Here is a 56023-nt window from a genome sequence, read left to right as displayed (position 1 = left end):
CTGCCGGCGATGGTCTCGGCGAGCGCGACGCAGGCGTCGTTGCCCGACTGCACGATCACGCCGCGGATCAGCTCGTCCACGGTGACCGGCTTGTTCGGCTCGATGAACATGCGCGAGCCTTCCATGCGCCAGGCCTTGGTCGACACCGGCACGACCTGGTCGGGCGTCAGGGTCCCGGCCTTGAGCGCGGCGAAGGTCAGGTAGGCGGTCATCAGCTTGGTGAGCGAGGCCGGCTCGATGCGGGCGTCGGGATCCTTGCCGGCCAGCACCTGGCCGGTGGCGTGGTCGACCAGCACCCACGCATTGGCAGCGAGCGCCGGGGCCGGGATGGACTGCGCCAGCGCGCTCAAGGAAAACAGTGAAACGAGTACGGCAATCAGAAAACGCATCGGGAAAACCTGGGGAGTGAAGAAGAGCGGAAGCGCCTGATTATAGGCGCCGCCTCGGGACAGGCCAAAAAACGAAAGCCTTTGTTGCAACCCGCCGCGACGGACAGCGGGTTCAGCGCACGACGACGAAGGGCTTGAGCTTGAGCAGCGTGCCCATGCGCTCGGCCGCGTTGCGCGCCGCATCGACCGACTCGTAGGGCCCGGCGTGGAGGCGGAAGCGCTCGCCGTCGGCAAAGAGCTCGAAGCGCTCGGCCAGCTTCCCGGCCTGGCCCTGCACGGTGTCGCGGAAACCCTCGGCATTGGCGTAGGAGGAGAACGCGCCCAGTTGCAGGAAGATGCCGCCGCTCGCCGAGGCGATCGGCGGCGCGAAGCCTTCGGCTGCGCCGCAGGCGGGCGAGGGGCCGCATTCGGAGGCCAGCGCGGCGGCAGTGCCGGAGGCGGCGCCGGCCGCGGCCTGGGCGACCGCTGCGGCGGGCGCCGCCTGGGCGAGAGGAGGAAGCGCACGCGCCGCGGGCTGCGGCTCGCCGGCGGCGATCACGCCTTCCTTGTCGCGCGCGGGCAAGGGCGGCACCGCGCGCGCTGCGGCCATGAGCGGCGCCTCGCTGGGGAGGATCTGCTCGACCTCGACCTGGGCGCTGCCGGCGTTGATGTAGCCGAGCTTGTGCGCGGCGGCATAGGACAGGTCGATGACCCGCCCGCGCAGGAAGGGGCCGCGGTCGTTCACCCGCACCACCACCGAGCGTCCGTTGCCGAGATGGGTGACGCGCGCGTAGCTGGGGATCGGCAGCGTCGGGTGCGCCGCGGTCATCGCATACATGTCGTAGGGCTCGCCGCTGGAAGTCGGGTTGCCGTGAAAGCGCCGGCCATACCAGCTCGCGTGGCCGCGCTGGCGGAACGGGCGCACCTCGGTGGCGGGCACGAAGCTCTGCCCCATGACGTGGTAGGGGCGGTTGGCGAAGCGGTGCAGCGGTTCGTCGCGCGGCTCGGCGTCGGGGATGGCGTCGAGGTTGTCGGGAACCGTGTCGTCCGGGCCGTCGTCCTTGTAGTAACCGCCGCCGCGCGTCACGGCCTGACGCGCGGTCTCGGGCACCGGCGCGGCGGTCGCCTCGGCATCGCGCTTGGGCGCCGAGCCGCAGGCCGACAGCAGCGCGGCGGCGCAGATCGCGGCGAGGACGAGCGCGCAGCGCCGCAGCGGCGCGCACCGGGAGCGGAAGGGATCGACGCGAGGAAACGGGTCTGCGCCCACATGGGCGGCCGGCAACGGGGCGTGCTCGGGATGCATGCTTTTCTCGGGCTTTCAGGTCTTGTCGGCGAAACGGCTGCGCTGGATGCTCATCAGGATGCCGATACCCAGACAGAGCGTGACGAGCGCGGTTCCGCCATAGCTGATGAAGGGCAGCGGCACCCCCACCACCGGCAGGATGCCGCTCACCATGCCCATGTTCACGAAGGCGTAGGTGAAGAAGATCATCGTGATCGCGCCGGCGAGCAGGCGCGCGGCGTGGGTGGGCGCGTTGGCGGCGATGTGGAAGCCGCGCAGCAGCAGCGCGATGTAGGTGGCGAGCAGGGCCAGGGCGCCGACGAGGCCGAACTCCTCGGCGAGCACGGCGAAGATGAAGTCGGTGTGGCGCTCGGGCAGGAAAGCGAGGTGGGTCTGGGTGCCGTCCATCCAGCCCTTGCCCGTCACGCCGCCGGAACCGATCGCGATCGTGGACTGGATGATGTGGAAGCCCTTGCCGAGCGGGTCGCGGGTAGGGTCGAGCAGGGTGCACACGCGCTGCTTCTGGTACTCGCGCAGCACCTGCCAGTCCACCTCGGGCTGGCACAGGGTGTCGCCGAAGGCCACGATCGAGCCCAGCCCGATCACCACCGCCACCACCAGAGGAATGATCAGCTTCCAGGACAGGCCGGCGAAATAGATGACGTACAGGCCGGACGCCGCCACCAGCAGGCTGGTGCCGAGATCGGGCTGGACGAGGATCAGCCCGACGGGCACCAGCAGCAGGACGCCGGCGACGATGAAGTCGAGGAAGCGGGTCTGGCCCTCGCGCTGCTGGAAGAACCACGCCAGCATCAGGGGCATGGCGATCTTCATCAGTTCGGAGGGCTGGATGCGCGCCACCCCGAGGTCGAGCCAGCGCTGGGCGCCCTTGGACACCTCGCCGAACAGCTCCACCGCCACCAGCAGCAGCACGCCGAGCAGATACAGCGGCACCGCGAAGGACAGCAGCCGCTGCGGCTTGAAGAAGGCGATCACCCACATGCCGGCGAGCGCGATGCCGATATGGGTGATCTGCGAATCGAGCCGCTCGGGCGAGGCGCTCTGCATGAGCACGTGCGCATAGGCCAGGAGCACCGCGAGCAGCAGCATCAGGACGGGGTCGATCGGCCGCAGGAAGCCGCGCACCAGGGCCAGCGGGTTGAAACGGCTGTCGTTCATCGCCCGCTCCTCACTGGCGTGCCGGGCGCCTGCGCGGCGACCACCGCCTGCGAACGCGGGAGCGGGGCGGGCTGAGAGGGATCGCCTTGGGCGCCGGCTGCAGCGGCGTCAGGGACGGCCTCGGTCTCGGGGCCCGCCGGCGGAGCGTCGTCGGCGCCCTCCACCGCCTCGGCGTCCTCCGCGGCGGGCGCGGCCGAGGGCTGGTTCAGCAGGTAATAGTCGATGACCTGGCGCGCGATCGGCGCCGCCGACTGCGCGCCGAAGCCGCCGTTCTCGACCAGAACGGCGAGCGCGATCCTGGGGTTCTCGGCCGGGGCGTAGGCGACGAACCAGGAGTGGTCGCGCAGGCGCTCGCGCACGTTCTTCTCCACGTAGCGCTGGCCGCGCAGCGAGAACACCTGCGCGGTGCCGGTCTTGCCGCCGACGCTATAGGGCGCGCCCTGGAAGGCGCGCCGCCCGGTGCCGCTCTTGTTCACGTCGACCATGGCGTCGAGCACCGCCTTGATGTGGGCCTGCCGCAGCGGGATCTCGCGCAGCGGCTCGGGCTCGATCGCCCGCCGCTGGCCGGTGCGCGAATCGACCACGTACTTGACCACGTGCGGGCGGAACAGCTTGCCGTCATTGACCAGCGCCGCCATCGCGTTGGCGAGCTGCAGCGGCGTGTAGGCGTTGTAGCCCTGGCCGATGCCGACCGAGATGGTCTCGCCGGCATACCAGCGCTGCTGCTCGGGCTTGCGGAAGCGACTGCGCTTCCAGTCCGGGGAGGGCAGCACGCCGGTCGCCTCGCCCGGCAGGTCGATGCCGGTGCGGTCGCCGAAGCCGAAGGGCGCCATGAAGCCGGAGATGCCCTCGATGCCGAGGTCGTTGGCGAGCTGGTAGTAATAGGTATTGCACGACACCACGATCGACTTGTGAAGATCGACCATGCCGTGGCCGCCGATCTTGTCGTCCATGAAGCGGTTGCCGCCGAAGTTGAAGTAACCGATGTCGTGGATCGCCTGACCGGCGGTGCGCTTGCCGGCCTCGAGCCCGGCGAGGGCCATGAAGGGCTTGAAGGTTGAGCCGGGCGGGTAGGTCGAATAGATCGCGCGGTGCAGCATCGGATGATCGGGCGAGTCGTTGAGCGCCTTCCAGTCCTGGGTCGAGATGCCGTCGACGAAGAGGTTGGGGTCATAGGTCGGCATCGACGCCAGCGCCAGCACGCCGCCGGTGGCCGGTTCGATCGCAACCAGCGCGCCGCGACGGTCGCCGAAGGCCCGCTCGGCGACCTTCTGCAGCTCGATGTCGAGGGTGAGCTCGAGATCGTTGCCCGGTGTCGCCGGCGTATGCGACAGGGCGCGCACCGCCCGTCCGCCGGCATTGACCTCGACCTGCTCGACCCCGGTGGTGCCGTGCAGCTCGTTCTCGTAGGACTGCTCCAGCCCGGCCTTGCCCATGTGCAGGGTGCCGCGGTAATTGGCCGCCTCGCCAGCTTCCTCGATGCGCTCGACGTCGCGTTCGTTGATGCGGCCGATGTAGCCGATCACGTGCGAGGCGGTGGTGCCCTGCGGATAGTCGCGCAGCAGGCGGGCCTTCACGTCCACGCCCGGCAGGCGATAGCGCTGCGACACCACGCGCGCAACCTCCTCGTCGCTGAGCCGGCTGCGCAAGGGCACGCTCTCGAAGTTGCGGCTCTCCTCGTAGAGCTTGCGGAAGCGGCGGCGGTCGCGCGCATCGATCGCCACCAGGGTGGCGATCTCGTCCAGCGTGGCCTCGAGGTCGCGTACCTTCGAGGGCGTGATCTCGATCGTGTAAGTGGCGTAGTTGCGCGCCAGCACGACGCCCTTGCGATCGACGATGGTGCCGCGGTGGGGGACGACCGGGAGCAGGGCGATGCGATTGTCCTCGGCACGGGTGAGGAAATAATCGTGGCGCTGCACCTGCAGGAAATGGAAGCGCGCGGCGAGCACGCCGAGGCAGACGAGCACGAACAGCACCGCGACCACCACCCGCAGGCGGAAGCGCGCGAGTTCGGCCGCCGGTGCGCGAAACTCGGTCATCGCCCGCCGGCCTCAGATCGGGCGGTTGTCATCGCGCTCGACCGGCTGCAGCTGGGGCAGCAGCAGCACGAAGGACAGCGGCAGCCACAGCAGCGCGCTGCTGAAGCTCGACAGGAAGTACGACCAGCCCGGGAACTCCGCGCCGGCGAGCAGCCGCACCGCCACCATCAGCAGCTGCGCCAGCAGCAGCAGCGGCAGCACGTGCAGCGCCTGCTGCCAGGCCGGAAACCACAACACGCGCCGCGCCAGGCTGTTGGCGAGATAGGCGAGCACGACATAGGCGAGCGCATGCTGGCCCATCGCCGCGCCGAGACCGACGTCCATCAGCAGGCCGAACACGAAGCCCACGCCCATGCCGATCACCAGCGGCTCGCGCACGCACCAGAACACCAGCACCAGCGCCACCCAGTCGGGCAGGCCCGGGGTGCGGCCGGTGGGGATGTATTCGAGGCCGAGGGCGACGAACAGGCTGAGGTAGACGAACCACTGCTTGACCGGCAGCAGGATGCGGCTGGAACGGTTGGTCGGCTGCACGACTCAGCGCCCTCCCTGTTCGTCCGCCGGCGGCGGGGGCGGCGGATAGGCCGCGCGACCCACCACCAGCACCTGCACGCTGCGCTCGATCGCGGCGAGCGGTTCGCACTCGATGCGGGCGAAGGCGTCGGTGTCACGGTTGACGCTGGTCACCGTAGCGACCGGCAGTCCGGGCACGAAGACGCCATCCAGCCCCGAGGTGACGAGCTGGTCGCCGACGCGGATGTCGACGTCGGCGAGCACGTGGCGCATCTCCAGCATGCCGCGGCCCACGCCGTAGAGCACGCCACGCACCCCATTGCGCACCACGCTGACCGGGATCGACTGGTTGCGGTCGGTGAGCAGGGTGACCTCGGACTGGACCGGATGGACGCGGGTGATCTGGCCGATCACCCCCTGCGCATCGACGACCGCGAGACCCGGCTCCACGCCTTGCTGCGCGCCGCGGTCGAGGATGACCTTGCGCGCGAAGGGGTCGGGCGCGTTGTAGAGGATGTCCGCGGCGATGCTCCTGGTCTCCACCCGGCGCGACATCTGCAGCAGCTCGCGCAGGTGGGCGTTCTCCTGCTCGAGATGCTCGAAGCGCAGCAAACGCTCGCCGGCGCCGAGCTGGTGGCGGCGCAGCTCGGCGTTCTCGAGCTGCACGTCGATCAGCGTGCCGAAATAGCGCGCGGCGTTGCTCACCACGTCCGCCGGCGTGGCCGCCGCCATCTGCAGCGGATAGGTGACCACCGAGAGCGCGTTGCGCAGCACCTCGAGGTAACGGAAGCGCAGGTCGGCCACCAGCATCACCAGGCAGAGCGCGACGAACACGAACAGGCGCGCCAGCGGCGCCGGTCCGCGCTTGAAGATCGGGGGAGGCTGATGGCCGACGAGAGACATCCGGAAAACCAGGGGCCGTCAGGTTGGAGGCGGCGCGCCCCGGCGGGATGTGCCGGGGCGGCGCGTCACTCGGAGGTGAAGATGGAAGCGAGCTTGTCCATCTTGTCGAGCGCCATGCCGCAGCCGCGCGCGACGCAGGTCAGCGGCTCCTCGGCCACCACCACCGGCAGGCCGGTCTCTTCCATCAGCAGGCGGTCGAGGTCGCGCACCAGCGCGCCGCCGCCGGTGAGCATCATGCCGCGCTCGGCGATGTCGGCGCCCAGTTCGGGCGGGGTCTGCTCGAGACCGATCTTGACCGCGGACACGATCTGGTTGAGCGGCTCGGTGAGCGCCTCGAGGATCTCGTTGGACGAGATCGTGAAGCTGCGCGGGATGCCTTCGGCGAGGTTGCGGCCCTTGACCTCCATCTCGCGCACCTCGGAGCCGGGGAAGGCGGAGCCGATCTCCTTCTTGATCTTCTCGGCGGTGGTCTCGCCGATCAGCATGCCGTAGTTGCGGCGGATGTAATTGACGATCGACTCGTCGAACTTGTCGCCGCCGACGCGGATGCTGCCCGAGTACACCATGCCGCCGAGCGAGATCACGCCGACCTCGGTGGTGCCGCCGCCGATATCGACCACCATCGAGCCGGTGGCGTCCGACACCGGCAGGCCGGCGCCGATCGCAGCTGCCATCGGCTCCTCGATCAGGAACACCTGCGAGGCACCGGCCGCCAGGGCCGCGTCGCGGATCGCACGGCGCTCGACCTGGGTCGAGCCGCAGGGCACGCAGATGATGATGCGCGGCGACGGCGACAGCAGGCGCGAGTCATGCACCTTCTTGATGAACTGCTTGATCATCTGCTCGGTGACGACGAAATCGGCGATCACGCCATCCTTCATCGGACGGATCGCGGTGATGTTGCCCGGCGTCTTGCCGAGCATCTGCTTGGCGGCATGGCCGACGGCCTGGATCGAGCGCTTTGCGTTGGGACCGCCTTCGGTGCGGATCGCCACCACGGAGGGTTCGTCCAGCACGATGCCCTTGCCGCGCACATAGATCAGGGTGTTGGCCGTGCCAAGGTCGATCGCGAGATCGTTGGAGAAGTAGGAGCGCAGGAAACCGAACATGAAGCCTTCCGAAACCGGTGAAGTGGTCGAGCCGCGAGCCGCCGCGTCTTGATCCGTGCGGCAACGCGAAAACCCCGCCCGCTACCGCTAAGCGGCGCAGCCCCGGGCGGGGCAAAGACAGTTATGATAACCTACAAACCTTTGTGGATTCAGCAGGTTTTGTTACCTCATGTCGCTGTCCAATGACCAAGTCGGGCACATTGCCCGCCTCGCGCGCATCGCGCTTTCCGACACCGAACTGGACGCCACCCGCGCCAAGCTGAACGGCATCCTCGGCCTCATCGAGCAGATGCAGGCGGTCGACACCACCGGTGTCGAGCCGATGAGTCATCCGCAGGAGCTGGCCACCCGCCTGCGCCCCGACCTCGTCACCGAGGCCGACCGCCGCGACGCCTTCCAGAGCGTCGCGCCGCAGACCGAGGCTGGCCTCTACCTGGTGCCGAAAGTCATCGAATGATCCGCTCCGCAGCCACCCCTCCCGTCGCTGCGCCCGCCCACGCCGGCCGCATCCGCCGGCCGCTTGCCGCGGCGCCCACCTGCCTGCCCGAAAAATGATCAACGCTTCCCTCCCGGAACTGCGCCGTGCGCTCGACGCCCGGCAGATCTCCGCCGTCGAACTCGCCACCCTGTTCCTCGACCGCATCGACGAACTCGACCCCGCGCTCAACGCCTTCATCACCGTCGATCGTGAAGGCGCGCTTGCCGCCGCCCGCGCCGCCGATGCGCACATCGCCGCCGGCAGCGCGGGACCGCTCACCGGCATCCCGCTCGCGCACAAGGACGTGTTCTGCACCGAAGGCGTGCTGACCACCTGCGGCTCGAAGATGCTGGCGAACTTCGTCAGCCCCTACGACGCCCACGTGGTCAGCCTGCTCAAGGCCGCCGGCGCGGTGAGCCTGGGCAAGACCAACATGGACGAGTTCGCGATGGGCTCGTCGAACGAGAGCTCGCATTTCGGCGCGGTGAAGAACCCATGGAACCTCGGGCGCGTGCCCGGCGGCTCGTCCGGCGGTTCGGCCGCGGCGGTCGCCGCGCGCCTGGCGCCGATCGCAACCGGCACCGACACCGGCGGCTCGGTGCGCCAGCCTGCGGCCTTCTGCGGCATCACCGGCATCAAGCCGACCTACGGCCTGGTGAGCCGCTACGGCATGATCGCCTACGCCTCCTCGCTCGACCAGGGCGGCGCCTTCGGTGCCAGCGCCGAGGACTGCGCGCTGCTGCTGTCCGCGATGACCGGCTTCGATGCGCGCGACTCCACCAGCCTGGAACGCCCCACCGAGGACTACGCCGCCGCGCTCGCCGCGCCGGCGGGGGCGAAGCCGCTCGCAGGCCTGCGCATCGGCCTGCCGCGCGAGTTCTTCGCCGAAGGCATGGCCGAGGACGTGCGCGCCGCCATCGACGCCGCGCTCGACCAGTACCGCACGCTCGGCGCCACCACGGTCGAGGTCTCGCTGCCCAACGCGAGCCTGGCGATCCCCGCCTATTACGTGATCGCCCCCGCGGAGTGCTCGAGCAACCTGTCCCGCTTCGACGGCGTGCGCTACGGCCACCGCGCCGCCGACTACGGCGACCTCGCCGACATGTACGCGAAGAGCCGCGCCGAGGGCTTCGGCGCCGAGGTCAAGCGCCGCATCCTGGTCGGCACCTACGTGCTCTCGCACGGCTACTACGACGCCTACTACCTGCAGGCGCAGCGCCTGCGCCGGCTGATCGCGCAGGACTTCCAGGCCGCCCTGCAGCACTGCGACCTCATCGCCGGCCCCACCACGCCGCGCACCGCGTGGGCGCTCGGCGAGATGGCGGACGACCCGGTGCAGATGTACCTGTCGGACATCTACACGATCGCGGTGAACCTCGCCGGCCTGCCCGGCCTCTCGCATCCGGCCGGCTTCGGTGCCGGCGGCCTGCCGGTGGGCCTGCAGCTGATCGGCGACTACTTCGCCGAGGCGCGCCTGCTCGACACCGCCCACCGCTTCCAGCAGGCCACCGACTGGCACGCGCGCCGGCCGGCCTGCGCCGCCTGAGTCGCGTGGGGCGCAGCACCATGCATCGCCTGAGCCGCCGGCTCGCCGTCGTGGCCGCCGCGGCCGCGCTGGCCGCGTGCGCACCGCCGAGCCTGCGCGCGCCGGGCGAGGCGCCGATCGGCGACGACGTCCTCGAGCGTCCGAGCAGCGCGGGCGGAAAGCTGCGCGCGATGCCGTGGCGGCCGCTCGACGTGCGCGCGGATTGCCGCTTTCGCGACGAAGCCGGCTACACCACCCGCATCACGCTCGACGTCGCACAGTCGAAGGTCAGGACCTTCAATGCCGACATCGACATCCCCCGCCGCGGCAGCTGCCGGATCCACGGCCCCTTCTCCCAGACACGCGAGAAGCCGAGCGTGCAGTTGCGCGCCGCCGATGGCTGCACCGTCGACATCTGGGAGCAGGGCAAGGCGGTCACCGTGGGCTTTTCGCGCTGCGCCGCACGCTGCACGCCCGGCGCCTTCGATTACCTGTGGCCGATCATCGTCGATCGGTCCAATGGCCAGTGCCACTGAGCGACCGGCCGCACGCAACACGAGAACACACCATGAGCCGATCCGATTGGGAAGTCGTCATCGGGCTGGAAGTCCACGCCCAGCTCAACACCGCCAGCAAGATCTTCTCCGGCGCCAGCACCGCCTTCGGCGCCGAGCCCAACCGCCAGGCGAGCGCGGTGGACATCGCGCTCCCCGGCGTGCTGCCGGTGCTCAACCGCGGCGCGGTCGAGCGCGCGATCCGCTTCGGCCTCGCCATCGGCGCCCACGTCGCCGACAAGAGCGTGTTCGCGCGCAAGAACTACTTCTACCCCGACCTCCCCAAGGGCTACCAGATCAGCCAGATGGACCTGCCGGTCGTGGTCGGCGGGGCGATCACGATCCGCGTCGGCGAGGGTGAGCAGGCCTACGAGAAGACCGTGCGCCTCACCCGCGCCCACCTCGAGGAGGACGCCGGCAAGAGCCTGCACGAGGACTTCCACGGCATGACCGGCATCGACCTCAACCGCGCCGGCACGCCGCTGCTCGAGATCGTCTCCGAGCCCGACATGCGCTCCTCGGCCGAAGCCGTGGCCTACGCCCGTGCGCTGCACGCGCTGGTGCGCTGGATCGACATCTGCGACGGCAACATGCAGGAAGGCTCGTTCCGCTGCGACGCCAACGTCTCTGTGCGCAAGAAGGGCGCCACCGAGTTCGGCACGCGGCGCGAGATCAAGAACCTGAACTCCTTCCGCTTCCTGCAGCAGGCGATCGACTACGAGGTTCAGTGGCAGATCGACACCATCGAGGACGGTGGGCGCATCCAGCAGGCCACCGTGCTGTTCGACCCCGACAGCGGCGAGACGCGCATGATGCGCAGCAAGGAAGACGCCCACGACTACCGCTACTTCCCCGACCCCGACCTGCTGCCGCTGGTGATCTCGCAGGAGTGGAAGGCACGCGTACAGGCGGAGATGCCCGAGCTGCCGGGGGCGATGAAGGCGCGCTTCATGGACGCGTGGGGCCTGTCGGCCTACGACGCCACCACGCTCACCGCCTCCAAGGAAGTCGCCGATTTCTATCAGGCTACGGTGTCGGCCGCCGGCGCGGCGCTCGCCAAGCCTTGCGCCAACTGGGTCATGGGCGACCTTGCCGCGCGCCTCAACAAGGCCGAACTCGACATCGGCGCATCGCCGGTGTCGCCGGCGCAGCTCGCCGGACTGGTCGCGCGCATCGCCGACAGCACCATCTCCAACGCGATTGGCAAGAAGGTGTTCGAGGCGCTGTGGAACGGCGAAGGTGCGACGGCGGACGAGGTCATCGACAAGCAGGGCCTCAGGCAGGTCACCGATAGCGGCGCGATCGAGGCCATGATCGACGAGGTGCTCGCGGCCAACCAGAAGTCGGTCGACGAGTTCCGCGCCGGCAAGGAGAAGGCCTTCAACGCGCTGGTCGGCCAGGTCATGAAGGCGAGCAAGGGCAAGGCCAGCCCGGCCCAGGTCAACGAGTTGCTGAAGAAGAAGCTCGGCGCCTGAGCCGCGGGCGCGCCGGCGCGCGAACCCGCGCGCCCGTCGCCATCCTGACCGCGGGAGGGGTGCACGCTGCGCCCTTCTCCGGCAACAGTCGGCCCGTTGCCCGGCCGCGCGCGGGCGTCCACCCGCGGTCGGATGCATCACGCACCTTTTGTAAGTGCTCACATTCTTATATTGTTGAATGGTGATCACACCGGCCATGATCCGGTACGGGAGGACGCGTGGAGACGATCGCCGGGTTCGTCGAGTGGCTCGGAGAAGACCGCGGTCTTGCGCTGGGCGGCCTGCTCATCGGCGCCGCCTTCGGCTTCTTCGCCCAGCGTTCGCAATTCTGCCTGCGCGCGGCGGTCGTCGAGGTCGCGCGCATGCGCTTCGGCCCGCGCCTGGCCGTATGGCTGCTAGCCTTCTCCTCAGCCCTCCTCCTCACCCAGTCGCTGCAGCTCGCCGGGCAGTTCGACACCAGCAACGTCCGCCAGCTCGCCAGCCAGGGCAGCCTGTCCGGCGCGGCCATCGGCGGACTGCTGTTCGGCATCGGCATGGTGCTGGCGCGCGGCTGCTCGAGCCGGCTGCTGGTGCTGGCGGCCAACGGCAACCTGCGCGCGCTGCTCTCAGGGCTGATCTTCGCCGTCACCGCGCAGGCCTCGATGACCGGCATCCTGTCGCCGTGGCGCGAGACGCTCGCCGGCCTGTGGACGATCGACGGCGGCAGCGCGCGCGACCTGCTCGCCCTCACCGGCTTCGGCCGGACCGGCGGCTTGCTGTTCGGGCTGGTCTGGCTCGCCGCCGGCATCTGGTTCGCCCATCGGCACCGCGTGAACGCCTGGGGCTGGATCGGCGGGATCGGCGCGGGGCTCATGGTCGGCGTCGCGTGGTGGTTCACCTACCGGCTGGCGGGGCTGCTGTTCGTGCCCATGCCGGTGCAGAGCCTGTCCTTCACCGGCCCGTCGGCCGACGTGCTGATGCTCGTGCTGTCGCCACCCGGGCAGGCGCTCAACTTCGATCTGGGCATGGTGCCGGGGGTGTTTCTCGGCGCCTTCCTCGCCGGGCTGCTCGCACGCGAGCTGAAGCTCGAGGGCTTCCAGGGCGGGCACGCCATGCGCCGCTACATCGCCGGCGCGCTGCTGATGGGTTTCGGCGGCATGCTGGCCGGCGGCTGCGCGGTGGGCGCGGGGGTGTCCGGGGCGGCGGTGTTCGCGCTCACCGCCTGGGTGACGCTCACCGCGATGTGGCTGGGCGCGAGCCTGACCGACTGGCTGGTGGACCGGGCGGGCGCAGCCAGCCTGCGCACGCCGGCCGTGCCCAGCGCGCCGTGACGAACGACCGCTGGCGGCGCACCCCGGGCAACGGCTGCCGCGATCGCTTCGGTATACTGCGACGCATCGCCTGACCGAGGGTCCCGCCATGTGCCAGTTGCTGGGCATGAACTGCAACGTGCCGACCGACATCTGCTTCTCGTTCGCGGGTTTTCGCGCCCGCGGCGGGCTCACCGATCATCACCGCGACGGCTGGGGGATCGCCTTCTTCGAGGGCAAGGGCGTGCGCATGTTCCTCGACCCCGCGCCGAGCGCCCACTCGCCGGTCGCCGAACTGGTCAAGCACTACCCGATCCGCTCGCTCAACGTCATCGCCCACATCCGCAAGGCCACCCAGGGCGATGTGCGCCTGGAGAACACCCACCCGTTCCAGCGCGAGCTGTGGGGGCGCTACTGGATCTTCGCCCACAACGGCAACCTCAAGCATTTCGCGCCGCCCCTGTCCGGCCGCTTCGCCCCGGTGGGCACGACCGACTCCGAGCGCGCGTTCTGCTACATCCTCGACACGCTCGCCACCCGCTTCCCGCAGGGCAACCCGCCCGCCGCCGAACTCCACGCCACGCTGCGCGAGTTGGCCTGCGAGGTCGGCAGTCTGGGCGAATTCAATTTCCTGCTGTCGGATGGCGACTGGCTGTTCGCGCATTGCTCCTCGCGGCTCGTCTACATCATCCGCAAGGCGCCGTTCGCGGTCGCGCATCTCGCCGACGAGGACCTGACGCTCGACTTCAGCCGGGTGACCACGCCGAATGACCGCGTGGCGGTGATCGCCACCACGGCGCTTACCGACAACGAGTGCTGGACCGCGATCCCGCCCGGGAACCTGCTCGCCTTCAAGGAAGGCGTGCCGGTCGCCCTCGGCGAGACGACGACGGTGGCGCAGGACTTCCCGCGCACCGCGGCGAGTGCGTAACAGTTCCTCGCCCGTGCGGCTGCAGACAGGCTAGATTCGAGGGCCGTCGCCCCGTTTTCCCGACATCGAGACCGAACATGGATTGCCCGCTATGCGCCCTGGCGCCCGAAAACGTCATCTGGGAAGACGAGCGCTGCCGCGTGATCCGCGTCGATGACCCGGCGCACCCAGGCTTCTGCCGCGTGGTGTGGGGCGAGCACGTGGCCGAGATGACCGACCTCGCGCCCGCCGACCGCAGCCACCTGCTCGCGGTCGTGATGGCCACCGAGTCCGCCCTGCGTGCGTTGCTGCACCCGGCAAAGATCAATCTCGCCAGCTTCGGCAACATGGTTCCCCATCTGCACTGGCACGTAATCCCGCGCTACCGCGACGACCGTCATTTCCCGGAGTCCGTGTGGGGCGCGCCGCAACGCGAGGGCCGCATTCACGCCGCTGCCGATCCGGTGGCGCTCGCGCGTGCCATCGACGACGCACTCAACGCCGGAATGCCGGACTGAGCCCGCACGCCATGGACTACACCCAGCCCGCCGCCTGCCTCGATCTGCTGCGCAAGCTGCATCCGATCGATTTCCGCAACACGCATGTCAGCCTGTCCCGCATCGTGCATGGGTTGCTTGCCGCGCGCCCCGCGCCCAACCAGCACCTGGAGGTGCTCGAGGCCGCGCGTGACACGCTCAACTTCGTCCAGGGCGAGATGGCGCGCGCGTACAGCGCCCATCCGCTGCCCCCGGGCCGCGACGAGGACGCCGTGCTCGCCGAGGTGGTGGGCCTGTGGCAGGCGATGGCAGAATCCTACGCGGCGATCGCCGACGCGGACGCCACCGAACGCATCCTCGAGGACCAGCGCGCCCTGCTCGCCCAGCGCCGGGTAGCCTACGCGGGGCAGGCCCTGGTCGAATACTTCCGCGCCCACCGCGAATTGCCGACCGGCCTGTGGGGCGCGCTGCACGCCAGCTACCGCGACGCTGCACGCGACGGGCTCGCCCGCATCCGCGTCGCCGATGCGCTCAACGACGTCTGGCACGCACAGAGCCCGCACGAGGCCTTCGTCGCGATCCTGCTCGTCGAGCTCGCCAACCCCTATGGCCGCAGCGAGCGCGAACTGAACTGGGTGATGCGCTGGGCCCAGCGCTTCGCGCCCTACTGCGCGCTCGAAACCGACGTGGACACACAGAAGCCCAACGTCTATGGGGTCGACATCGCCGGCGACGGCGGCCTGCGTCCGCTCGGCCTGCTACCTCGCACCCCCACCCTGATGCGGTTCGACGGCAGCAACCTCGCCACCCAGATCCAGGCCGTGCTGGCGCAGTTCAAGCGCGGCGTGAAACCCGCTTCACTCGGTCTCGGCGAGGACTGCTCGACGAGCGCCAGCGCCCGCCTGCTGCTCTCGCTCTACCGGCCGTGGGGCCTGTCCGCATCGGGGCGGCGCTTCCCGCGCCGCGCCAAGGCCGGGCAGGTCGAGCTGACCGGCGACTGGCTGGCGATCGGCTTCGCCCTCAGCGGCCGGATCTTCCAGCAGCCTGCCGGCGAGAGCCCGCGGCGCAGGTTGCAGGACGACATCTCCCTGCTCACCTTCGGCGAACGCGTCGCCAGCGCGGCACCCTCGCCCCTGCGCGAGCGCAACGAGCCGTTCGGCTTCGACGCCGAGCGCTGGGACATCCTCGACCAGTCCGTGGGCGGTTTTCGTCTCCAGTACGCCGGACGCGGCGTACGCCTCGAGCACCATCAGCTGGTCGGCATCCGCCCGCTCGACGCCGATCAGATGGTGATCGCCGATCTGAGCTGGCTGATGTACCGCGCGGACGGCGCGCTCGAGGTGGGTGTCAACGTGCTGCCGGGCGTGCCGCGCGTGGTCTCGGTTCGCCAGCTGGCCGCACCCGGCACCCGCGAGCCCTTCCACCAGGCCTTCATGCTGCCTCCCTCACCGGCCCTCAAGTCAGCCGGCGCGCTGGTGCTGCCGCCGATGTGGTTCCGCGCCGAACGCGTCATCGAGGTCCGCGACGGCGAGGCCCTGCGTCAGGTTTGCCTGCGCAAGCTGCTGCTGCGCGGCAACAATTTCGACCAGTGCAGCTTCGAGCTCGTCGACCCGACGCTCAGTCCTGCCTGACGCGCGCCACCGGGAAACGTATCGCGAACCGGCTACCCTCGCCCAGCCGGCTGTCGATGCACAGTTCGCCCTGGTGGCGGGTGACGACGTGCTTGACGATGGCGAGCCCGAGACCGGTACCGCCGGTCTCGCGCGAGCGCCCGCGGTCGACGCGATAGAAGCGCTCGGTGAGGCGCGGGATGTGGGCAGGGTCGATACCGATGCCGTCATCGCCGACCCAGTATTCACCGCCCTGTTCGTCGGCGCGCCAGCCGATCTCGATGTGCCCGCCCGCAGGGGTGTACCGCACGGCGTTGCTGGCCAGATTGGAGAACGCGCTGAGCAGCTCCTTGCGGCTGCCGCGGAGGACGCCGCCGCCTTCGAGCACCAGCCGGACTTCGTGGCGGCCCGCCGACAGCAGTTCGGTGTCCCTGAATACCTCCTCGACGAGGGCTGCGGCATCGACGGTCTCGTCCACCTGCGCCGGCGCACCGGTCTCGAGCGCGGACAGGGTGAGGAGCTCCTCGATCAGACGCTGCATGCGGTTGGACTGCTCGCTCGCCAGCGTCAGGTAGTGGATGACGTCGGCGCGGGAGAAGTCATCGAGCCCGTCGATCAGCGTCTCCAGGAAACCACCGACGACGGTCAGCGGCGTGCGCAGTTCGTGGGAGACGTTGGCCACGAAGTCGCGTCGCATGTTCTCGAGGCGCTCGAGCTGCGAGATGTCGCGCGACAGCACCATGCGGCGGTTGCCCGAAAAGGCGATCACCTGCACCTGCAGGGTACGGTCGCGCCGCCGCAGCGAACGCATGACGAGCGGTTCGGCGTAGTCGCGGGCGGCGAGGTAGGCGATGAACTCGGGCTGGCGGATGAGATTCGGCAGCGCAGTGCGCAGGTCCTTGCGGCGGTCGAGATCGAAGTGCTGCTCGGCCATCGGGTTCATCCACTCGATGACGTCGTCCTCGGCGAGATAGATGACGCCGTCGGGCATTGCCGTCGCAGCCTGCTGGAAGCGCCCGAGTTCGGCCGACAGCCGCTCCTTGACTTCGCATTCGCGCTGGAAGCGGTGGCCGAGCTCGGCGAACACGCTGCCCCACAGGCCCTCGACCTGCGGTGCGGGGGTGCCGATCGGTTGCCGCGCCCAGGAGACGAGCAGGCGCAGATTGCGTCCCAACATGATGGCGACACCGACGAAGCCGAGGAAGATCAGCGCGAGCGCGGCATCGCTCCCGCGGTAGAGTCCGGCGAGCACGGCCAGGGCGAGCACCGCCACCACGGGGATGGCAACGCCGAGGGTGAGATAGGTGAGGGGGCGCTGGATCACGCGCGGTCCGTGACGGGCAGCCAGGGTCAGGGCGCCGGCGCCGGCTGCCGAGCCTGCACCGACAGCCGGTACCCGCTGCCACGCACGGTCTGGATCAGGCCGTCGTGATGGCTCGGCTCGAGGGCACAGCGCAGGCGGCGGATGTGAACGTCCACCGTGCGTTCCTCGACGAAGACGTGATCGCCCCACACCTGGTCGAGCAACTGCGCGCGCGAATGCACCCGCTCCGGGTGGGTCATCAGGAAATGCAGCAGGCGGAACTCGGTCGGCCCCAGCGCCAGCGCCGTCTCGCCAGCGGTCACGCGATGCGTGGCCGGATCCAGGCGCAGCCCGCCGAGCTCGACCGCATCCTCGGTGGCCTGAGGCGCGCGCCGACGCAGGACCGCCTTGATGCGGGCGACCAGCTCGCGCGGACTGAAGGGCTTGGTCACGTAGTCGTCCGCTCCGATCTCCAGGGCGGTGACCTTGTCCTGCTCCTCGCCGCGCGCGGTGAGCATGATGATCGGGATCTCCCGCGTACGCTCTTCCGCCCTCAGCCGGCGGGCGAACTCGATGCCCGAGGCACCCGGCAGCATCCAGTCGAGCAGCACCAGATCTGGCAGCGCCTCGCGCACGATGCGCTGCGCGGTCTCGGCGTCGCCGGCGCGGACGACGTGGTGTCCCGCGCGGGCGAGGTTGGCTGCGATCAGTTCCTGAATCGCCGGTTCGTCTTCCACGAGCAAGATGTTCGCTGGCATGCCTGGACTCCCTTATTGCATTGGCGCGAGTGTATTGCAGCTCCTTGAAGCTTTGATGACACGTCATCGAAGCGCAACAGACCCGTGCGCGGCGTCCGCCGTGGCGCCGGGACCGCGCTCGGGCGATTCGGGTATGATTGGGGCCCCTCCAGCGCGACAGCTGCCATGGCCGGACTCGACGAGAACACCCCGCTCCCCACCGAAATTACCGTGCATCGCGCCTCGAAGCGGCTCGAGATCGCCTTCGACGACGGCAGCCGCTTCGAGCTGCCCTTCGAGTTCCTGCGCGTGTATTCGCCGTCCGCCGAAGTGCGCGGTCATGGTCCCGGGCAGGAGACGCTGCAGCAGGGCAAGCGCGACGTGGACATCGTGGATGTCTCGCCGGTCGGCAACTACGCCATCAAGCCCACCTTCTCGGACGGCCACGACAGCGGGCTCTATTCCTGGGACTACCTCTACGCGCTCGGCCGCGACCAGGAAGCGCTGTGGAACAACTACCTCGAGGCACTCGAGCGCGCCGGCGGCACCCGCGATCCGTCCAAGGTCCCGCCCCCTGCGCCCAAGGGCGGCTGCGGCCATCACCACTGAATAGATCATGAGCGACAAGACGACTCACTTCGGCTTCCAGACGGTCGACGAAGAACTCAAGCAGAAGAAGGTGGCCGAGGTGTTCTCCTCGGTCGCGCAGAAATACGACGTGATGAACGACCTCATGTCGTTGGGCCTGCACCGTCTGTGGAAGCATTTCACGATCCAGGTCTCCGGCGTCCGCGAAGGCGACCGCGTGCTCGACGTCGCCGGTGGCACGGCCGACCTGTCGCTGGCGTTCGCGCGCAAGGTCGGCCGGGCGGGCCAGGTCTGGCTGACCGACATCAACCACGCGATGCTGTCGCGCGGACGCGACCGCATGGTTGACCACGGGTTCTCGATGCCGGTCGCGCAGTGCAACGCCGAGAAGCTCCCCTTCCCCGACGACTGGTTCGACTGCGTCACCGTGGCCTTCGGCCTGCGCAACATGACCCACAAGGACGTCGCCCTGGCCGAGATGCGCCGCGTGCTGCGCCCGGGCGGCCGCCTGCTGGTGCTCGAGTTTTCCCGCGTGTGGAAGCCGCTGTCGCCGATCTACGATCTGTATTCCTTCAAGCTCCTGCCCTGGATGGGCGAGAAGGTGGCGAACGACGCTGAGAGCTACCGCTACCTCGCCGAATCCATCCGCATGCACCCGGGGCAGGAGGAATTGAAGGCGATGATGGAACAAGTCGGCCTCGCCCGGGTCGACTACTTCAACCTGAGTGCCGGCGTGGTCGCGCTGCATCGGGGCTACAAGATCTGACCCAGGAGACCCCAGAGCCATGAAGAGTTTTTTCCTTTCCCTGATCGTTGCCGTGATGTCGTTCGGCTTCGCTGCCTCCGAAGCGGAGGCCAAGCGCCTCGGCGGCGGCAGCAGCTTCGGCATGCAGCGCCAGGCGACGCCTCCGGCACAGCCACGCCAGCCCGCCGCCACCCAGCAGCAATCGCCCGCAGCGGCGGGCGCTGCCACTGCAGCGCAGCCCAAGCGCTCGTGGATGGGCCCGATCGCCGGTCTCGCCGCGGGCCTCGGTCTTGCGGCGCTGTTTTCGCACCTGGGATTGGGCGAGGGCTTCGCGAACTTCGTGATGATCCTGCTGCTCGCCGCGGCCGCGTTCTTCATCTTCCGCCTGATCTTCCGTCGTGCGGGTGGGGCGTCGGGCGCGCAGTCCGCAAACCGGCTGCAGTACGCGGGTGCTCCGGGTGCAGCGGCCCAAGCTCCCGCCCAGGCCTTCGAAGGCAACGCGCCTTTCGCGGGTGGTGCGACGGCGGCTCCGAGCGGTCTGGAGCGGGCGATCGCTTCCGGCTTCGATGTCGAAGGCTTTGCCCGCCAGGCCAAGCTCAACTTCATCCGGCTGCAGGCCGCGAACGATGCGGGCAACCTCGACGATCTGCGCGAGTTCACCACGCCTGAAGTCTTCGCCGAGCTGTGCATGCAGCTCAACGAACGCCGCGGGGCAGGGCAGCGCACCGATGTCGTCGAACTCGACGCAACGGTGATCGACGTCGTCGAGGAAGACAGCCGCTACATCGTCAGCGTGCGCTTCTCCGGACTGCTGCGCGAGGACGCGGAGGCCGCTCCGGAGGCTTTCGACGAGATCTGGCACCTGACCAAGCCGCGCGCCGGCAGTGGCGGCTGGCTGATCGCCGGCATCCAGCAGGCGCAGTAAGCAGCCTCCGGGACACGGTGCGCCGTGTCCACCGGGGATTCGGGCCTGCCGGCGTCTCGGACGGAGACGCGGCGGGCCCGATTGATTTGCACCCCGGGATTTCGCCCCATGGAGCATGCGCCGGACACAATGGCGAGGCGCGGCTGACTGCCGGTCGCACTCGCCATCACCGCTCGCATGCCCCGCTTCCCCACACACTGCCCATGCGTACTCCGAACCCCGAGTGAACCCATGATCTCCAGCCTCTTCCTCTCCGCAACCAACCACCTGCTCTCACAGGCGGGCTGGGCGCGCCAGCGTCTTCAGCCCCATGCGGGCAGGACGGCGCGGCTCGCACTGGCGCCCGTGGCCGAGATCGATTTCTCGGTCGCCGCCGACGGTCAGCTTGCGGAATGGAGCGGCGAGGAGGCGCCCGAGGTCACGCTGCGCCTGGCGGTCGCGGAGCTCCCCCGATTGCTGGTCGATGGACTCGAGACCGCGATGCGCCATGTACGCATCGAGGGCAACGCCGAGTTTGCCGAGGCCCTTGGTTTCGTTTTTCGCCACCTGCGCTGGGATGCGGAGGAGGATCTGGCGCGCGTCTTGGGCGACATCGCCGCACACCGCATCGTCGAGGGCGGCCGCAGGGCGGCTGCCGAGGGCAAGCGAACGCTCGAGCGCGCGGGCGGCAACCTGAGCGAGTACCTGACCGAGGAGTCACCGCTGCTCGTGTCGCGCAAGGCGCTTCCGGGTTTCGCCGAGGAGGTCGTGGCACTGCGGGATGCGGTAGCGCGTCTGGACAAGCGTGTGGCGAGACTGGGCAAGCCTCGCTGAGGCCTCGCTCGCGGCGCGCGCGGCGCGCCCGAACGCTCCCCACGTGGCGGGAGAAACAAAAAAGGCAGCTCGATGAGCTGCCTCTTCTTTCGGGCTGCGGCGTCGCGACGACGCGCCCCGCGCTCAGTGTCCGCGCTTGCGCAAACGTTCGATTGCAGCGAGCTGCGCCACGGCTTCCATGAGCTCAGCCTGGGCCTTGGCGTAATCCAGCCGCGCGCTCTGGTTGGCCATCGCCTCTTCGGCCTTGCGCTTGGCTTCGAGCGCCTTGGCTTCGTCGAGGTCACGACCGCGGATCGCCGTGTCGGCAAGCACCGTCACCAGACCCGGCTGCACTTCCAGCAGGCCACCCGCGACGAAGATAAGCTCCTCTTCGGTCGCGTTCTGGGCACGCACGCGTACGGCACCCGGCTTGATCCGGGTCATCAGCGGCATGTGGCCGGGCAGGATGCCCAGCTCGCCCGCTTCGCCCGGCAATGCGACGAATTCTGCCAGCCCGGAGAAGATCTGCTCTTCTGCGCTGACGATGTCGACATGAACCGTCATAGCCATTGTGTTCCCCCTTGATGTCCCGCGCGCCACTCGCGTGGCACGCGGGCGACCTCGTTACTGGAGCTTCTTCGCCTTCTCGATGGCCTCGTCGATGTTGCCGACCATGTAGAAGGCCTGTTCCGGCAGGTGGTCCAGTTCGCCGCTGACGATCATCTTGAAGCCCTTGATCGTATCCTTCAGCGAGACGTACTTGCCCGGCGAGCCGGTGAACACTTCCGCAACGTGGAAGGGCTGCGACAGGAAGCGCTGGATCTTGCGCGCGCGCGCCACGGACAGCTTGTCTTCCGGCGACAGTTCGTCCATACCCAGAATCGCGATGATGTCGCGCAGTTCCTTGTACTTCTGCAGGGTCTGCTGGACCTGACGAGCCACGCCGTAGTGCTCTTCGCCCACGACCAGCGGATCGAGCTGGCGCGAGGTGGAGTCGAGCGGATCGACGGCCGGGTAGATACCCAGCGCAGCGATGTCACGCGACAGCACGACGGTGGAGTCGAGGTGCAGGAAGGTGGTGGCGGGCGACGGGTCGGTCAAGTCATCCGCCGGCACATACACGGCCTGGATCGAGGTGATCGAGCCGACCTTGGTGGAGGTGATGCGCTCCTGCAGGCGGCCCATTTCTTCCGCCAGGGTCGGCTGGTAACCCACCGCAGACGGCATACGACCCAGCAGCGCCGACACTTCGGTACCGGCCAGGGTGTAGCGGTAGATGTTATCCACGAAGAACAGGATGTCGCGACCTTCGTCACGGAAACGCTCGGCCATGGTCAGGCCGGTCAGCGCCACGCGCAGACGGTTGCCCGGGGGTTCGTTCATCTGGCCGAACACCATCGCGACCTTGTCGAGAACGTTGGAGTCCTTCATCTCGTGGTAGAAGTCGTTACCCTCACGAGTACGCTCACCCACGCCAGCGAACACCGAGAGGCCCGAGTGCTGCTTCGCGATGTTGTTGATCAGCTCCATCATGTTCACGGTCTTGCCGACGCCGGCGCCACCGAACAGACCCACCTTGCCGCCCTTGGCGAACGGGCAGATCAGGTCGATAACCTTGATGCCGGTCTCGAGCAGTTCGACCGACGGCGACAGCTCGTCGAACTTCGGGGCCTTCTGGTGAATCGCACGCAGCTCGTCGGTCTCGATCGGGCCGGCTTCGTCGATCGGGCGACCGAGCACGTCCATGATGCGGCCGAGCGTACCGTGGCCGACCGGCACCGAAATCGGCTTGCCGGTGTTGGAAACCTTCATGCCGCGGCGCAGGCCGTCGGAAGAACCCAGCGCGATGGTACGCACCACGCCATCGCCGAGCTGCTGCTGGACCTCGAAGGTCAGCCCGGCTTCGGCGAAGGAATCGGCGCTGTCCTCGAGCTTCAGGGCGTCATACACCTTGGGCATCGCTTCGCGCGGGAACTGGATGTCCACCACGGCGCCGATGCACTGAACGATCGTACCTTGACTCATCGTCATATCCTTAAATCATTAATCCGTTACACCGCGGCGGCGCCGCCGACGATTTCCGACAGCTCCTTGGTGATCGCGGCCTGACGGGTCTTGTTGTAGACCAGCTGCAGCTCGCCAATCACGTTCTTGGCATTGTCGGAAGCGGCCTTCATTGCCACCATGCGCGCGCTCTGTTCGGATGCCATGTTCTCGGCCACGGCCTGGTAGACCAGCGCCTCGACGTAACGCACCAGCAGCTCGTCGATGACGACCTGCGGATCCGGCTCGTAGAGGTAATCCCACGAGCTGTCGGGCGTGCCCAGCTTCTCGCCGGTCAGCGGCAGCAACTGTTCCAGCACCGGCTCCTGCTTCATGGTGTTCACGAAGCGGGTGTAGGCCAGGTAGACCGCGTCGATCTCGTCGTTCTGGAACGCATCGAGCATGACCTTGACCGGACCGATCAGCTTCTCCAGGTGCGGCGTGTCACCGAGCTGGGTGACATGCGAGACGACCTTGACCCCCATCCGCTGCATGAAACCGAGGCCCTTGTTGCCGATGGCGCAGGCACGGATCTCGGTCACGCCGGCGGACTCCCATTCCTTCATGGAGTTGACGGCGACGCGCTGGACGTTGGTATTGAGACCACCGCACAAACCCTTGTCGGTGGTCACCAGGATAAGCCCCACCCGCCTGACCTGGTCCTTGCGGACCAGGAACGGGTGCTTGTAGTCGGTCACATTGGCCTGGGACAGGTTCGCGGCGAGTCGGCGGATCTTCTCGGCAAAGGGACGGGCAGCGCGCATCCGGTCCTGCGCCTTGCGCATCTTGGATGCGGCCACCATCTCCATGGCCTTGGTGATCTTGCGCGTGTTTTGCACGCTCTTGATCTTGGTACGGATTTCCTTACCGCTAGCCATATTCCGTCTCCCTCGCCGGCCTTAAGCCCAGCTCTTCTTGAACTCGGCGATCGCGGCAGCCAGGGTCTTTTCGCCGTCGGCGTCGAGCTCCTTCTTGCTCAGGATCGAGGAGACCAGATCGGCCTGCTTGGTCTTGACGAACTGCAGCAGCGCGGCTTCGAACGGCAGCACACGTGCGACATCGACATCGTCGAAGTAGCCGTTGTTCACCGCGTACAGCACGATGGCCATCTCGGCAATCGACATCGGCGAGTACTGGGCCTGCTTCATCAGTTCGGTCACGCGGCGGCCGCGCTCGAGCTGCTTGCGGGTCGCATCGTCCAGGTCGGAGGCGAACTGGGCGAACGCGGCGAGTTCGCGGTACTGCGCGAGGTCGGTACGGATACCGCCGGACAGCTTCTTGACGACCTTGGTCTGCGCGGCGCCACCGACGCGGGACACCGAAATACCGGCGTTGATCGCGGGACGGATACCGGCGTTGAAGAGGTCGGTCTCGAGGAAGATCTGGCCGTCGGTAATCGAGATCACGTTGGTCGGAACGAACGCGGAAACGTCGCCGGCCTGAGTCTCGATGACCGGCAGGGCGGTCAGCGAACCGGTCTTGCCCTTGACTTCGCCGTTGGTGAACTTCTCGACGTAGTCGGCGTTCACGCGCGCGGCGCGCTCGAGCAGACGGGAGTGCAGGTAGAACACGTCGCCCGGGTAGGCTTCACGGCCCGGCGGACGGCGCAGCAGCAGCGAGACCTGGCGATAGGCCCAGGCCTGCTTGGTCAGATCGTCATAAACGATCAGCGCGTCCATGCCGCGGTCGCGGAAGTACTCGCCCATGGTGCAGCCGGCGTAGGCGGCCAGGTACTGCATGGCGGCCGATTCCGATGCGGTGGCGGCGACGACGATGGTGTATTCCATCGCGCCGTTCTCTTCCAGCTTGCGCACGACGTTGGCGACCGTCGAGGCCTTCTGGCCAATGGCCACGTACACGCAGTACATGTCCTGGCCTTTCTGGTTGATGATCGCATCAACGGCGACGGCGGTCTTGCCGGTCTGGCGGTCACCGATGATCAGCTCGCGCTGGCCGCGGCCGATCGGCACCATCGAGTCGACCGACTTCAGGCCGGTCTGCACCGGCTGCGAGACGGACTGACGGGCGATGACGCCCGGCGCGACCTTCTCGATCTTGTCGGTGAGCTTGGCGTTGATCGGGCCCTTGCCGTCGATCGGCTGTCCCAGCGCGTTCACGACGCGGCCGATCAGCTCGGGGCCGACGGGCACTTCGAGAATGCGGCCGGTGGCCTTGACGATGTCGCCTTCGGTGATGTGCTCGTATTCGCCGAGCACCACGGCGCCGACGGAGTCGCGCTCGAGGTTGAGCGCCATGCCGAAGGTGTTGCCGGGGAACTCCAGCATTTCGCCCTGCATCACGTCGGTCAGGCCGTGGATGCGGGTGATGCCGTCGGTGACGGAGACCACCGTGCCCTCGTTGCGCGACGTGGCGGCGAGCTGCAGGTTCTGGATCCGGCTCTTAATCAGGTCACTGATTTCAGAGGGGTTGAGTTGCATAGACATTTATGCTCCTAGTTCTTTAGCGCAGCGGCCATGTTCGCGAGCTTGCCGCGGACCGAGGCGTCGATGACTTCGTCGCCGACAGCGATGCGGACCCCACCGATGAGTTCGGGGGCGATGGTGACCGTCACATTCACGGCGACCTTGAAGCGGGCTTCAAGGTCGGCCTTCAGTGCGGCCAGCGCAGCATCGTCGAGCGGGAAGGCAGAGGCGATTTCCGCCTCGAGGACACCTTCGTGTTCGTTCTTGAGTGCAACGAACAGGTCACGGATCTCCGGAAGCACCTGCAGACGTTCGTTTTCCACGAGGACGCGGATGAAGTTCTGCTGTTCGGCGTTCAGATCACCGGCCACGTCCAGGGTCAGCTTGTAGAGCTGATCGACGGACAGGTTGGGATCGGTGAAGCACGCCTTCATGCTGGGATCGGCAGCCACGAGGGCGAGCCGATCCAGCGCTTCCGACCAAGGCCCCAGCGCACCTGCCCCGCGAGCCAGCTCGAAGGCGGCATCGGCATAGGGGCGCGCGATGGTGACGTTCTCGGCCATGACTTAGTGCAGTTCCTGTTTCAGGTTGGCAAGCAGTTCGGCATGCACCTGGGCGTTGATCTCACGGCGCAGGATCTTTTCCGCGCCCGCGACCGCCAGGTTTGCGACCTGGTCGCGCAGGGCTTCCTTGGCACGCTGCGTGGCCGCGCCGGCTTCGGCTTCGGCCGCTTCACGCGCGGCAGCGATGATGCGGGAAGCTTCGGCGCGGGCCTCGTCGATCAGCTGGCTCGCCTGCTTTTCAGCGGAGGTACGCACATCACCCGCGGATTCGCGGGCCTTGCGCAGTTCCTCGACGACCTTCTTCTCGGCGAGCGCCAGATCGGCCTTGGCCTTGTCCGCAGCTGCCAGCCCGTCTGCGATCTTGTTCGCACGCTCGTCCAGTGCCTTCACGATGGGCGGCCACACGAATTTCATCGTGAACCACGCCAGAATGAAGAACACAACGAGCTGGGCTATCAGAGTTGCGTTCAAATTCACGGTTCTTGGCCCTCAGGTTGGTTCAAAAAAGGATGAACTCGAACCGATCAGAGCTGGAACGGGTTGGCGAAGGCGAACATCATGGCGATACCGACACCGATCAGGAACGCGGCGTCGATCAGACCAGCCAGCAGGAACATCTTGGTCTGCAGCGCGTTCATCAGCTCGGGCTGACGGGCGGAAGCTTCGAGGTACTTGGAACCCATGATGCCGATACCGATACAAGCGCCGATGGCACCCAGACCGATGATCAGACCAGCAGCCAGAGCAACAAAACCCAGAACGTTTTCCATGACAACTCCTTAGTGGGGAAGGTGAGTTTAAAAACCAGGTACTGCTTTGTAGATGAAACCGAAACTTAGTGGCTCTCGTGCGCCTGACCGACGTACACCAGGGTCAGCATCATGAAGATGAAGGCCTGCAGGGTGATGACCAGGATGTGGAAGATCGCCCAGATGGTGCCTGCAACAACATGACCGACGAAGCCGAACACGGTGGCGGTGCCGCCGAGCAGGGCGATCAGGATGAAGACGAGTTCGCCGGCGTACATGTTGCCGAACAGTCGCATGCCGTGCGAAACGGTCTTGGCGAGGAACTCGATGATCTGCATCAGGAAGTTGACCGGATACAGCAGCGGGTGGCTACCGAAGGGCGCGGTGAAGAGCTCGTGCACCCAACCCGAAACACCCTTGATCTTGACGTTGTAGTAGAGGCAGAGCAGCAGCACGCCGATCGACAGGCCGAGCGCAGCGGAGAGGTCGGCAGTCGCGACCACACGCATGTAGGCATGGGCGGGATCGCCGCCGGCCGCGGAGTACACCCCGGTCCAGATCATCGGGATCAGATCGACGGGCACGAGGTCCATCGCGTTCATCAGGAAGATCCAGACGAAGACCGTGAGCGCGAGCGGCGCGACGAAGCGACGCGACTCGGCGCTATGCACGATGCCCTTGGCCTGATCGGCCACCATCTCCACGAGCAACTCGACGATGCCCTGGAAGCGGCCCGGCACGCCGGAGGTGGCCTTGCGCGCGGCAAGCCAGAGAATGAAGACGGTGAGCAGACCCAGCGAGATCGAGAAGAACATCGAGTCGATATTGATGACGCTCCAATCGACGATGTTTTCCTGGGGGTGCCCGGTGTTGTTGAAGTGTCCGAGGTGGTGAGTTACGTACTCGGATGCGGTGGGAGCGTTTCCAGCCATGGTCAGGTCTTCACCAAAAATGCAAATAAATTCGCTTTCAGCGCCAGTATGAGGCCCACCAGCATGCCCCCCCAGTGGAGGTCAGGATAGACGGCCCACACCAGCACCAACAATCCCACAATCGAGGCGATCTTGATGAACTCGCCCGCGACGAAAGCGGTCACACTCGCCGAACCGGTGCGGTTGGTCATCGCCGCGAGACGCAGCGCGAACATCCAGCTCGGCAACACGCATGCCACACCGGCACCTGCGGCGGAGACCGCGCCGCGCACACCGAACAGCGCGCCCGAAAGCAGCACTGCGATGAGTGTCGCGACCACCTGCAGTATGACAGCTTTAAGCATCGGGTTTATCGCGCATGCGTTCCAGGACGCTGGCGACCGCCTAAAATCCCGCGGATGGTAGGGGTTAACCGCAGCAAAGTCAAACCTCGGTTGCATTGCAGCAAGGATTTTGCCCCCGGTTCTGTGTCTTATAGAAGATGTAACATCCAACAGGCCGAAAACCAGGCCTCTCGGCGCCCGTCTCCCGACCTCCAGAACGCCCGCCAACAAAGCTCACCCGATGATCGAGACCCGCAAGGCGCACAGGCGCGAAATCTTCGGCTGGTGCATGTTCGATTTCGCGAACCAGGCCTATACGCTGCTGATCATCACGGTGATCTTCGGTGACCTTTACACGCGCATCATCGTCGGCGACGCGCCCGACTACCGCCAGGGCAACCTCCTGTGGAGCCTGGCGCTGTGCCTGAGCTACCTGCTCGTGGTAATGACCGCACCGCTGCTCGGCGCCGTCATGGACCACGCGCAGGCCAAGAAGCGCATGCTGTTCGCCAGCTACCTGGTCACCGTCGCGGCGACCGCAATGCTGTATTTCGTCGCCCCGGGGCACATCTGGCTCGGCTTCGCGCTCATCGTGGTGTCGAACACGGCTTACGCGGCCGGTGAGTCCTTCATCGCCAGCTTCCTCCCGTTCCTCGGCAAAAGCGAGGAGCTAGGCCGCATCTCGGGCCTCGGCTGGGCGCTCGGCTACGCGGGCGGCCTGGTGTCGGCCGGTTTCGTGCTGATCTTCCTCGGCGAGGTGAGCAGCGACAACTTCGAGCGCATGCGCTGGGTGGGCCCTTTCGCAGCGGCCTTCTTCCTGCTCGCGGCCATCCCCACCTTCCTGTGGCTGCGCGAGCCCCCGATCGGCAACCGCCGCCCGCTCAGGCTGACGCTGGCGGCCGCGGGCTACGGTCGGCTGCGGCAGTCGCTGCGCTCGGTAGGCGAATTCCCCGACCTCGCCCGTCTGTTCCTGTCCATCCTGTTCGCGATGGCGGGCGTGTCGGTGATCATCGCCTTCTCCTTCATATACGGTGCGCAGGTGATCGGCTGGAGCGAGGGCACGCGCAACCTGATGTTCATCGTCGTGCAGATCACCGCCCTTGCCGGCGCGCTGCTGTTCGGCAGCCTGCAGGGCCGACTTGGCGGACGACTCACCTATGCGCTGACCTTGCTGCTGTGGATCGCCGCCATCATTGCGATCTACGCCGTGCAGCCGGTCACGGCCGCACTCAACGCGACGTTCGCGCTCACCCTCACCGCCGAGCAGGTCTTCCTGTTTGCAGGCGCGCTGTCGGGACTCAGCCTGGGCTCGAGCCAGTCGGTCGGACGCGCGCTGGTGGGAATGTTCGCCCCCGCAAGCCGTGCCGCCGAGCTGTTCGGGTTCTGGGGTCTGTTCAGCAAGCTCGCGGCGATCTTCGGCCTGTTCGGGGTCGGGTTACTGCAGTGGCTGTTCGGCCTGGAGGGGGCGGTGCTGTTCTGCGCGCTGCTGTTCGCTGCCGCCCTGGTACCGCTCGCCGGTCTCGACGAGGCACGCGGCGTTCGGGCGGCCCAGCGCGACGCCTGAGTGCGCGCCGGCGGCCCTTGCGCGCCTCGACCCCGCCGGACCGCAGGACTCAGCGCAGGCGCCCGAGCAGGCCGTCGAGCTGGTCGAGGCTGCCGAAGCGGATCGTGACCTCGCCGGCGCCCTTCTTGTTGGCCTTGATCTTCACCGTGGCGCCGATCGCGTCGGCAATTTCCTCTTCCAGCCGCAGCAGGTCGCGGTCGGGCGGCGGCACGGCCTTCTTCTGCCGCGGATTGAGGATCTGCTGCACCAGACGCTCGGTGTCGCGCACCGACAGCTGGCGGGCGGCGACCTGGTTGGCGAGCTGGATCTGGCTGGCGCCGTCGAGCGGGAGCAGCGCGCGCGCGTGACCCATGTCGATGTCGCCCGCCATCAGCAGCTCCTGCACCGGCCTGGCGAGGTTGAGCAGGCGCAGCAGGTTGGAGGCCGCCGGGCGCGAGCGCCCGACCGCATCGGCCGCCTGCTGGTGGGTCATGTCGAACTCGTCGATCAGGCGCTGGATGCCGCCGGCCTCTTCGAGCGGGTTGAGATCCTCGCGCTGGATGTTCTCGATCAGCGACATCGCCAGCGCGGCGTCGTCGGGGATCTCCCGCACCAGGCAGGGCACCTCGGACAGGCCGGCGATCTGCGCCGCGCGCCAGCGGCGCTCGCCGGCGATGATCTCCCAGGCGTCCTCGGCGACCGGGCGCACCATGATCGGCTGCATCACGCCCTGGGCCTTGATCGAGGCCGCCAGCTCCTCGAGCGAACCCGGATCCATGCGTGTGCGCGGCTGGTACTTGCCCGGCTGCAGCGCGATGGTGGGCAGCGACTGCAGCTCGCCCTTGGCGGTCTCCTCTTCCTGGTTGGCGGCCAGCAGCGCATCGAGTCCGCGGCCGAGGCCCTTGAGTCTGGGTTTGTTCATGTCGGCTCCGGAGTTCAGAAGGTCTTCGCGCGCTCGATCATCTCGTGGGCGAAGGCCATGTAGGCCTGCGCACCCTTGGCGGCCTTGTCATACACCACGCCCGGAATGCCGTGGCTGGGCGCCTCGGCCAGGCGCACGTTGCGGGGCACGATGGCGCGGAACACCTTGTCGCCGAAGTGGCCCTCGAGCTGGGCCGAGACCTGTTGCTGCAAGGTCACGCGCGGGTCGAACATCACCCGCAGCAGGCCGATGATCTTGAGCTCGCGGTTGAGGTTGGCGTGCACCTTCTTGATCGTATTGACCAGGTCGGAGAGGCCCTCGAGCGCGTAGTACTCGCATTGCATCGGGATGATCACGCCATTGGCGCAGCACAGGCCGTTGAGGGTGAGCATCGACAGCGAGGGCGGGCAGTCGATGAGGACGAAGTCGTAGTCGGCGTCGAAGGGGGCGAGCGCATTGCGCAGCCGCTTCTCGCGCTGCTCGAGGTTGACCAGCTCGACCTCGGCGCCGGCGAGGTCGCGGTTGGCCGGCAGCACGTCGTAGCCGCCGGTGGGCGAGGCCACGCGCGCGCCCGCCAGGTCGACCAGGCCGACCAGCAGGTGATAGACCGAGTGCTGCAGGCCGCGCTTGTCGATGCCGCTGCCCATGGTGGCGTTGCCCTGCGGGTCGAGGTCGATCAGCAGCACGCGCTGCCCGGCCTGGTGCAGCGCGGCGGCGAGGTTGACGCAGGTGGTGGTCTTGCCCACCCCGCCCTTCTGGTTGGCGACGCAGAAAATCTTGGCCATGGTCGAATCAGGCTATTCCATTTGCAGGGATCGCGCGGGAGGCGCGAGACCCGGAGTGTACTTCAATGCGGCAGCGCAGCAGGCGCGGCATGGTCAGCTTCCTTTCACCACCGCAGGCGGTTCGTCTCCGTGGGAGCGGGCCTGCCCGCGAATTCAGCCACCGAGCACGCGAGGTTCGCGGGCAAGCCCGCTCCCACGCCCCCCCATCATCCCGCGCGGCGGATGACGAGCAGATGACGCTCGGCGCCCAGCCCCGGCACGTTCAGCGCGTGGGTCGCGGCGAGCGCCCAGCCGGCGGGCAGGGCCGCGATCTCGTCGACCGGATTCACGCCCTTCATCGCGTACAGTGCGCCGCCTTCGGCGACCAGATGCCCGGACAGCGCGACGAAGTCCGCCAGGCTGGAGAAGGCGCGCGAGATCACGCCATCGGGCACACCGCCGGGCAGCGCATCCGGCTGGACCTGCTCGACACGCTTGTTGAGGACGCTGAAATTGCCCAGCCCGAGCTCGATCCTGGCCTGCTGCTGGAAGCTCGCCTTCTTGCCCACGGTCTCGATCGACGACACCACCAGCCCCGGGCGCACGATCGCCAGCACCACGCCCGGCAAGCCACCGCCCGAGCCGATGTCGGCGAGCCGGCACACGCCAGCCAGATGCGGCAGCACCGCCAGCGAATCGAGCAGGTGGTGGGTGATCAGCTCCTGAGGGTTGCGGATCGCGGTGAGGTTGTAGACCTTGTTCCACTTCAGCAGCAGCTCGCCGAAGGCGAGCAGGCGGTCGACGGTCGCCTGCGGGAGGGCGAGGCCGAGCGCGGCCACGCCGTCGGCGAGTTGGGCCGCGTAGGGCTGCAGGCGCCCGCTCATGCAGCCGACTTCCTCGACGCGGCCACGTCGCCCGCAGCGCCCGCGCGTGCCGCCAGCTCGCGGCGCTTGAGCCACACCAGCAGCAGCGAGATCGCCGCCGGGGTCACGCCCTGGATGCGCCCGGCCTGGCCGATGGTCTCCGGCTTGTGCTGGTTGAGCTTCTGCTGCACTTCCTTGGACAGGCCGCGCACCTGCGCGTAGTCGAGCTCGGCTGGCAGGCGGGTGGCCTCGGCCTGCGCCTGCTTGGCGACCTCTTCCTGCTGGCGGTCGATGTAGCCCTGGTACTTGGCGGCGATCTCGATCTGCTCGATCACCTGCGGGTCGGTCTCGCGCGCCTCGGGCGCGCCGGGCAGGCTCATCAGCGACGCGTAGGTGGTGTCGGGCCGGCGCAGCAGCTCGAAGTAGCGCTGCTCGCGCTCGAGCGCCTTGCCCAGCACGCGCGCCTGGTCCTCGGCGGGAATCGCCTCCGGCCGCGCCCACGCCGCCTTCAGCTGCGCGCTGCCGCGCTCGATCGCCTCGCGCTTGGCGCAGAAGGCGGCCCAGCGTGCGTCATCCACCAGGCCGAGTTCGCGCCCCTTCTCGGTGAGGCGCAGGTCGGCATTGTCCTCGCGCAGGGAGAGCCGGTACTCGGCGCGCGAGGTGAACATGCGGTAGGGCTCGGACACGCCGCGGGTGATCAGGTCGTCGACCAGCACGCCCAGATAGGCCTCGTCGCGGCGCGGGCACCAGGGCTCAATGCCCTTCACCTGCAGCGCGGCATTGGCGCCGGCGAGCAGGCCCTGCGCGGCGGCCTCCTCGTAGCCGGTGGTGCCGTTGATCTGGCCGGCGAAGAACAAGCCGCCGATCGACTTCGTCTCCAGGGAAGACTTGAGGTTGCGCGGGTCGAAGTAGTCGTACTCGATCGCGTAGCCGGGGCGCAGGATGTGGGCGTTCTCCAGGCCGCGGATGCTGCGCACGATCTGCAGCTGCACGTCGAAGGGCAAGGACGTGGAGATGCCGTTGGGGTAGATCTCGTGCGTCTCCAGGCCTTCGGGCTCGAGAAAGATGTTGTGGCTGTCCTTGTCGGCGAAGCGGTGGATCTTGTCCTCGATCGACGGGCAGTAACGCGGCCCCACGCCCTCGATCACGCCGGAATACATCGGCGAGCGGTCGAGGTTGGCGCGGATCACGTCGTGGGTGCGCGCGTTGGTCTGCGTCATCCAGCACGGCAGCTGGCGCGGGTGCTGGCCGGCATGGCCAAGGAAGCTGAACACCGGCACCGGGTCGTCGCCCGGCTGCACCGTCATCACCGAGAAGTCGATGGTGCGCGCGTCCAGTCGCGGCGGCGTGCCGGTCTTCAAGCGGCCCTGCGGCAGCTTGAGTTCCTTGAGGCGCGCGCCGAGCGAGATCGCCGGCGGGTCGCCCGCGCGCCCGGCCGAATAATTCTGCAGCCCCACATGCACCAGGCCGTTGAGGAAGGTGCCCGCGGTCAGCACCACCGCCGGCGCCTCGAAGCGCAGGCCGATCTGGGTGACCACGCCGGTGACGCGGTCGCCGACCACGGTGAGGTCGTCCACCGCCTGCTGGAACAGCCACAGGTTCGGCTGGTTCTCCAGCCGGCGGCGGATCGCCGCCTTGTACAGCACGCGGTCGGCCTGGGCGCGGGTGGCGCGTACGGCCGGCCCCTTGGAGGCGTTGAGGATGCGGAACTGGATGCCGCCCTCGTCGGTGGCGGCGGCCATCGCGCCGCCGAGCGCATCGACCTCCTTGACCAGGTGACCCTTGCCGATGCCACCGATCGAGGGGTTGCAGCTCATCGCCCCCAGGGTCTCGATGTTGTGGGTGAGCAGCAGCGTGGCCGCGCCCATGCGCGCCGCGGCGAGCGCGGCCTCGGTCCCGGCGTGACCGCCGCCGACCACGATGACATCGAAACGGGTGGGGTAGAGCATGAAACGTACCGCACTGAAAGCCTGGAAGAACCGCGCATTCTACGCCCAAGCACGCGCCAAGCCTAGCGCGTACAGCCGGTGTTTCACGAAATAATCACGCCTAAACATGGACTTATCGACCTGACTGAGCTCGATGGCACATCGCCCATGGCGCAGATGCAGCATGCCGCTGGTACCGGTCGTGGTCTGATCAGTGTGCAGAAGCCCGAACGGGCTTGCGCAAGGCCCACAGCAACGGCACCACCCCCAGCGCGGTCACGACATGCTTCATCGCGTGCCCGGCAACCAGCCCGTCCGTCCACACCCACAGCTCGCGGTCGAACACCTCGAAGCCCTTCGCCACCGCATACGCGGCGAGCAGCACGCCCCACGGCAGGCGCAGCGCATCGCTGGCGGCAGGCAGGCGCGTCCACAGCAGCAGCAGGGCAAAGCCGCCGTACTGGGCGAGGCCGTAGAGCCGCAGATCGCCCGCGAACCGCCACACCGCGATCGAGGCCAGGCCGAGCAACAGCCAGCCGGCGAGCCAGCGCCCGCCCGACGCTGCGCCGAGACGTTCGGTGGCGACTGCGCCGACGGCACCGGCGAAGGCCACGGTCATCGGCAGGCGGTCCCACATCAGCGAGGCGTCGGTCGGGGCGAGGTGGTACCACGCGCTGCCGGCGCCGGTGAGCACCAGGCCGGCGAAGAAGGTCGCGAGCGCGGTGCGCTGCGCCGGCGAAGCGCCGCGGCACAGCAGCAAGCCGACGCCGCCGACCAGGGTGAATGGCAGGCTGGTGAGGACGTCCGCGGCGTTGGGCAGCACGAAGCCGCCCACTGCCAGCGCGCGCATGTCGGCCAGGCGGTGGTATTGCTGCGGCTGGGCGATCGGGGCGAGCACGGCGAGGGCGACGAACAGCGCCGCGAGCAGCAGGAGGGCGCCAAGTTCTGCGACGTCCTGACCGCGGGCCCGCGCGCGCCCGCGGTCATGTCTGCGCTTGAGCATCGTCCGCGTTTCCCGTTCGGGCCGGTGGCGGCCCTTCAAGCCGGATTCTAGCGAGACCGCGCACTGCGATCGAAGCGGGCTTCGACGGCATCGCGACGCCCCCCGAACCTCCACCACGGCAGCACCCGGCTCATCGACAGCACCTCGCCGCTCTGCATCGGCGCGTAGCCCGGGAGCTGCGCCAGGCGCTGCTGCCAGTCGGCCGTGCGCAAGAGCGCGAGCAGGGCGCGGGTAGCGGGCTGGTCGAGCGTGGTCTTGAGGCAGGCGAGGAAGTAGGCCTCCTCCACCAGCGGCACGAAGTCCAGCCCGCGGCTGCGCGCGCTGGCCTCGAGGCCGAAGCCGGCGTCGGCCTGGCCGCTCGCCACCGCGTGGGCGACCGCGGCATGCGAGGGTTCGTCGGTGTCGTAGCCGCGGATCGCCGACGGCGCGAGGCCAAGCTCGCCGAGCAGCTCGTCCACCACCACCCGGGTGCCGGTGCCGCGCGCGCGATTGACGAAGCGCACGCCCGGTCGGGCGAGATCCATCAGCCCGCGCAGCCCCAGCGGGTTGCCGCGCGCCACGATCAGGCCCTGGCTGCGGTGGGCGAAGCCGATCAGCTTGTGCAGGCCGGGGCGCAGCAGCGGCTTGTAGGTGCGCTGCGCGTGCGAGGACGCCCCGCGCGCGCCGGGCGTGGCCGGCAGGCGTACGTGGAAGCCGGCCATCGTGCACCGGCCCTCGTTGAGCGCGCGGATCGCGTCCACGCTGCCGGTGAAGCGCACGTCGAGGTGCAGCCCGCCGCCGCGCGCAGCGTCGCCGAGCGCGGCGAGCCCCTCGTCGTGGCTGGCATGGAAGGACAGCACATGCACCGACTCGTCGAAGGCGATCGCGAACGCGCGCTCGAGGTCGGCGCGCAGCGCCTCGATCTGCGGCAGCAGCCGGGCCTGCACCTGACGCTCGGCGAGCAGCAGCTTGGCGCCGAATTCCGACAGACGGGCCGCCTGGCCCTTCTCCCACAGGATCAGCGGCTGGCCGAGCGCGCCCTCCCAGCGCTTGAGCTCGCCCCACACGTGGCGGTAGGACAGCTCGAGCGCGCGCGCCGCCGCCGAGATCGAGCCGCAGTCGGCCACCGCCTGCAGCAGGTCGAGCAGCGGGTTGCGGACCAGCGCGGGCGCCGCGGCCGTGCCCAGGGTGTAGTGAAGGCTGATCCTATGCATCGCTGTTCATATTGATCGGGTCTGGCAGGGTCAATAGATTGCGCCAATCCGACCGCGGGCGGCAATCGTCACGCCCGATGGCACGGATTCGCGCGTCGCGCAGGACAAGCGACTGCCCCCTGGATGCCATCGCGGCCCCGAAGGTGCAGGCGCGGTCCTTCGCAGGCTGCACACCACCCCGCAGAAGCCGAGGAGCCCCACGATGCTGCCCCAGATCCATACGCTTGCCCGCAAGCACCTCGCCGGCCTTGCCACCGCCACCCTCCTCGCCGTGCTGCCGCTGACGGCCCAGGCGCAGGCGCCGTCGATCGTCGTCGCCTCGACCACCTCCACCGAGCAGTCCGGCCTCTTCGGCCACATCCTGCCGCAGTTCAGGCAGGCGAGCGGCATCGACGTGAAGGTGGTCGCGCTCGGCACCGGCCAGGCGCTCGATGTCGGCCGCCGCGGCGACGCCGACGTCGTGTTCGTCCATGACGCCGCCGCCGAACGGAAATTCGTCGACGAGGGCCACGGCATCGAGCACCGCAAGGTTATGTACAACGACTTCGTGCTGGTCGGCCCGAAGGACGACCCCGCCGGCACCAAGGGCAAGGACATCACCGCGGCGCTGCAGAAGCTCGCCGCCGCCAACGGCAACTTCGTTTCGCGCGGCGACAAGAGCGGCACCCACGCCGCCGAGCTGCGCTACTGGAAGGCCGCCGGGGTGGAGAACAAGGGTACCGGCTACAAGGAATGCGGCTGCGGCATGGGCCCGGCGCTGAACATGGCAGCCTCGAGCGGCGCCTACGTGCTCGCCGACCGCGGCACCTGGCTCAGCTTCAAGAACCGCGCCGACCTGGCGGTGCTGGTCGAGGGCGACAAGCGCTTGTTCAACCAGTACGGCGTGATGGTGGTCAATCCGGAACGCCACCCGCACGTGAAGACGGCGGAGGCGAGGAAGTTCGTCGAGTGGGTGGTGTCGCCCGCCGGGCAGGACGCGATCGCCGCGTACAAGATCGAGGGCGAGCAACTCTTCTTCCCGAACGCCGGGCAGTAAGCCAGGCTGCGCCCTTCAATCCCCGATTCGCGGGCAAGCCCGCTCCCACAGAAGGCTTGCCCGCGCCGTCGATTCTTCCTTGCGATCGAACCCACGCAGCTGCAAGGCTACGGTCGTCATCGCGCACACAGACGCAAGAGGTCATCAAACTCACGCAAGCGCGAGGCCGCGGGGCCGGGGCGGTGCTCGCCAACTTCAGGAGCGCCGAGGCGGAGGGCGTCGCGGGGGAAACAAGGCGACGCATGTCCGAGGCGCGCAGCGCCGAGTTTGCGTCGCCGCCCCCGCGCCGTCTTCCGCCGAGGGCAGCCCGCAGCGAAGCGAAGGGCCGCGAGTGCAGGCGGCGAGCGCCGCCCCGGCCCCGCGGCCGAATCAGAGCCGCACTAAAGCCAGATCGTGGCCGTATCGACGCCTAATCGACGCCGCATCAGCCGCCGGGTCTTAACCGGATCGGAGCCCGATCGAAGCCAGGCGGGCTGCCTCACCCGGCCCCCGCCTCAGGTCGCGATGCCGCCCGTGTCGAACACCTCCGCATGGATGCGCGCCGACTCCACACCCAGTTCATGCAGCGTCGCGATCTGCGCCTCCAGGAAGCCGACCGGCCCGCACAGGTAGTAATCGGCCCCCTCGGCCAGCACCTGGCCCGCGAGCGCGCGCAGATCGACCCGCCCCGACTGCACCGGCGCCGCAACCGGTCCTTCGTCGTGGAACAGATGCAGCTTCACCTGCGGATGGCGCTCCGCAACCTTCACCAGATGCGCACCGAAGGCGAACACGGCTGCACTGCGGCAGGCATGCACGAACTGCACCGGCCGCGACGGCGCCGCCGCCACCAGGCGATCGAGCATCGCCACCATCGGCGTGATGCCCACGCCGCCGCTGATCAGCACCACCGGGCCGTCGTGCGTCTCGTCGAGGAAGAACTCGCCGAAGGGCGGCGCCAACTCCAGCATGTCGCCCACCTTGTAGAAGTCGTGCAGGCGGTTCGACACCCGGCCGGCCGGTGCGGTCACGCTCGCCGGCTCGCGCTTCACCGAGATGCGGAAATGCATCGCCCCCGGCGCGATCGACAAGGTGTACTGGCGCAGCTGCATCACCCCCAGCTCGGGCACGAACACGCGTGCGGTGGTGTACTGGCCGGCGTTGTAGGCGGGCAGCGGGCCGCCGTCGCAGGGCACGAGGTGAAAGGACGTGATCTCCTCGCTCTCGCGCACCTTGTCGATGATGCGGAAGCTGCGCCAGCCGCTCCAGCCGCCCTCGGCGTTGCAGGCCTCGTCGTACAGCCTGGACTCGGCCTCGATGAAGACGTCGGCGAGCGCGCCATAGGCCACGCCCCAGGCGTTGACCAGCTCGTCGCTGGCGGCATCGCCCAGCACCTCGCGGATCGAGGCCAGCAGGTGCTTGCCGACGATCGGGTAGTGCTCGGCGCGGATGCCCACGCTGGCGTGCTTGTTGGCGATCAGCGTGATCACCGGCGCCAGCACCGAGGGATCGTCGATGTTCTCGGCGTAGGCCAGCACCGCCATCGCCAGCGCCACCGGCTGCTTGCCGGTCTCGTTGTGCGACTGGTTGAAGATGTTCTTCAGCTCCGGGTTGTGGCGGAACAGGCGCTGGTAGAAGTAGGTGGTCAGCGCCACGCCGTGCTCCTTGAGCACCGGGATGGTGGCCTTGACCAGTTCGCGAACGCGGGCGTCCATGTCGTCTCCTTGAAGCGTCCGCAGGCGGCGGACTTCGTGTCGGGTTGGCACACGCGCGGCTCGGGGCCACGCAGCCCCCGGATCATGGGCATCGACGCCGGCGCGGGCTATCCACTCACAACGTGACATATATCCAGTTTCTGCACAACCCGCCTCAGGCGCCGGGCAACGGCAGCGCGGTCTTGTCGATCACCCGCCGCAGCACGAAGCTCGAGTGCACCCCGGTCACGCCCGGGATGCGGGTGATGCGGTTGAGCAGCAACTCCTGGTAGGCGTCCATGTCGGCCACCACCACCTTCAGCTGATAGTCGGCGTCCTGGCCGGTGATCAGCAGGCATTCGAGCACCTCAGGAATGGCACCCACCTGGGCCTCGAAGTGGGTGAAGCGCTCGGGCGTATGGCGGTCCATCGAGATGTGGATCAGCGCCATCAGCGACAGCCCGAGCTTCCTCGCGTCGAGCAGCGCGCGGTAGCCGCGGACGAGGCCGGACTCCTCCAGCGCGCGCAGCCGGCGCAGGCAGGACGAGGGCGACAGCGCGATGCGGTCGGCGAGGTCCTGGTTGCTGATGCGGCCGTCCTGCTGGAGCAGCTCCAGGATCTGGCGGTCGTAGCGGTCGAGCTGCATGATCGGGCTCCCTTGGATGCATGATCGGCAGATCATTGCATTACTGAATTGATAAGTGAACTTTTATGCCGTAATTCGCCCGCCTTCACCACAATAACGCAATCGTCTGTCGCTACCTCCGGCGTAAACTTTCGTCCATCGAATCACGCCATGCCCACGAGGACCGCGCCATGATGTTGCCCAACCCCGCCGCCAAGTACCGCCCCTTCGCTCCGATCGCGCTCGCCGACCGCCAGTGGCCGAACAAGCTCATCGACCGCGCACCGATCTGGATGAGCACCGACCTGCGCGACGGCAACCAGGCGCTGTTCGAGCCGATGAACGTCGAGCGCAAGATGCGCATGTTCCGCACCGTGTGCGAGATCGGCTTCAAGGAGATCGAGGTCGGCTTCCCGTCCGCCTCGCAGACCGACTTCGACTTCGTGCGCCAGCTCATCGAGGGCGGCCACATCCCGCAGGACGTCACCATCCAGGTGCTCACCCAGGCGCGCGAGGACCTCATTCGCCGCACCATGGAGTCGGTGCGCGGCGCGCCGCGGGCGATCATCCACGTCTATAACGCCACCTCGCCGACCTTCCGCGAAGTGGTGTTCGGCATGGAAAAGCCGCAGGTGGTCGCGCTCGCGGTGTCGGCCGTGCGCCTGATCAAGCAGATCGGCGCGCAGATGAAGGCCGAGTGCGGCACCGAGATCCGCCTCGAATACAGCCCGGAGACCTTCTCCGCCACCGAGCTCGACTTCGCCAGGGAAGTCTGCGACGCCGTCACCGCCGAATGGGGCGCGACGCCCAACGACAAGGTCATCCTCAACCTCCCGGCCACGGTCGAGGTGTCGACGCCCAACGTCTATGCCGACCAGGTCGAGTGGATGCACCGCCATCTCGCCCGCCGCGACAGCGTGGTGCTCTCGCTCCACCCGCACAACGACCGCGGCAGCGGCGTGGCCGCCGCCGAGCTCGGCCTGATGGCCGGCGCCGACCGCGTCGAGGGCTGCCTGTTCGGCAACGGCGAACGCACCGGCAACGTCGACATCGTCACCCTCGCCTTGAACATGTACACCCAGGGCGTGTCCCCCGGGCTCGACTTCTCCGACATCAACGCCGTCGCGCGCACCGTCGAGTACTGCAACCAGCTGCCCATCCACCCACGCCACCCCTATGTGGGGGATCTCGTGTTCACGGCCTTCTCCGGCTCCCACCAGGACGCCATCAAGAAGGGATTCGCCGCTCAAAAGGCTGGCGCGCCGTGGAACGTACCCTACCTCCCGATCGACCCCGCCGACGTCGGCCGCAGCTACGACTCGGTGATCCGGGTCAACAGCCAGTCCGGCAAGGGCGGCATCGCCTACCTGCTCGAGACCGAGTACGGCATCGTGATGCCGCGCCGCCTGCAGGTGGAGTTCTCGCGCGAGGTGCAGCAGGTCACCGACGCCACCGGCGGCGAGATGTCGGCGGCAGCGATCTGGGACCTCTTCCGCAGCACCTACCTCGACACCGTCGAGCCGGTGCGCTACGTCGAGCACCACCTCTTCGAGCACGGTGCGGCGCAGGGCATCCGCCTCGTGGTCGAGATCGGTGGCACCCGCCACCTGCTCGTCGGCGAGGGCAACGGCCCGATCGACGCCGCCATCCACGCCTTGCGCGGCGCCGGCATCGACGTCCAGGTGCGCAGCTTCGAGGAGCGCTCGATCGCGCCGAGCGAGGACGGTGGCAACGCCCAGGCCTGCGCCTTCCTCGAGCTCACCGAAGCGGGCGGTCAGGGCGGCGACCGCTACGGCGTGGGTGTCGACGGCAACATCGTCACCGCCTCGATCCGCGCCATCGTCAGCGGCGTCAATCGCCTGCAGCCGGCGCTCGATTCGGCACCGGCGGTACGCGCGGCCTGAGAGCGGGCGTACCCAGCCAGGGCGCGCGGCCGATCCGGCCGGGAAACCGGGGTGGCGGGCGGGGCGAGCACTCGACCGTCGACGCGCCCCGCAAGGCCCGTCGGACAGGCAGAATTCCGCAGATGGATACCGTCGACGACGTTCCGGCCGCCTTTGCCCGCCGCCCGCTGTTCGAGCCGATCGCGCCCTGGCTCGCCCGCTTCACCGCGCCCGGGGTCCCCGCCCACGCGGCGCTCGACGCCCTGCTCACCGAGACCGCCGACGAGGCGCGCAGCGGCGGCGGGGCGCCGATCCGATTCGTGCCGCCCGCGGATGATCCCGCCGGCTACGAGGCGCAGATCTTCAACCGCGGCGAGGTGCCCACCCGCAGCGGCAACTGGCACGATTTCTTCAACGCGCTCGCCTGGTGCGCGTGGCCGCAAAGCAAGGCCGCCTGCAACCGCCTGCACCTGGACGAGCTGCGCGCGCGCACGGCGGCTGGCCTGGCCGGGCGCGGACGACGGCGCGATGCGCTGACCCAGTTCGACGAGTGCGGCATCGTCGTCGTGAGCAGCGACGCCGCGATCGCCGGACTGCTGGCGGCCCACGCCTGGCATGACGCGTTCTGGCTGGAGCGCAGCCGCCTGCTGCAGACCACGCGCTTCCTCGTCTTCGGCCACGGCAGCTGGGATCAGCTGCGCGCGCCCTTTTTCGGATTGTGTGCAAAAGCGCTCTACCGGGTGGTTTCGGACGAGTGGCACAATCTGGACGAACGCACCCGCCTGTCCGACACCGATGCCTGGCTGGCATCACAGCTGCGCGCGCGAATCGAGCACCTCACGCCCCGTGACTTCTCGCCCCTTCCCCTGCTGGGGATTCCCGGTGTCGTCCCCGACAGCGAGTCCGCAGACTACTACCTCGACACGCGCCAATTCCGCCCCAGGCGCGAGCACGCAGCCTGATGCCCGGCCGCGCGTGGCAGGCCTGCTCCTGGCGCTGGCGCTTATGGTCGCCCTCACGCCCGCCGCCGGCGCCCCGCCGCATCCGGCCGCGGCAGCGGCGGACGGGAACGCAAGCGTGCGCCTGTGCGTCGATCCCGACTGGGCGCCTTACGAGTGGCTGGACGAGCAGGGCCGCCATCGCGGCATCGCGGCCGACCTCACGCGGCTGATCGCCGAGCGCGCCGGCCTGCACCTGGACATCGTGCCGAGCGGCAGCTGGGACGAGAGCCTGTCCCTGGCCCGCACCGGCAGGTGCGACGCCCTGTCCTTCCTCAACACGACACCCGAGCGGGCGAGCTGGCTGAGCTTCACCCGCCCGTACTTCTTCGACCGCAACGTCATCATCACCCGCGCCGAACACCCCGACATCGTCGGCCTCGCCGCCCTGCCACCGAAGACCGCGATCGCGCTGCCGACGGCCACCTCGATCATCGAGCAGGTCGGACGCGACTTTCCCGCCCTGCGCATCCTGCCGGTGGGCTCGGAAGCCGAAGCCTTCGCCATGGTCGAGCGGCGCGAGGCCGACCTCACCCTGCGCGCGCTCACCGTCGCCGCGCATACGATCAAGACCGAGGGCTGGTTCAACCTCAGGATCGCCGGCGAGGTCCCGGCGTACGGCAACCGCATGCGCATCGGCATCGTCGGCCAGCGACCCGAGCTGCTTGCCGCCCTCGATCGCGCGATCGCCTCATTGACGCCGGAGGAGGTGGACGAGATCGTCAATCGCCACGTCGCCATCGAGGTGGCGAGCGCCCCGGACCGCATCCTCATCGCCCGAATCAGCGCCGGCTTCCTGCTGCTGCTGGTGCCCGCCTACCTGTGGATCCGCCATCTCCGCGGCGTGAACCGGCGTCTGGCCGCGCTCGGCCGACAGCTCGAGGATGACATCGCGGCACGCCAGCGCGCGGAGCAGGCGCTCAAGGAGAGCGAGGAGCGCTACCGCTCGCTCGTCGAGATGGCGCACGAGAGCATCCTCGTCGTCCAGGACGAGCGGGTGGTGTATTGCAACCCGGCCTTCTTCGAACTCGTCGGCCTCAGCGCGCATGAACTGGAGAACGTGGACGCCATCAGCGGACTCATCCACCCGGAGGACCAGCGCCGCGCCCGCGAGAACCACGACCGACGCATTGCCGGCGAAGTGGCCGAGCAGCGTTATCCGCTGCGACTCCTGCACAAGTCGGGTCGCCTGCTGTGGGCGGAGACTAGTGGCGTGCCGATCCGCTGGAACGGACGCCCGGCGACGCTGAACATCGTCAATGACATCACCGCGCGCAAGGAGGCCGAGGAGCGGATCAAGCATCTCGCCCAGCACGACGCGCTCACCGGCCTGCCCAACCGCGCCCTGCTGTTCGACCGCCTCGAGCGCGCGCTCACCGGCGCGCAGCGCAGTGGGCAGATGCTGGCGGTGCTGTTCATCGATCTGGACGGCTTCAAGCCCGTCAACGACCGCCATGGCCACGACGTCGGCGACGCCCTCCTGCAGGCGGTCGCCCTGCGCCTGCAGGACCTGGTGCGCGACTCCGACACTGCGGCGCGGATCGGCGGCGACGAGTTCGTCGTGCTGCTGCCGACGATCGCAGCCGCCGAAGACGCCGACAAGGTCGCCCACAAGCTGCGCGCTGCCCTCGCCAGCCCCTTCGACCTTCGCGGCCGCCGCATCATGATCTCGGGCAGCATCGGTGTCGCGCTCTTCCCGCGCGATGGCGACAGCCCGGCGGCCTTGATGCAGCATGCCGACGGCGCGATGTACCGGGAGAAGCAGGCCACGCAGCAGCAGCCCTGATCGCCCCCGGGCCCGGCATGCCGCGCTGGCCGTCCGTGGCGCCGCCCCCTACAATGCCTTTGTCATTGCTCAGGACCCTGCCATGCGCCCCGCCAAGCCACCGCTCCGACCCCGCATCGGGCCAGCCCTGCGCGCCCTGGCGATCGCCGCCTGCCTGCTGCCGAGTGCGGGGCTTGCGCAGGCCCCTGCCGATGCCGTCGTGCCGCCGGCGATGCTTGCCGTGCGCGACGATGGCGCACTCGACCCCGCCGCCTACTGGGTCAGCGAGAAGCTCGACGGCGTACGCGCGCTATGGGACGGGCAACGGCTGAGCTTTCGCAGCGGGCGCGAGATCGTCGCCCCAGCGTGGTTCATCGCCGCGCTCCCGGCGATGCCGCTGGACGGCGAGCTCTGGATCGACCGCGGCCGCTTCGACGCGCTCTCCGGCCTCATCCGCCGTCAGGACCCGGAGGATCCGGCATGGCGCCAGGTGCGTTACATGCTTTTCGACCTGCCGGGCGGCGAGGGTGATTTCAGCACCCGCCTGCAGCTGCTGCGCGCGACCGTCGCCACTGCCGCCGTGCCCTGGCTGCAGCTGATACCACAAGGCCGGGTGGCCGACCGCGCGGCCTTGCAGCGTCTGCTCGAGCAGACCGTGGCCGGCGGCGGCGAGGGGCTGATGCTGCACCGCGCCGACGCCCACTGGCAGCCCGGCCGCAGCGCGGCCTTGCGCAAGCTCACTCCCTGGCTCGACGCCGAGGCGCGCGTCATCGGCTACATCCCCGGCAAGGGCCGGCTGCAGGGGAAGGTCGGCGCCCTGCTGGTGGAGGCGGATGATGGCCGCCGCTTTCGCATCGGCAGCGGCCTCACCGACGCGCTCCGCGCCACGCCGCCAGCGCTTGGCACGCGCCTCACCTACCGCTACCGCGAGCTCACCCCAGCGGGCCAGCCGCGCTTCCCGCGCTATCTGCGCGAACGCGTCCTGCCCTGAGCCGACCATCGCCGCAGCCGCCGATGCGGACCACGGCAGGGCACGCGATGCTGGCCTGCGCATGCGCTGCCGGCGCCATTCCCCCTCATCCCTCCAGCTGCAGCGCCGCCAGCCGCGCGTAAAGCCCGCCCTGGCGGCGCAGGTCGGCCGGCGTGCCGATCTCGACGATGCGCCCGCCGTCCATCACCACGATCCGGTCCACCTTCTGCACGGTCGCCAGGCGGTGGGCGATGATCAGCGTGGTGCGCCCCTGCATCGCCGCCGCCAGGCCTTGCTGCACCAGGATCTCGGATTCGGCGTCGAGCGCGCTGGTGGCTTCGTCGAGCAGCAGGATCGGCGCGCCCTTGAGGATCGCGCGCGCGATCGCGATGCGCTGGCGCTGGCCGCCCGAGAGCCGGGTGCCGCGCTCGCCGAGAAAGGTCGCGTAGCCCTCGGGCAGGCGGGCGACGAACTCGTCGGCAGCCGCGGCGCGGGCGGCGGCGATCACGTCCGCGTCGCTGGCGTCGGGCCGGCCGTAGCGGATGTTGTCGAGCGCACTGGCGGAGAAGATCACCGGATCTTGCGGCACGATCGCGATCCCGGCGCGCAGCGCCCGCAGCGGCAGCGCGCGGATGTCGCGGCCGGCGATGAGGATGCTGCCCGCGTCCGCCTCGTAGTAGCGCAGCAGGAGCTGGTACAGCGTGGTCTTGCCGGCACCGGAAGGCCCCACCAGCGCCACCTTCTCCCCCGGGGCGATGCGCAGCGAGACGTCGTCGAGCGCGCGCACGGCGGGGCGCGCGGGGTAGCAGAACACGACGCCTTCGAGTTCGATGGCCGCTGCGCCGGCAGCGGCGACCGGTGCGGCCGGCGCAGCATCCCGGATCGCCGGCTCGGCATGCAGCAGCTCGAGCAGGCGCCCGGTGGCCCCGCTCGCGCGCATCACGTCGCCCCAAACCTCGGCCAGCGTGCCGGCACCGCCCGCCACCAGCGCGGCGTAGATCACGAAGGCGCCGAGCTCGCCCACCGACAGGGCGCCCGCCTGCACCTGGCGCGCGCCGATCCACAGCACGAAGATGATCGTGCCCATCACCGCGGCGATGATCAGCGCGGTGAGCAGCGCACGCACCCGGGTGCGCCGCACCGCGGTGGCGAAGCCGGTCTCGGCACGCGCAGCGAAGCGCGCCGCCTCGTTGCCCTCCTGCCCGAATGCCTGCACCGTGGGCATGGCGTTGAGGATCTCGCCGGCGAGCGCCGAGGCGTCGGCGATGCGATCCTGCGCCTCGCGCGAGAGGCTGCGCACGCGCCGGCCGATTAAGGTGATCGGCAGCGCAAGCAGCGCCATCAGCCCGAAGATGAGGCCGAACAGCTGCGCGCTGGTCACCGCCAGCATCGCCATGCCGCCGGCGAACTGGAACAGGCTGCGCAGGCCCATCGAGATCGAGCTGCCCACCACGGTCTGCACGAGCGTGGTGTCGCCGGTGAGCCGTGACAGCACCTCGCCCGTCTGCAGGGTCTCGAAGAACTGCGGCGACTGACGCAGCACGCGCGCATACACCGCGCTGCGCAGGTCGGCGGTCACGCGCTCGCCGATCCACGACACGGTGTAGTAGCGCGCCGCAACCGCCGCCGCCCAGAACACGGCGAGACCGAACAGCGCCACGAAGCGTCCGTCCAGCCCCTGCGCGCCGAACAGACCTCCACCGTCCGCCCCTGCAGGTGCGCCGCCGAAACCCGCATCGATCAGGTCGCGAAAGGCCAGCGGCACCACCAGGATCGCCGCCGAGCCCAGGCACAGCAGCACGAAGGCGAGGGCCACCCGCGCGCGGTACGGACGCAGGAAAGGCAGCAGGCCACGCAGGGTCGACAGCGGCGCGGGCGAGGAGGCGGTGTCGCGGGACATGGCAGGATTATTGCCCCATCCCCGCCCGGACGGGGGCGCGCGCTGGGCTATGCTTAGCCCACACCATCCGGCACGGAGCCCAGCATGGAGACGCCCGACACGATTCACGCCTTCTGGTTCGGTCCCGCCGACGAGGACGATGGCGCCATCATCGACCGCCAGTCCGCCCTGTGGTGGAAGAAACGCGCCGCGGTCGATGCCGCGATGCGCGAACGCTTCGCGCCTCTGGTCGGGCGGGCTGCGGCAGGCGAGCTCGACGGCTGGCTGGGTGCCGCGCGCGGACGGCTGGCGCTGATCCTGCTGACCGACCAGTTCCCGCGCAACATCTGGCGCGGCCAGGCGGCCGCCTTCGCCTTCGACGTGCTCGCCCTGCGCTGGGCGAAGGAGGCGCTGCGCCTGGGCGTGGATGGCGGCCTGCGTCCGATCGAGCGCGTGTTCCTCTACCTGCCGCTGGAGCACTCGGAGGATCTCGCCGACCAGCGCGAGGCGGTGCGCCTGTTCGATGTCCTCGCCGCGAGCGTGTCACCGACGCTGCGGCCCGCCTTCACCGGCTACCTCGACTACGCCCGCCGCCACCTGGAGATCATCGAGCGCTTTGGCCGTTTCCCGCACCGCAACGCCGCACTCGGCCGCGAGGCGCGCGCCGGGGAAGCCGAATTCCTGCGCCAGCCGGGCTCGGGCTTCTGAGGCCGTGCGCCCGCCGAGCGCGGACGACGCGCCGGAGACGGCAGGTCGCCGACCGTCCGTCAGCCACGCGGCCGCTGCCCTCCGCCCTCAGACCGGGGCGCGGTGAGCGCGGACAGCGCTGACTCGAGCGTTGCGCGCAGGCTCTCGCAGCAGCCATCGACGCGCTCGGCAAGCGCGCGGCGCCCGTCGGCGTCCAACACCGGCACCTGACTGCAGGCGGCAAACAGGGTACACGCACGCCCGACCTCGACGCGCAGCGGCTCTGCCTCCGGCGTCTGCTCCAGCCAGCGCCCGAGCGCGCTGTGCTCGAAGTCGACATCCGGCAGATCGGACACCTCGCCCGCGATGAAGGCGCGCACCGCCTTGCACCATAGCGACACCTCGGCCATCGCATAGAGCAGCAGCGCGCCGCTGCGGTCCAGCTCGCAGGCCTCGGACCAGCTCGGGTCGGGGCGCCAGGCGCGCACCCAGTCGGGCACTGCCCCGGCCGGCATCGGGCGCGCGATCCCGTAGCCCTGCGCAGTCTCGCAACCGAGCTGGAGCAGGCGGAGACCATGCACCAGCGTCTCCACGCCCTCTGCCACCACCTCGCGGCGGAAGGCCTTGGCCAGCCCGATCACGCCCTCGAGGATGGCGAGGTCGTCGGGATCCTCGAGCATGTCGCGCACGAAGGTCTGGTCGATCTTCAGCACGTTCGCGGGCAGGTGCTTGAGGTAAGCGAGCGAGGCGTAGCCGGTACCGAAGTCGTCGAGCGCGAAGCGTACGCCGAGGCGCCGGCAGCCACGGATCACCGCGGCGACGTGCTCCAGGTTGCCGAGCGCGCTCGTTTCGAGCACCTCGAGCTCGAGCCGCCCCGGACCGAGGCCAGGGTGACGGTCGAGCAGGACCTCGAGGCGCTCGACGAAGTCCTGGCGCTGCAGGTGATCGGCGGAAATGTTGACGCTGATGGGCAGGTCCAGCCCCTGTGCGCACCAGCGTTCATGCTGGGCGAGGGCGGTGGCGATGACCCATTCGCCGAGCTCCACCACCAGCGGGCTCTGCTCGACGTCGGGCAGGAAGGCGCCCGGCGGCAACAGGCCGCGCTCCGGATGCTGCCAGCGGATCAGCGCCTCGAAGCCGATCACCTCGCCGCTGCGCATGTTCACCTTGGGCTGGTAGAAGAGCACGAACTCGTCGCGCCCGATGGCCTGGCGCACGCGCGCCAGCGTCTCGTGATGACCGCGCACGCTGCGATCGAGTTCGGTATCGAAGATGCTGAAGCGGTTCTTGCCTGCCAGCTTGGCCTGGTACATGGCGAGGTCGGCCTGGCGCAGGAGCTGGTCGGCATCGACCTCGTCGGGCTGCGGGAAGATGCTCACCCCGATGCTGGCCGAAACCTCCAGGGGGATACCGTCGATGCTCACCGGGCACGAGATGACCTCGAGCAGGCGATTGACGAAGGGCACGAAGGCGCTGTGCTCGCCCAGGTCCACCAGCACGGCGGCGAACTCGTCGCCGCCGAGACGGGCGATGGTGTCGCCTTCGCGCAGGGAGGCGCGCATGCAGCCGGCGAGGTGCTGCAGCAGGCGGTCGCCGAGCTCGTGGCCATGCCGGTCATTGACCTGCTTGAAGCCGTCGAGGTCGAGATAGGCCACCGCCACCCGCTCGTCGCGCCGGCGCGCCTGCGCCAGCGCCTGCTCGAGACGGTCACCGAGCAGCGCGCGGTTGGGCAGTCCGGTGAGCGCGTCATGGCTGGCGAGGAATTCGAGCTCGGCCTCGTGGGCCTTCTGGGCCGCGATGTCGGCATAGAGCGCGACGTACTGCGCCGGCATGCCCGCATCGTCGCGCACCACGCTGATCGTGAGCAGCACCGGGTAGTGCTCGCCGTCGGGACGGCGATTCCACACCTCGCCGCTCCAGTGGCCGCGCGTGTGCAGGCTGTCCTGCATCTCGGCATAGAACTCGGCGCCGTGGCGGCCCGAGCGCAGGATGGCAACCGGACGGCCGAGCAGGTCCTCGCGCGCATACCCGCTGAGCGCGCACAGGGCGCCATTCACCTCGACGATGGTGCCCTCGGCGTCGGACACGAGGATGCCCTCGCGCGCGTGGGAGAACACGGTCTGCGCCAGCTTCAGGCCCGCCTGCGCACGCTTGTGTGCGCTGAGGTCGATGTCGACGCAGTACATCTCCGCCTGGCCGTCGGCGTTGCGCTGCATGACGTGGCTGGAGAACACCGGGATGCGGCGGCCGTCCTTGTGGCAGAGCAGGATCTCGCCCGGGGGAATCTCGATCCCGTGCTCGATCCAGTCGCGATGCAGCGCCTCGACGTCGATGCCCAGCTCGGGCGGAATCAGCACCTCGTCGAGCAGGCGTCCGAGCACCTCCTCGGCGGTGTAGCCATAGAGCTCGGTGCTCGCCTGGTTCCAGAAGATCACCCGTCGCTGCGCGTCGTAACCCTGCACCGAGATGTTCGGGATCTTCTCGAACAGCTGCCGGAAGCGGGCCTCGCTGTCACGCAGCGCGGCCTCGTTGCGGTGGCGCTCGGCGAACAGCCGTGCGTGGGCATCGTGGGCGCCCGCGGTTCCTCCCGCGGGCGCCGGCGACGAGCTCGGCGAAGTCTGTTCGGTCAGGCGCATATCCTCGGCTCTGGCAAGGACGCCTCGCGTGGACGGCACATGCGATCGCGAGCGTCGACGCGGATGCTAGTCGGATAGCCGCGGGCGGGCGCGTGCAAAAGCCACGCTCGCCCGCAATAAACCCGGAACGGGCAGCCCGGGCAGCGCAGGACAGTGGACGCACGCGCTTGGGCGCTGCACGCCCTCGCGGCAGCTAGAATGCCGCAAGGGGCGCCCTCGGCGCCTGCCCCCTTTTCGGAGCCCAGGCCCATGCACGATCTCGTCCGCTTGCCGCGTTTCCACGATGCTCGCAGCCTCGCGCTGCTCCTGGCCGCCTTCCTCGCCAGCCTGCTCCTCGCCGGCTGCGCCAGCCTGGTGCAGCGCGAGCCGGTGCGCATCAACGTGGTCGGCCTCGAGCCCCTCCCGGGCGAGGGCATGGAGATGCGCTTCAAGGTCAAGCTGCGGGTGCAGAACCCCAACGAGACCGCGATCGACTTCGACGGCCTCGCGCTCGATCTCGACCTCAACGGCCGCCCCTTCGCCAGCGGCGTCAGCGACCGCACGGGCAGCGTGCCGCGCTTCGGCGAGACGCTGATCGAGATCCCGGTGTCGGTGTCGGCGATCGCGGTGGTGCGCCAGGCGCTGGGCGTGATCGAGGGCGTGGACGGCAGCAAGGCCGAGGTGCCCTACGCGCTGCGCGGGCGGCTCGCCGGCGGCCTGCTCGGTGGCATGCGCTTCTCCGATTCGGGTACCCTGAAACTGCCCGAACCGCTCAAGACCCCGCGCTGAACGTACGCGACAGCGCACGATCAAGGAGACCGTACGATGACCCTGCCCACCGTCCACGACGCCCGCCTGCAACTCGAAGACCGCGTTGCCACCCTCACCCTGGCGCGCGACGACGTGCGCAACGCGCTCACCGGCACCGCGCTGATCGACGACATCGTCAATGTGGCCGAATGGGTCAACGCCTGCGACGAGGTCTCGGTCCTCGTCATCACCGGCGAGGGGTCGGCCTTCTCCGCCGGTGGCAACGTCAAGGACATGGCAGCGCGCGGCGGCGACTTCGCCGGCGACGTGGCCGAGGTCGCCACCCGCTACCGCCGCGGCATCCAGCGCATCCCGCTGGCGCTGCAGGCGGTGGAGGTGCCGATCATCGCCGCGGTCAACGGCCCGGCGATCGGCGCCGGCTTCGATCTGGCCAACATGGCCGACATCCGCATCGCGTCGACGAAGGCCAAGTTCGGCGAGACCTTCCTGAATCTGGGCATCATCCCGGGCGACGGCGGCGCCTGGTTCATGCAGCGCCTGATCGGCTATCAGCAGGCCTTCGAGCTCACGCTGTCCGGGCGCATCGTCGGCGCCGAGGAGGCGAGGACGCTCGGCATCGCGCTCGAGGTGGTCGAGCCCGAGCAGCTGCTGGCGCGCGCGCACGCGCTGGCCGCGCGCTTCGCCGCCCAGCCGCCGAAGGCGCTGCGCCTGACCAAGCGCCTGATGAAGATGGCGCAGCGCATGGAGCTCAAGGACTTCCTCGACCTGTGCGCCGCCTTCCAGGGCATGTGCCACAACGAGCCCGAGCACCTCGAGGCGGTGAACCGCATGCTCGCGCGCTCCTGAACCCCGGACACCCCATGAACGGCCACGCCCCCCACTTCGAAGTCGAGGACTTCGCCGAGCCGGCGGCGGCGCTGGCCCGGGTGCACGAGATCTACGCGCTCGCGGTCGACCATCTGCGCCGCGGCCTGCAGCACTACGTCGACGGCGCCGACATCGGCCGCCACGTGCGCGCCTGCTACCCGCTGCTGCGCGTGCGCACCGACACCGTGGCGCGCGCGGACTCGCGGTTGTCCTATGGCTTCGTCGCCGGCCCCGGGGTGTTCGAGACCACGCTGACCCGGCCGGAGCTGTTCGCCGACTACTACCTGGAACAATTCCGTCTGCTGGTGGAGAACCACGGTGTGGCGCTGCAGGTGGGCAGCAGCACGCAGCCGATCCCGGTGCATTTCGCCCTCCCCGAGCAGGACTATCTGGAAGGCCAGCTCGGCCCCGAGCGCCGCCGCCTGCTGCGCGACCACTTCGACCTGCCCGACCTCGGCGCCATGGACGACGGCATCGCCAACGGCACCTTCGAACCCGGCCCCGGTGAGCCGCATCCGCTGGCCCTGTTCACCGCGCCACGGGTGGATTACTCGCTGCACCGGCTGCGCCACTACACCGGCACGCGGCCGGCGCACTTCCAGAACTTCGTGTTGTTCACCAACTACCAGTTCTACATCGACGAGTTCATCCGCCTCGGCCACGAGCTGATGGCCGACACCGGCGCCGGCCACGGCTACGAGGCCTTCGTCGAGCCCGGCAATGTCATCACCCGCCGTGCCGATCTGCCGCCACAGGCCGAGGACGCCGAGGGCATGCCGCCGCCGCGCCTGCCGCAGATGCCGGCCTACCACCTAGTGCGCGGCGACCGCGCCGGAATCACGATGGTCAATATCGGCGTCGGCCCGGCCAACGCCAAGACCATCACCGACCACATCGCGGTGCTGCGCCCGCACGCCTGGATCATGCTCGGCCACTGCGCCGGCCTGCGCAACAGCCAGCACCTGGGCGACTACGTGCTTGCCCACGGCTACGTGCGCGAGGACCACGTGCTCGACGAGGAACTGCCGCCCTGGGTGCCGATCCCGCCGCTGGCCGAGGTGCAGGTGGCGCTCGAGGCCGCGGTGGCCGAGGTCACGCAGCTGTCGGGCTACGAGCTCAAGCGCCTGATGCGCACCGGCACCGTCGCCAGCACCGACAACCGCAACTGGGAGCTGCTGCCCTCGCACGGCATGTCGACCAGCCCGGAGCGCCGCTTCAGCCAGAGCCGCGCGGTGGCGCTGGACATGGAATCCGCCACCATCGCCGCCAACGGCTTCCGCTTCCGCGTGCCCTACGGCACGCTGCTATGCGTCAGCGACAAGCCGCTGCACGGCGAGATCAAGCTGCCCGGCATGGCCGACAAGTTCTACCGCGAGCGCGTCGACCAGCACCTGCGGATCGGCATCCGCGCCCTCGAGCGCCTGCGCGCACAGGGCGTCGACCGCCTGCACAGCCGCAAGCTGCGCAGCTTCGCCGAGGTGGCGTTCCAGTAGCAGCGCGACGCGCGCCCGCCGACGCGCTCAGTAACGCGCGCGGAAATGCCACTCGCCGGGCGCGATGTCGTTGTTCACCGCCCGCCGTGTCGCCTCGTCGACGCGCTCATCGTCCAGCGCGTACAGGCCGCACAGGCGCAGCGCGCGACGGACGTCGATCGTTTGGCCGAGGTATTCGTACACGACCCGTGCGCAGCACGGCATGCGTTCGCCACTGCCCGACACACCGAGCTTGAGGCCGGTGAGCCGGGTGACACGATTCTTGAACGAGGGGAAGAGAATGGTCTGCGTCATCTCGAGGCCGGTCAGCGTCTCGTAGTCGGTGAGGAAGATGCGGTCGGTCAGGAAATGCGCCAGGCCGCGGTAGATGCCGTGGTAGGCCTTCTCGCGCGGATGCTCGATCAGGCGCTCGGTGCGCTGGTAGTACACCCGGCCATCGCGCTTTTCCAGGCACACCAGGGTGCGCAGCAGCTGACCCGGGCAGGCCATCGACAGGTAGGTCTCGAAGTAGTAGCCGAGGTACTTGTCCAGCCCGTCGCTACCGATGTCCTTCAGATGCGCGAGGTGGGCCGCCTCCGGCGCTTCGCCTGCCGCGGGTGCGGCCGCCCGCGGGCGTACCTGCACCAGGCGTTCGAACTGCGCGCTCGGCATCAGGATCTCGTGCTCCTCCACGCCGAAGAAAGCGCAGAAGCGGCGCAGCGTGTGCGCCGACGGCCGGTAACGGCCGCTCAGGTAGCGGTTGAACTGCGGCCGGTTGATCTCGAGCCTACGACAGACCTCGGCCACCGAGCGGTAGTAGCTGCACAGCAGGCGCAGGTTGCGGGCGAAATCCTCGTGCATGGCGGGCTCCTCGGACGGGGGACTGGGTTGCTCACCGGCGCGGCGCGATCGCGGCACACACCAGCAGCACACAGTGCATCTGTCGCAGTATGGCGCAGTTCCAGCGTCACTCGGCAACGCTCGGAGCCAGAACGCCAAATTCCCCCGCACGCCGCGGCTTGCTGAAATGCCTCCACCCCTGCCGCCCGTGCGGGGGAAAACGACAACAGCGGCCACGCGCCGCGCAGCAAGGAGACATTTCATGACTGTCCACCCGAGTCACCTCGCGGCCCCGGCCGCAAACCTGCGGCCCTCCGCAGCCACGACCGGCGACCGCCGCCTCCGCCAAGGAGGGCGCCGCCATGCTTGAGTTGCTCAACGACCTGCTGTGGTCCAAGGTGCTGATCGTCGTGCTGATCGGCCTCGGCCTGTGGTTCACCATCGGTTCGCGCTTCGTCCAGTTCCGCTACTTCGGCCGCATGTTCCGCATCCTCGGCGCGAACCAGGCCTTCGCCCATGACAAGCACGGCCACCTGAGCTCCTTCCAGGCGCTGATGCTGTCGGTCGCCGGCCGCGTCGGCGGTGGCAACATCGCCGGCGTCGCGGTGGCGATCACCCTCGGCGGACCCGGCGCAATCTTCTGGATGTGGCTGGTGGGCCTGATCGGCATGGCCACCAGCTACTTCGAATGCACGCTCGCCCAGGCCTACAAGCGGGCCGAGCCGGACGGCACCTACCGCGGCGGCCCCGCGCACTACATCGCCCGCGGCATGGGGCCGCGCTGGAAGTGGCTGGCGGCGGTGTATTCGGTGCTGCTGCTGGTGACCTTCGGCTTCGGCTTCAGCGCGCTGCAGTCGTACTCGGTCGCCACCTCGATCAACGACGCCTTCGGCATTCCGGTCGGCGCCACCGGCATCGTCCTCGCTCTGGTCGTCGGCACGATCATCTTCGGCGGCGTCAAGCGCATCGCCAAGGCCTCCGAGGTCCTCGTGCCGGTGATGGCGGTGAGCTACATCGCGATCGCGCTGGTGGTGGTGGCGCTCAACATCGGTGAACTGCCGGGCGTGCTGGCACTGATCTTCAAGAGCGCCTTCGGCCTCGAGCCGGCGATCGGCGGCGGCATCGGCGCGGCGATCGTGATGGGCGTCAAGCGCGGCCTGTTCTCCAACGAGGCCGGCCTGGGGAGCGCGCCCAACGTCGCCGCGGTGGCCTACGTCCGCCATCCGGCCAGCCAGGGCATCGTGCAAGCCTTTTCGGTGTTCATCGACACCCTGATCGTGTGCTCCTGCACCGCCTTCATCGTGCTGCTGGGCGACGTCTACCAGCCCGGGATGAGCGCCGAGATCGGCGGCGTGGCGCTGACCCAGGCCTCGCTGGCCGGCCTCGTGGGCGAGTGGGGCAGGGTGTTCGTCAGCGTCGCGCTGATGCTGTTCGGCTTCACCACCATCATCTACAACTACTACCTCGGCGAAAACAGCCTGAGCTGGTTCAGCGCCAGCAACCGCGGGCTGGTCATGGTCTACCGCGCGATGGTGATCGCGCTGTGCGGCTGGGGCGCCACCACCGACCTCGGCACCGTGTTCGCCTTCGCCGACGTGACCATGGGCTTCCTCGCGCTCGCCAACCTGCTCGCGCTGGCCGCGTTGTTCAAGCCCGGGCTGCGCCTGATGCGCGACTATGACGCGCAGATCGAGGCCGGCGTCGCCGAGCCGGTGTTCGACGCCGCACGCTTTACCGACCTCAACATCGACACCGAGGCCTGGCGCCTGGAGGACGAGGATCGCGTGGCGATCAAGCCCGCCGCCGTCCCGGCTCCCGCCAAGGCCTGAGCGCCCGACCAACCCGGACCGGCTGGCGCAGCGCGCGCCAGCC

General features: G+C 68.9%; 52 protein-coding genes (1 of these 52 running past the window's edge). 23 read left to right on the top strand and 29 right to left on the bottom strand.

The window, feature by feature from the left end; all coding sequences use genetic code 11:
• From AAG895_RS00730 to AAG895_RS00700, 7 genes are all read right to left on the bottom strand, one after another.
• Nucleotides 1–389, bottom strand: partial view of a D-alanyl-D-alanine carboxypeptidase family protein gene (locus tag AAG895_RS00730; protein ID WP_345793658.1) — the 5' end (the start) only. Its footprint begins 739 nt before the window's first position; only the first 389 of its 1128 coding nucleotides appear in the window; its start codon is at nucleotides 387–389; the stop codon falls past the left edge of the window.
• Nucleotides 390–501: 112 nt separating this feature from the next.
• Nucleotides 502–1671, bottom strand: a complete 1170-nt coding sequence (locus tag AAG895_RS00725) for a septal ring lytic transglycosylase RlpA family protein (protein WP_345793657.1) — start codon at nucleotides 1669–1671, stop codon at nucleotides 502–504.
• Nucleotides 1672–1686: 15 nt separating this feature from the next.
• Nucleotides 1687–2829 carry a rod shape-determining protein RodA gene (rodA, locus tag AAG895_RS00720; RefSeq protein ID WP_345793656.1) on the bottom strand — a complete coding sequence of 381 codons (1143 nt, stop codon included), beginning with the start codon at nucleotides 2827–2829 and terminating at the stop codon, nucleotides 1687–1689.
• Nucleotides 2826–4868: a penicillin-binding protein 2 gene (mrdA, locus tag AAG895_RS00715; protein ID WP_345793655.1), complete on the bottom strand. Its 2043-nt coding sequence runs from the start codon at nucleotides 4866–4868 to the stop codon at nucleotides 2826–2828. Before mrdA ends, rodA begins: the two co-directional genes overlap by 4 nt.
• 12 nt (nucleotides 4869–4880) lie before the next feature.
• Nucleotides 4881–5402, bottom strand: coding sequence for a rod shape-determining protein MreD (gene mreD / locus AAG895_RS00710; protein WP_345793654.1), 522 nt, complete (start codon nucleotides 5400–5402; stop codon nucleotides 4881–4883).
• A 3-nt stretch (nucleotides 5403–5405) separates the two neighbouring features.
• A complete protein-coding gene (mreC, locus tag AAG895_RS00705; RefSeq protein WP_345793653.1) occupies nucleotides 5406–6284 on the bottom strand; it encodes a rod shape-determining protein MreC in 879 nt (292 codons plus the stop codon).
• A 65-nt stretch (nucleotides 6285–6349) separates the two neighbouring features.
• Complete coding sequence (locus tag AAG895_RS00700) at nucleotides 6350–7393, bottom strand: rod shape-determining protein (protein ID WP_345793652.1); 1044 nt, start codon at nucleotides 7391–7393, stop codon at nucleotides 6350–6352.
• A gap of 169 nt (nucleotides 7394–7562) precedes the next feature.
• On the opposite strand from AAG895_RS00700, the gene gatC reads away from it, so the two are divergent.
• The 8 genes from gatC to AAG895_RS00660 all read left to right on the top strand — a co-directional run bounded on the left by gatC (nucleotide 7563) and on the right by AAG895_RS00660 (nucleotide 15752).
• Nucleotides 7563–7850 (top strand): Asp-tRNA(Asn)/Glu-tRNA(Gln) amidotransferase subunit GatC, encoded by a 288-nt coding sequence (gatC, locus tag AAG895_RS00695; protein ID WP_345793651.1) that lies wholly within the window; start codon nucleotides 7563–7565, stop codon nucleotides 7848–7850.
• A 94-nt stretch (nucleotides 7851–7944) separates the two neighbouring features.
• Nucleotides 7945–9417: an Asp-tRNA(Asn)/Glu-tRNA(Gln) amidotransferase subunit GatA gene (gene gatA, locus AAG895_RS00690; protein ID WP_345793650.1), complete on the top strand. Its 1473-nt coding sequence runs from the start codon at nucleotides 7945–7947 to the stop codon at nucleotides 9415–9417.
• A 20-nt stretch (nucleotides 9418–9437) separates the two neighbouring features.
• Nucleotides 9438–9932, top strand: a complete 495-nt coding sequence (locus AAG895_RS00685; protein WP_345793649.1) for a hypothetical protein — start codon at nucleotides 9438–9440, stop codon at nucleotides 9930–9932.
• Between the two features lie 32 nt (nucleotides 9933–9964).
• On the top strand, nucleotides 9965–11425 hold the full coding sequence (gene gatB / locus AAG895_RS00680; RefSeq protein WP_345793648.1) for an Asp-tRNA(Asn)/Glu-tRNA(Gln) amidotransferase subunit GatB: 1461 nt from the start codon (nucleotides 9965–9967) through the stop codon (nucleotides 11423–11425).
• 218 nt (nucleotides 11426–11643) lie between these two features.
• Nucleotides 11644–12735, top strand: a complete 1092-nt coding sequence (locus AAG895_RS00675) for a YeeE/YedE family protein (RefSeq protein WP_345793647.1) — start codon at nucleotides 11644–11646, stop codon at nucleotides 12733–12735.
• Between the two features lie 88 nt (nucleotides 12736–12823).
• The gene (locus tag AAG895_RS00670) at nucleotides 12824–13645 is read left to right on the top strand and encodes a class II glutamine amidotransferase (RefSeq protein ID WP_345793646.1); all 822 of its coding nucleotides are present in this window, start codon (nucleotides 12824–12826) and stop codon (nucleotides 13643–13645) included.
• Nucleotides 13646–13722: 77 nt separating this feature from the next.
• Nucleotides 13723–14142, top strand: a complete 420-nt coding sequence (locus tag AAG895_RS00665) for an HIT family protein (protein WP_345793645.1) — start codon at nucleotides 13723–13725, stop codon at nucleotides 14140–14142.
• An 11-nt stretch (nucleotides 14143–14153) separates the two neighbouring features.
• Entirely contained in the window at nucleotides 14154–15752 is a 1599-nt protein-coding gene (locus AAG895_RS00660) for a hypothetical protein (protein ID WP_345793644.1), read from the top strand.
• Here the strand turns inward: AAG895_RS00660 and phoR are convergent.
• Nucleotides 15739–17055 (bottom strand): phosphate regulon sensor histidine kinase PhoR, encoded by a 1317-nt coding sequence (gene phoR / locus AAG895_RS00655; protein WP_345793643.1) that lies wholly within the window; start codon nucleotides 17053–17055, stop codon nucleotides 15739–15741. The genes AAG895_RS00660 and phoR overlap by 14 nt on opposite strands.
• 26 nt (nucleotides 17056–17081) lie before the next feature.
• On the bottom strand, nucleotides 17082–17792 hold the full coding sequence (phoB, locus tag AAG895_RS00650; RefSeq protein WP_345793642.1) for a phosphate regulon transcriptional regulator PhoB: 711 nt from the start codon (nucleotides 17790–17792) through the stop codon (nucleotides 17082–17084).
• 165 nt (nucleotides 17793–17957) lie between these two features.
• On the opposite strand from phoB, the gene AAG895_RS00645 reads away from it, so the two are divergent.
• The 4 genes from AAG895_RS00645 (at nucleotide 17958) to AAG895_RS00630 (ending at nucleotide 20842) form a co-directional block, all read left to right on the top strand.
• Nucleotides 17958–18380, top strand: coding sequence for a DUF971 domain-containing protein (locus AAG895_RS00645; protein ID WP_345793641.1), 423 nt, complete (start codon nucleotides 17958–17960; stop codon nucleotides 18378–18380).
• A gap of 7 nt (nucleotides 18381–18387) precedes the next feature.
• Complete coding sequence (gene ubiE, locus AAG895_RS00640; protein ID WP_345793640.1) at nucleotides 18388–19125, top strand: bifunctional demethylmenaquinone methyltransferase/2-methoxy-6-polyprenyl-1,4-benzoquinol methylase UbiE; 738 nt, start codon at nucleotides 18388–18390, stop codon at nucleotides 19123–19125.
• Nucleotides 19126–19144: 19 nt separating this feature from the next.
• Nucleotides 19145–20029, top strand: a complete 885-nt coding sequence (locus AAG895_RS00635) for a TIM44-like domain-containing protein (protein ID WP_345793639.1) — start codon at nucleotides 19145–19147, stop codon at nucleotides 20027–20029.
• Between the two features lie 231 nt (nucleotides 20030–20260).
• Nucleotides 20261–20842, top strand: a complete 582-nt coding sequence (locus tag AAG895_RS00630; RefSeq protein ID WP_345793638.1) for an SCP2 sterol-binding domain-containing protein — start codon at nucleotides 20261–20263, stop codon at nucleotides 20840–20842.
• A 123-nt stretch (nucleotides 20843–20965) separates the two neighbouring features.
• Here the strand turns inward: AAG895_RS00630 and AAG895_RS00625 are convergent, their stop codons facing one another.
• The 9 genes from AAG895_RS00625 to AAG895_RS00585 all read right to left on the bottom strand — a co-directional run bounded on the left by AAG895_RS00625 (nucleotide 20966) and on the right by AAG895_RS00585 (nucleotide 27875).
• Entirely contained in the window at nucleotides 20966–21391 is a 426-nt protein-coding gene (locus AAG895_RS00625; protein WP_345793637.1) for a F0F1 ATP synthase subunit epsilon, read from the bottom strand.
• A 54-nt stretch (nucleotides 21392–21445) separates the two neighbouring features.
• Entirely contained in the window at nucleotides 21446–22846 is a 1401-nt protein-coding gene (gene atpD / locus AAG895_RS00620; protein WP_345793636.1) for a F0F1 ATP synthase subunit beta, read from the bottom strand.
• Nucleotides 22847–22872: 26 nt separating this feature from the next.
• Complete coding sequence (gene atpG, locus AAG895_RS00615; protein WP_345793635.1) at nucleotides 22873–23742, bottom strand: F0F1 ATP synthase subunit gamma; 870 nt, start codon at nucleotides 23740–23742, stop codon at nucleotides 22873–22875.
• 21 nt (nucleotides 23743–23763) lie between these two features.
• Entirely contained in the window at nucleotides 23764–25302 is a 1539-nt protein-coding gene (atpA, locus tag AAG895_RS00610; RefSeq protein WP_345795347.1) for a F0F1 ATP synthase subunit alpha, read from the bottom strand.
• Nucleotides 25303–25316: 14 nt separating this feature from the next.
• Nucleotides 25317–25850: a F0F1 ATP synthase subunit delta gene (locus AAG895_RS00605; RefSeq protein WP_345793634.1), complete on the bottom strand. Its 534-nt coding sequence runs from the start codon at nucleotides 25848–25850 to the stop codon at nucleotides 25317–25319.
• Nucleotides 25851–25853: 3 nt separating this feature from the next.
• Nucleotides 25854–26327: a F0F1 ATP synthase subunit B gene (locus AAG895_RS00600; RefSeq protein ID WP_345793633.1), complete on the bottom strand. Its 474-nt coding sequence runs from the start codon at nucleotides 26325–26327 to the stop codon at nucleotides 25854–25856.
• Nucleotides 26328–26374: 47 nt separating this feature from the next.
• Entirely contained in the window at nucleotides 26375–26620 is a 246-nt protein-coding gene (gene atpE / locus AAG895_RS00595) for a F0F1 ATP synthase subunit C (protein WP_002925444.1), read from the bottom strand.
• Nucleotides 26621–26685: 65 nt separating this feature from the next.
• Nucleotides 26686–27531 (bottom strand): F0F1 ATP synthase subunit A, encoded by an 846-nt coding sequence (gene atpB, locus AAG895_RS00590; protein WP_345793632.1) that lies wholly within the window; start codon nucleotides 27529–27531, stop codon nucleotides 26686–26688.
• Between the two features lie 2 nt (nucleotides 27532–27533).
• Nucleotides 27534–27875, bottom strand: a complete 342-nt coding sequence (locus AAG895_RS00585) for an ATP synthase subunit I (RefSeq protein ID WP_345793631.1) — start codon at nucleotides 27873–27875, stop codon at nucleotides 27534–27536.
• A 220-nt stretch (nucleotides 27876–28095) separates the two neighbouring features.
• On the opposite strand from AAG895_RS00585, the gene AAG895_RS00580 reads away from it, so the two are divergent.
• Nucleotides 28096–29418, top strand: coding sequence for an MFS transporter (locus AAG895_RS00580; RefSeq protein WP_345793630.1), 1323 nt, complete (start codon nucleotides 28096–28098; stop codon nucleotides 29416–29418).
• A 49-nt stretch (nucleotides 29419–29467) separates the two neighbouring features.
• Here the strand turns inward: AAG895_RS00580 and AAG895_RS00575 are convergent, their stop codons facing one another.
• From AAG895_RS00575 to AAG895_RS00550, 6 genes are all read right to left on the bottom strand, one after another.
• Nucleotides 29468–30319, bottom strand: coding sequence for a ParB/RepB/Spo0J family partition protein (locus tag AAG895_RS00575; RefSeq protein WP_345793629.1), 852 nt, complete (start codon nucleotides 30317–30319; stop codon nucleotides 29468–29470).
• A gap of 14 nt (nucleotides 30320–30333) precedes the next feature.
• Nucleotides 30334–31104 (bottom strand): ParA family protein, encoded by a 771-nt coding sequence (locus AAG895_RS00570; protein ID WP_345793628.1) that lies wholly within the window; start codon nucleotides 31102–31104, stop codon nucleotides 30334–30336.
• A 206-nt stretch (nucleotides 31105–31310) separates the two neighbouring features.
• Nucleotides 31311–31967 (bottom strand): 16S rRNA (guanine(527)-N(7))-methyltransferase RsmG, encoded by a 657-nt coding sequence (rsmG, locus tag AAG895_RS00565; protein WP_345793627.1) that lies wholly within the window; start codon nucleotides 31965–31967, stop codon nucleotides 31311–31313.
• Nucleotides 31964–33895, bottom strand: a complete 1932-nt coding sequence (gene mnmG, locus AAG895_RS00560) for a tRNA uridine-5-carboxymethylaminomethyl(34) synthesis enzyme MnmG (protein WP_345793626.1) — start codon at nucleotides 33893–33895, stop codon at nucleotides 31964–31966. Before mnmG ends, rsmG begins: the two co-directional genes overlap by 4 nt.
• A 190-nt stretch (nucleotides 33896–34085) precedes the next feature.
• Nucleotides 34086–34877, bottom strand: coding sequence for a hypothetical protein (locus AAG895_RS00555; protein WP_345793625.1), 792 nt, complete (start codon nucleotides 34875–34877; stop codon nucleotides 34086–34088).
• Between the two features lie 47 nt (nucleotides 34878–34924).
• A complete protein-coding gene (locus AAG895_RS00550; RefSeq protein WP_345793624.1) occupies nucleotides 34925–36070 on the bottom strand; it encodes a substrate-binding domain-containing protein in 1146 nt (381 codons plus the stop codon).
• Between the two features lie 202 nt (nucleotides 36071–36272).
• Here AAG895_RS00550 and AAG895_RS00545 point away from each other — a divergent pair, with 202 nt between their 5' ends.
• Nucleotides 36273–37106, top strand: a complete 834-nt coding sequence (locus AAG895_RS00545) for an extracellular solute-binding protein (RefSeq protein ID WP_345793623.1) — start codon at nucleotides 36273–36275, stop codon at nucleotides 37104–37106.
• Nucleotides 37107–37600: 494 nt separating this feature from the next.
• Here the strand turns inward: AAG895_RS00545 and hmpA are convergent, their stop codons facing one another.
• Nucleotides 37601–38800, bottom strand: a complete 1200-nt coding sequence (hmpA, locus tag AAG895_RS00540) for an NO-inducible flavohemoprotein (protein ID WP_345793622.1) — start codon at nucleotides 38798–38800, stop codon at nucleotides 37601–37603.
• Nucleotides 38801–38954: 154 nt separating this feature from the next.
• The gene (locus AAG895_RS00535) at nucleotides 38955–39425 is read right to left on the bottom strand and encodes an Lrp/AsnC family transcriptional regulator (protein ID WP_345793621.1); all 471 of its coding nucleotides are present in this window, start codon (nucleotides 39423–39425) and stop codon (nucleotides 38955–38957) included.
• 170 nt (nucleotides 39426–39595) lie between these two features.
• Between AAG895_RS00535 and leuA the strand changes: the two genes are divergently transcribed.
• From leuA to AAG895_RS00515, 4 genes are all read left to right on the top strand, one after another.
• Entirely contained in the window at nucleotides 39596–41308 is a 1713-nt protein-coding gene (gene leuA, locus AAG895_RS00530) for a 2-isopropylmalate synthase (protein ID WP_345793620.1), read from the top strand.
• Nucleotides 41309–41430: 122 nt separating this feature from the next.
• Complete coding sequence (locus AAG895_RS00525; protein WP_345793619.1) at nucleotides 41431–42249, top strand: DUF3025 domain-containing protein; 819 nt, start codon at nucleotides 41431–41433, stop codon at nucleotides 42247–42249.
• A gap of 13 nt (nucleotides 42250–42262) precedes the next feature.
• Nucleotides 42263–44071, top strand: a complete 1809-nt coding sequence (locus AAG895_RS00520; RefSeq protein ID WP_345793618.1) for a diguanylate cyclase — start codon at nucleotides 42263–42265, stop codon at nucleotides 44069–44071.
• A gap of 82 nt (nucleotides 44072–44153) precedes the next feature.
• The gene (locus tag AAG895_RS00515; protein WP_345793617.1) at nucleotides 44154–45041 is read left to right on the top strand and encodes a DNA ligase; all 888 of its coding nucleotides are present in this window, start codon (nucleotides 44154–44156) and stop codon (nucleotides 45039–45041) included.
• An 85-nt stretch (nucleotides 45042–45126) separates the two neighbouring features.
• On the opposite strand, the gene AAG895_RS00510 is transcribed toward AAG895_RS00515, so the two are convergent.
• Nucleotides 45127–46920: an ABC transporter transmembrane domain-containing protein gene (locus tag AAG895_RS00510; protein WP_345793616.1), complete on the bottom strand. Its 1794-nt coding sequence runs from the start codon at nucleotides 46918–46920 to the stop codon at nucleotides 45127–45129.
• Nucleotides 46921–47004: 84 nt separating this feature from the next.
• Between AAG895_RS00510 and AAG895_RS00505 the strand changes: the two genes are divergently transcribed.
• Complete coding sequence (locus AAG895_RS00505; RefSeq protein WP_345793615.1) at nucleotides 47005–47607, top strand: DUF924 family protein; 603 nt, start codon at nucleotides 47005–47007, stop codon at nucleotides 47605–47607.
• A 59-nt stretch (nucleotides 47608–47666) separates the two neighbouring features.
• Here AAG895_RS00505 and AAG895_RS00500 read toward each other — a convergent pair whose 3' ends face one another.
• A complete protein-coding gene (locus AAG895_RS00500) occupies nucleotides 47667–50222 on the bottom strand; it encodes an EAL domain-containing protein (protein ID WP_345793614.1) in 2556 nt (851 codons plus the stop codon).
• 249 nt (nucleotides 50223–50471) lie between these two features.
• On the opposite strand from AAG895_RS00500, the gene AAG895_RS00495 reads away from it, so the two are divergent.
• Genes AAG895_RS00495 through AAG895_RS00485 form a run of 3 tightly spaced genes read left to right on the top strand, consistent with a single transcriptional unit; the run spans nucleotide 50472 to nucleotide 53332 of the window.
• Nucleotides 50472–50990 carry an LEA type 2 family protein gene (locus AAG895_RS00495; RefSeq protein WP_345793613.1) on the top strand — a complete coding sequence of 173 codons (519 nt, stop codon included), beginning with the start codon at nucleotides 50472–50474 and terminating at the stop codon, nucleotides 50988–50990.
• A gap of 36 nt (nucleotides 50991–51026) precedes the next feature.
• The gene (locus AAG895_RS00490) at nucleotides 51027–51818 is read left to right on the top strand and encodes an enoyl-CoA hydratase-related protein (protein ID WP_345793612.1); all 792 of its coding nucleotides are present in this window, start codon (nucleotides 51027–51029) and stop codon (nucleotides 51816–51818) included.
• A 14-nt stretch (nucleotides 51819–51832) separates the two neighbouring features.
• Complete coding sequence (locus tag AAG895_RS00485; RefSeq protein ID WP_345793611.1) at nucleotides 51833–53332, top strand: AMP nucleosidase; 1500 nt, start codon at nucleotides 51833–51835, stop codon at nucleotides 53330–53332.
• A gap of 27 nt (nucleotides 53333–53359) precedes the next feature.
• Here the strand turns inward: AAG895_RS00485 and AAG895_RS00480 are convergent, their stop codons facing one another.
• Nucleotides 53360–54172 carry a helix-turn-helix transcriptional regulator gene (locus tag AAG895_RS00480; protein ID WP_345793610.1) on the bottom strand — a complete coding sequence of 271 codons (813 nt, stop codon included), beginning with the start codon at nucleotides 54170–54172 and terminating at the stop codon, nucleotides 53360–53362.
• Nucleotides 54173–54513: 341 nt separating this feature from the next.
• On the opposite strand from AAG895_RS00480, the gene AAG895_RS00475 reads away from it, so the two are divergent.
• Nucleotides 54514–55980, top strand: coding sequence for an alanine/glycine:cation symporter family protein (locus AAG895_RS00475; RefSeq protein ID WP_345793609.1), 1467 nt, complete (start codon nucleotides 54514–54516; stop codon nucleotides 55978–55980).
• Nucleotides 55981–56023: the final 43 nt, after the last annotated feature.

This window comes from Thauera sp. JM12B12, from assembly GCF_039614725.1.
GTDB lineage: Bacteria > Pseudomonadota > Gammaproteobacteria > Burkholderiales > Rhodocyclaceae > Thauera.
The sequence above is the reverse complement of the archived record's forward strand: the minus strand, read 5'-3'. Positions and strand labels throughout refer to the sequence as shown.

What these genes read in the sequence shown, in the direction of transcription:
- AAG895_RS00725 (WP_345793657.1), bottom strand. Translation starts at nt 1,671, where the DNA reads ATGCATCCCGAGCACGCCCCGTTGCCGGCCGCCCATGTGGGCGCAGAC.
- rodA (WP_345793656.1), bottom strand. Translation starts at nt 2,829, where the DNA reads ATGAACGACAGCCGTTTCAACCCGCTGGCCCTGGTGCGCGGCTTCCTG.
- mrdA (WP_345793655.1), bottom strand. Translation starts at nt 4,868, where the DNA reads ATGACCGAGTTTCGCGCACCGGCGGCCGAACTCGCGCGCTTCCGCCTG.
- mreC (WP_345793653.1), bottom strand. Translation starts at nt 6,284, where the DNA reads ATGTCTCTCGTCGGCCATCAGCCTCCCCCGATCTTCAAGCGCGGACCG.
- AAG895_RS00700 (WP_345793652.1), bottom strand. Translation starts at nt 7,393, where the DNA reads ATGTTCGGTTTCCTGCGCTCCTACTTCTCCAACGATCTCGCGATCGAC.
- gatC (WP_345793651.1), top strand. Translation starts at nt 7,563, where the DNA reads ATGTCGCTGTCCAATGACCAAGTCGGGCACATTGCCCGCCTCGCGCGC.
- gatA (WP_345793650.1), top strand. Translation starts at nt 7,945, where the DNA reads ATGATCAACGCTTCCCTCCCGGAACTGCGCCGTGCGCTCGACGCCCGG.
- AAG895_RS00685 (WP_345793649.1), top strand. Translation starts at nt 9,438, where the DNA reads ATGCATCGCCTGAGCCGCCGGCTCGCCGTCGTGGCCGCCGCGGCCGCG.
- gatB (WP_345793648.1), top strand. Translation starts at nt 9,965, where the DNA reads ATGAGCCGATCCGATTGGGAAGTCGTCATCGGGCTGGAAGTCCACGCC.
- AAG895_RS00670 (WP_345793646.1), top strand. Translation starts at nt 12,824, where the DNA reads ATGTGCCAGTTGCTGGGCATGAACTGCAACGTGCCGACCGACATCTGC.
- AAG895_RS00665 (WP_345793645.1), top strand. Translation starts at nt 13,723, where the DNA reads ATGGATTGCCCGCTATGCGCCCTGGCGCCCGAAAACGTCATCTGGGAA.
- AAG895_RS00660 (WP_345793644.1), top strand. Translation starts at nt 14,154, where the DNA reads ATGGACTACACCCAGCCCGCCGCCTGCCTCGATCTGCTGCGCAAGCTG.
- phoB (WP_345793642.1), bottom strand. Translation starts at nt 17,792, where the DNA reads ATGCCAGCGAACATCTTGCTCGTGGAAGACGAACCGGCGATTCAGGAA.
- AAG895_RS00645 (WP_345793641.1), top strand. Translation starts at nt 17,958, where the DNA reads ATGGCCGGACTCGACGAGAACACCCCGCTCCCCACCGAAATTACCGTG.
- ubiE (WP_345793640.1), top strand. Translation starts at nt 18,388, where the DNA reads ATGAGCGACAAGACGACTCACTTCGGCTTCCAGACGGTCGACGAAGAA.
- AAG895_RS00635 (WP_345793639.1), top strand. Translation starts at nt 19,145, where the DNA reads ATGAAGAGTTTTTTCCTTTCCCTGATCGTTGCCGTGATGTCGTTCGGC.
- AAG895_RS00630 (WP_345793638.1), top strand. Translation starts at nt 20,261, where the DNA reads ATGATCTCCAGCCTCTTCCTCTCCGCAACCAACCACCTGCTCTCACAG.
- AAG895_RS00625 (WP_345793637.1), bottom strand. Translation starts at nt 21,391, where the DNA reads ATGGCTATGACGGTTCATGTCGACATCGTCAGCGCAGAAGAGCAGATC.
- atpD (WP_345793636.1), bottom strand. Translation starts at nt 22,846, where the DNA reads ATGAGTCAAGGTACGATCGTTCAGTGCATCGGCGCCGTGGTGGACATC.
- atpG (WP_345793635.1), bottom strand. Translation starts at nt 23,742, where the DNA reads ATGGCTAGCGGTAAGGAAATCCGTACCAAGATCAAGAGCGTGCAAAAC.
- atpA (WP_345795347.1), bottom strand. Translation starts at nt 25,302, where the DNA reads ATGCAACTCAACCCCTCTGAAATCAGTGACCTGATTAAGAGCCGGATC.
- AAG895_RS00605 (WP_345793634.1), bottom strand. Translation starts at nt 25,850, where the DNA reads ATGGCCGAGAACGTCACCATCGCGCGCCCCTATGCCGATGCCGCCTTC.
- atpE (WP_002925444.1), bottom strand. Translation starts at nt 26,620, where the DNA reads ATGGAAAACGTTCTGGGTTTTGTTGCTCTGGCTGCTGGTCTGATCATC.
- atpB (WP_345793632.1), bottom strand. Translation starts at nt 27,531, where the DNA reads ATGGCTGGAAACGCTCCCACCGCATCCGAGTACGTAACTCACCACCTC.
- AAG895_RS00585 (WP_345793631.1), bottom strand. Translation starts at nt 27,875, where the DNA reads ATGCTTAAAGCTGTCATACTGCAGGTGGTCGCGACACTCATCGCAGTG.
- AAG895_RS00580 (WP_345793630.1), top strand. Translation starts at nt 28,096, where the DNA reads ATGATCGAGACCCGCAAGGCGCACAGGCGCGAAATCTTCGGCTGGTGC.
- AAG895_RS00575 (WP_345793629.1), bottom strand. Translation starts at nt 30,319, where the DNA reads ATGAACAAACCCAGACTCAAGGGCCTCGGCCGCGGACTCGATGCGCTG.
- AAG895_RS00570 (WP_345793628.1), bottom strand. Translation starts at nt 31,104, where the DNA reads ATGGCCAAGATTTTCTGCGTCGCCAACCAGAAGGGCGGGGTGGGCAAG.
- rsmG (WP_345793627.1), bottom strand. Translation starts at nt 31,967, where the DNA reads ATGAGCGGGCGCCTGCAGCCCTACGCGGCCCAACTCGCCGACGGCGTG.
- mnmG (WP_345793626.1), bottom strand. Translation starts at nt 33,895, where the DNA reads ATGCTCTACCCCACCCGTTTCGATGTCATCGTGGTCGGCGGCGGTCAC.
- AAG895_RS00555 (WP_345793625.1), bottom strand. Translation starts at nt 34,877, where the DNA reads ATGCTCAAGCGCAGACATGACCGCGGGCGCGCGCGGGCCCGCGGTCAG.
- AAG895_RS00550 (WP_345793624.1), bottom strand. Translation starts at nt 36,070, where the DNA reads ATGCATAGGATCAGCCTTCACTACACCCTGGGCACGGCCGCGGCGCCC.
- AAG895_RS00545 (WP_345793623.1), top strand. Translation starts at nt 36,273, where the DNA reads ATGCTGCCCCAGATCCATACGCTTGCCCGCAAGCACCTCGCCGGCCTT.
- hmpA (WP_345793622.1), bottom strand. Translation starts at nt 38,800, where the DNA reads ATGGACGCCCGCGTTCGCGAACTGGTCAAGGCCACCATCCCGGTGCTC.
- AAG895_RS00535 (WP_345793621.1), bottom strand. Translation starts at nt 39,425, where the DNA reads ATGCAGCTCGACCGCTACGACCGCCAGATCCTGGAGCTGCTCCAGCAG.
- leuA (WP_345793620.1), top strand. Translation starts at nt 39,596, where the DNA reads ATGATGTTGCCCAACCCCGCCGCCAAGTACCGCCCCTTCGCTCCGATC.
- AAG895_RS00525 (WP_345793619.1), top strand. Translation starts at nt 41,431, where the DNA reads ATGGATACCGTCGACGACGTTCCGGCCGCCTTTGCCCGCCGCCCGCTG.
- AAG895_RS00515 (WP_345793617.1), top strand. Translation starts at nt 44,154, where the DNA reads ATGCGCCCCGCCAAGCCACCGCTCCGACCCCGCATCGGGCCAGCCCTG.
- AAG895_RS00510 (WP_345793616.1), bottom strand. Translation starts at nt 46,920, where the DNA reads ATGTCCCGCGACACCGCCTCCTCGCCCGCGCCGCTGTCGACCCTGCGT.
- AAG895_RS00505 (WP_345793615.1), top strand. Translation starts at nt 47,005, where the DNA reads ATGGAGACGCCCGACACGATTCACGCCTTCTGGTTCGGTCCCGCCGAC.
- AAG895_RS00500 (WP_345793614.1), bottom strand. Translation starts at nt 50,222, where the DNA reads ATGCGCCTGACCGAACAGACTTCGCCGAGCTCGTCGCCGGCGCCCGCG.
- AAG895_RS00495 (WP_345793613.1), top strand. Translation starts at nt 50,472, where the DNA reads ATGCACGATCTCGTCCGCTTGCCGCGTTTCCACGATGCTCGCAGCCTC.
- AAG895_RS00490 (WP_345793612.1), top strand. Translation starts at nt 51,027, where the DNA reads ATGACCCTGCCCACCGTCCACGACGCCCGCCTGCAACTCGAAGACCGC.
- AAG895_RS00485 (WP_345793611.1), top strand. Translation starts at nt 51,833, where the DNA reads ATGAACGGCCACGCCCCCCACTTCGAAGTCGAGGACTTCGCCGAGCCG.
- AAG895_RS00480 (WP_345793610.1), bottom strand. Translation starts at nt 54,172, where the DNA reads ATGCACGAGGATTTCGCCCGCAACCTGCGCCTGCTGTGCAGCTACTAC.
- AAG895_RS00475 (WP_345793609.1), top strand. Translation starts at nt 54,514, where the DNA reads ATGCTTGAGTTGCTCAACGACCTGCTGTGGTCCAAGGTGCTGATCGTC.